Source organism: Dyella sp. 2HG41-7, from assembly GCF_021390675.1.
Taxonomy (GTDB): Bacteria; Pseudomonadota; Gammaproteobacteria; order Xanthomonadales; family Rhodanobacteraceae; genus Dyella_B.
This window is the reverse complement of record NZ_JAJEJV010000004.1, coordinates 3,718,802-3,776,472: the sequence shown is the minus strand read 5'-3', so window position 1 is coordinate 3,776,472 and position 57,671 is coordinate 3,718,802. Positions and strand designations below refer to the sequence as shown.

The following is a 57,671-nucleotide window of genomic DNA, read 5'->3' as shown; positions in this document are numbered from 1 at the left end:
ATATGGGCGAACGCCGGATCGTCCTCGACGATCAGAATCACGCTGTCGCCAGGAGCGATGCGTTCACGATCGTCTTTCATGCCTTCGGTCGGGAGTATGTGGCGCGTCACCGGGCGCGTCGAAGGAATCGAGGTGGACATCGCAGGCGTGCTGACATCCGTCGCCGCACCGGTGCTGCGTTCGGGCAACAGCAAGACGAATTCGCTGCCTTGACCCACTTCGCTGCGCAATACGATATCGCCGCCCAATAGCGCAGCCATGCGCCGCGAGATGCTGAGGCCCAGACCCGTTCCGCCGAATTGCCGGCTGGTGCTGTTATCAGCCTGTTCGAATGCGTTGAAGATGCGCTCCAGCTTGTCGGCCGGAATGCCGATGCCGCTATCTTTGACGCTAATGGCGAGCAGCGACGGATTCGCCAAGGCCTGCGGAACCGGAACACCTTCGCCGGGACGGCTGATGTGAACGCGAATGCCGCCTTTTGCCGTGAATTTGAACGCGTTGGCGAGAAGGTTGTTCACGATCTGCTCGAGCCGATTCGGATCGGTGTGGATGATCTCAGGCAATCCATCGGCGACGGTGACTTCGTAATCGAGTTTCTTGTCGCGCGCGACGTGATCGAAATTGCGGCGGAAGCTGCGCACCAGATTCTGCAGCGGATGATCGACCAGCGAGAGCTCCATCTTGCCCGCTTCGATCTTGGACAGATCGAGGATGTCGTTGATCAAACGCAGAAGGCTGGAACCCGCATCGTGAATGATGCGGGCCGACTCCACTTGTTCGTTACTCAAGTTCTTCTCGCGATTGTCGGCAAGGCTGCGCGAAAGAATCAGTAGGCTGTTCAACGGCGTGCGCAATTCGTGCGACATATTGGCGAGGAATTCGCTCTTGTAACGACTGGCGCGCGCCAGTTCTTCCGCCTTTTGCTCGGTTTCTTCCTGCAGTGCTTCGACTTGCTCTTTCTGCTGCCGAAGCGTGTCGGTCATCAAGCGAAGTTCTTCGTTGGACGACTGCAGTTCGTCCGCTTGCACGCGCAATTCCTCTTCGGATGCGAGCAAACGTTGGGATTGTTCTTCCAGTTCGTAGGTTTTGGTTTGCAGTGTGTCGTTGGCTGATCGAAGCGCTTCTTGCTGCTGGCGCATGGTGACGGCGGAGATGCGCAGTTCGTCGGTTTGCTCGCGCGTTTGTTCGAGAAGCTGTTCCGTATTAACGGCGCGATTTAGGTTTTCCAATGTCAGCGCAGCCATCGGCAGCAGTTCGTCCAGAAGTTGCTGCTGATGCGGTGTGAGTGCCGTGAATCCCGCAAATTCCATAATGCCTACAAGCTGGTTGCGCACCAGCAACGGTAGAATCGTCAGATGGCTCGGTACCGCCGAGCCACTGCCTGAATCGATGCGCAGATAATTACTCGGCACTTGATCGAGCACGATCGGCTGTCGCGACGCGGCGCATTCGCCGACCAAGCCTTCGCCGGGCATATAGGCATCGGGACTGGCTTGCAAACGCAAGCCGTAACTTCCGAGCAGATCCAGTCGACCGCGCGTCTCGTCGTAGCCGTAAAACAACGCGACGCCGGATTGGATCAGCGGCGCGAGCTGGCTTACGAACCGATGCGCGAAGTCCTGATGATTGGTGGCGACCTGAAGGCTGGTGGAAATGTTAGTGGCATCGTTTTTTAGATTCGCTTGCAGGCGCGACTCGATCACCATCTGCTTGAATACTTGCAGCGCGCGCGAGATTTCGCCGATTTCGTCGCGTCGCTCGACGCCGCGAATCTCGATGGTGTGATCGTGATTGGCGAGACGGGTCATCAGGTCCGTCAAGCGCCGGATCGGACGCGTGACCATGCGCGAGGTGAGCGAGATCACCAGCAGGCCGAGTATGAGACCGATCAGACCGCTCGCTACGTTGACGTATAGCGTTTTGTTCAACAGGCGCTCGGCGCTTTGCGTGCGCACGATAAGCAGCTGTCGTTCCGTTTCGCTCATCTCATCCAGCACCGTTGTGTAGTCCTCCACATGGACGGTGCGATGAGCGAGGTAGTTTTTCTGGATAGCCGCTATCTGCGCACTGAGGTCGGGATCGTTGGATTTGATCGCCGATTCGGGCGTCAGAACCAGATCCTGCATCTCGCGTACCCATTGCGTCACCAGCGTCTGGATGCGATCAATGCGGGTTTGTTGCAGGGCGTTGTCGGTGGTCAGCTGGCGCAACTCCGCCAGTTTTACTAAAAGCTCCCCATTGCTGTTCTTGGCCCGCGCCAATTCCGCTGCGTTATGCGAGAGCATGAATCCGCGCAAACCCACCTGGCCGTTCAAGGCGGTGCGTTGCAGCGATTCGATTTGCAGCAGTACCTGATAGGTGTGATCGGCCCATCGCCGCGTTTCGGATTGGCGGTTCTGCGAAGTGACGTTAATCAGGCTGTTGATCAGGAACAGGCCGAGCAGCAAGCCGATCGCGAGGATGATCTTGAAGCGGATGGGTAGGTTGGCCAGCCACGAATACTTCCTGGTAGGAGGCGTTGGGCTAGCAATGGCCATGCGAAATCCCGCTGAGGTGACAGATGGGCGTGCCGCCGTCGGAAACCTTCGGGCGGAGGTCGTGGCGTCAGATTAACGAGATGTTTTGCCGGGCGATACTGCCCGGCAAAAGGATGACGGTTGTGTGAAAACGGCCGTTGCGGCTTAGATCTCGACCGAAGCGGCGTGCTCGCGGGTGGCGGAGAAGCGCACGGCGGGCGAGCGTTCCTGGGTCAGTTGCAGGTTCACGCGAGAGGGGGCGAGATAAACCAGTTCGCCGGCGCCGTCGATGGCGAGGTTCATGATGTTCTTCTCGCGGAATTCTTCGAGCTTTTTCGCGTCCTCGCAGTGCACCCAGCGCGCCGTCACTACGCCGACGGGTTCGAATGTGGCGTCGACGCCGTATTCGTCTTTCAACCGATACGCGACTACGTCGAACTGCAGCACGCCCACCGCGCCAAGAATCAGATCGTTGCTCATCAGCGGACGGAAGAACTGTGTGGCGCCTTCTTCGGAAAGCTGCGCCAGACCTTTCTGCAGGGCTTTCATCTTCAACGGATCGCGCAGGCGCGCGCGGCGGAACAGTTCCGGCGCGAAGTTGGGAATGCCGGTGAAGCTGATCGCTTCGCCTTCGGTAAACGTATCGCCGATGCTGATGGTGCCGTGGTTGTGCAGGCCGATCACGTCGCCCGGATACGCGCTCTCGACGATTTCGCGATCGCTCGCCATAAAAGTCAGCGCGTTGGCGATGCGCATTTCTTTGTTGGTGCGTGTCTGCATCATCTTCATGCCGGCGGTATACGTGCCGGAGCATACGCGCATAAACGCGACGCGGTCGCGATGCGCCGGGTCCATGTTCGCCTGGATCTTGAACACGAAGCCGGTGAGTTTTTCTTCTTCGGGTTTTACTTCGCGACCGAGCGTATTGCGCGAACGCGGCGCCGGTGCGTGCTCGACGAAGAAATCCAGCAGCAGTTGCACGCCGAAGTTGTTCACGGCCGAACCGAAGAACACGGGCGTGAGCTTGCCGGCGAGGTATTTGTCGATCTCGAAGGCATGCGATGCGCCTTGCACGAGTTCGAGCTCTTCGCGCAATTCGTTCAAGGCTTCGGCGCCGATGGCCGCTTCCAGGCCGGGGGCATCGAGTCCTTTGAAGATGGTCGAATCCTGGCGCGTGAAATTCTTGCCCTGTTCGAACACATGCACTTCGTCGAGCAACATGTGATACACGCCCTTCAAGCGCTTGCCCATGCCGATCGGCCACGTCAGCGGCGCACACGCTATGCCGAGCACGGATTCCACTTCGTCCAGCAATTCGATAGGCGAGCGGCCTTCGCGGTCGAGCTTGTTAATAAAGGTCATGATCGGCGTGTCGCGCAGGCGGCACACTTCCATCAGCTTGATCGTGCGCTCTTCCACGCCCTTCGCGCAGTCGATCACCATCAACGCCGAGTCCACGGCGGTAAGTACGCGGTAGGTGTCTTCGGAGAAGTCCGCGTGGCCTGGCGTGTCGAGCAGGTTGACGATCTTGCCTTCGTACGGGAACTGCATCACCGACGAGGTGACCGAAATGCCGCGCTCTTTTTCCAACGCCATCCAGTCCGAGGTGGCGTGACGCGCCGCCTTGCGGCCTTTCACCGAACCGGCCATCTGGATCGCGCCGCCGAACAGCAGCAGTTTTTCCGTCAACGTGGTTTTGCCCGCGTCAGGGTGGCTGACGATGGCGAAGGTGCGGCGGCGGTGGGTTTCTTGGAGATGAGCGGACATGGCAGGGCGTCGAAGGAGGCGCGAACCCTTTATTTTAGCTTGGATTGCGTCTGGCTGCGCCGACCGCAGCAATAGTCGAAAAAAAAGCCCGGGATCGCTCCCGGACTTTTTTTCTGAAGCATGAAACGAAGGCTTACTTCGCTTCCTTCTCCATCAACTTCGCAACCATGCTCGCCGGCACTTCTTCGTAATGATCGAAGATCATCGTGAAGGTGCCGCGGCCGCTGGTGGCCGAGCGCAGGAAGTTGATGTAGCCGAACATTTCGGCGAGCGGCACAAAGCCCTGCACGAACGCGTTGGTGCCCTTCTGGCCCTGTTCGCTGATCGAGCCGCGACGACGGTTGATATCGCCGATCACGTCGCCGAGGTAGTCGGCTTCGGTCACCACTTCGAGCTTCATCACCGGCTCGAGCAGCTTGGGCTTGGACATGCGCTGCGCTTCGCGGAAGCAGGCGCGACCGGCGATTTCGAACGCGAGCGCGGAGGAGTCCACGTCGTGGTACTTGCCGTCGACGAGGCGTGCCTTGAAATCCAGCACTTCGTAGCCGGCGACTTGGCCCTGACGCGATTCCACCGTGATAGCGTGCTCGACGGCCGGGATGTATTCGCGCGGCACGCGACCGCCGACGATTTCATCGGCAAACACCACGCCGCTGCCCGGTTCGCCCGGTTCGAAGATCATCTTCACTTCGGCGAACTGGCCCGAACCGCCGGACTGCTTCTTGTGCGTGTAGGTGTGTTCGACGGTCTGGCCGAATGCTTCGCGGAAGCTGACCTTGGGCTTGCCCATGTTCGCCTCGACGCCGAGCTCGGTGCGCATGCGGTCGATGGTGATTTCCAAGTGCAGTTCGCCCATGCCCTTGAGCACGGTCTGTCCGGTTTCCTTGTCCACTTCCATGCGCAGCGACGGATCGGCCTTCACCATCTTGTAGAGCGCGGTGGAGAGCTTGTCGATGTCGTTGCGGCTCTTCGGTTCCACGGCCACGCTGATCACAGGGTCGGGGAAGCGCATGCGCTCCAGCAACACCGGATGCTGCGGATCGGTGAGCGAGTCACCGGTCTCGGTTTCCTTCATCGAGACGAACGCGCAGATGTCGCCGGCGCGCACTTCTTCGATGTCCTTGGTGGCGTTCGCCTGCACTTCCACGATGCGGCCGATGCGTTCTTTCTTGCCGCGCGTGACGTTCTGCAGCGTGTCGCCCTTCTTGATCACGCCCGAATAGATGCGGCAGAAGGTGAGCGTGCCGAACTGGTCGTTGATCACTTTGAACGCGAGCGCGCGCGCCGGAGCGTCGTCGACCACGCCCTGTTCGCCGACGACGTTACCGTCTTCGTCCACCAGGCCGATGCCGCCGTTTTCGCCCGGGAACGGCATGTAGTCGACCACGCCGTCGAGCAGCTGCTGCACGCCCTTGTTGCGGTAGGAGGAGCCGCAGAACACCGGCACCAGCTTGCCCTGCACGCAACCGGTGCGGATGCACTTCTTCAGCAGTTCCATGCTGAAGTCGCCGCTCTTGAGGAAGGTTTCGACGTCGCCGGCATTGAGCAGCTTGTCGAACGCTTCGTCGTCCATTTCCAGCGCTTTTTCGATGGTTTCTTCGCGCAGCTTGGCGAGGTCGGCCACCCATTCCTTATCGGCGGTGGAGCTGAAGTCCTTCACCTGCGGGTGATTGGCAATTTGGTCAAGCGGAACGATTTCCCACTTGCTGTCCTTGTCGTGACCCTGCCAGATATAACCTTCGCCGGCGACCAGATCGGCCATGCCGATGAACTCGTCGTGGCTGCCCAGCGGCACCTGGCAGAGCAGGGCGTTGGCGCCGAGACGATTCTTGATGCCTTCCACGGCGTGCTTAAAGTTCGCGCCGATGCGGTCCATCTTGTTGATGTAGCACATGCGCGGCACGTTGTACTGGTCGGCCAGACGCCAGTTGGTTTCGGTCTGCGGTTCCACGCCGGCCACACCGTCGAATACCACCACGGCGCCGTCGAGCACGCGCAAGCTGCGGTTCACTTCGATCGTGAAGTCCACGTGGCCTGGGGTGTCGATCACGTTGATCTGGTGGCCCTTCCACTCGGTGGACACAGCGGCGGACTGAATGGTGATGCCGCGCTTGCGTTCCTGCTCGAGATAGTCGGTGGTGGTGGAGCCCTTACCGTCTTTCGTGTCGTGCACGTCGACGATCTGGTGCTTCTTACCGGTGTAGTAGAGCACGCGCTCGGTCGTGGTGGTCTTACCGGCGTCGATGTGCGCGATGATGCCGATGTTGCGATAGAGGTTTAGGGGTTTTTGGCGGGCCACAGCGTTGGTTCCGTAGTAGAAGTCGTTGTCGTAGTGGAAATCGTTGTCGCAGAGAGTTGGCGGTTGGACCTTAAGTCCGCAGCGTACGTCTCGAATGTGTAATCAGCGTTGCCAGGTCGGGCACCTTCAGTGCGCCGGCTCGACCAGTAAATCTTCGAAGAAGGCGCCGTACGGTTCGGTCGGGTGCGCAATCTGGATTTCGAGTATCCACAGGCCCTGGGAAGGCTTGTGTTCGAAGTCGCCCAGATCGCCGCCCTTGTGCACCGAGTGCGGAAAATCGCTAACGCGATGGCCTTTGATGGCGTGGTTGAAACGCCAACCCATCGCCTCGGCGCGCTCTTGGGCGTAATGATACAACGTACGACCGCTCCAGCCCTCAGTCCCCCATTTTCGGGCCACATCCTGGAACAGCTCGCGCGCCGCCTGGGCGCAGGCCAGCCGTTCCGGCGCATGGCCGACCACGAAGGTATCGCCCACATCGCCCTCGTGGCCGTCGAAAACCAGGCCCAAATCGAGGAAATAGATGTCGTTTTCGCCCAATCGCACGTCCGGCACGGACGGTTCGCGGTAGGTCCGGGTGGTATTCACGCCGATGCGGACGATCGGCGGATGCCACAGCCGCTCCATGCCCAGTCCGCCGAATATCCGGGTGGCGTGCGCGCGGGCCTCGCTTTCGCTGATCCCGGGCCGCATATGCTCGCGAATGCGTTCCAGCGCGGTCCAGCTCAAGGCGCGCGCGCGTTGCATCGACGCGAGGTCGAATCGCTGGCCGACGGCTTCGCGGTCGCGCTCGGACACGCGCTTACGCCGCCAGCACGAGGGCGATGCCGACGAGCGCCGGCAGCCCTTGGATCCACAGCACCTTGCGCGTTGCGGTAAAGCCGCCGTAGAGGCCGGCCACCAGCACGCAGACAAGGAAAAAGAGCTTTACATGCGTGCCTTCCGCACCGCCAAGCACCAAGCCCCAGATCAGGCCGGCCGCAAGAAAACCGTTGTAAAGCCCCTGATTCGCCGCCAGCACCTTGGTTTGCGCGGCGTATTCGGCGGAGGTACCGAACGCACGCCGGCCTGTGGGCTTGTCCCACAGCACCATCTCCAGGATCAGAAACCACACGTGCATCAGCGCGATGATGGCGACCACGAGGTTGGCGAGCATGGGCACGGTGCGATCTCCGAAGTAGCCGGTCAGCTCAGCGCGTAGCCGAACTGTTCTTGGAACTGCGCGGCGAATTCGGCGGAGGTACCGAACGCACGCCGGCCTGTGGGCTTGTCCCACAGCACCATCTCCAGGATCAGAAACCACACGTGCATCAGCGCGATGATGGCGACCACGAGGTTGGCGAGCATGGGCACGGTGCGATCTCCGAAGTAGCCGGTCAGCTCAGCGCGTAGCCGAACTGTTCTTGGAACTGCGCGGCGAATTCGGCGTAGGTGAAACGCTGATTCTGCGTGCCCGGATGCTCCACTTTCAGCGCGCCCATCAGCGAGGACATGCGGCCGATGGTCGGCCAATCCATGCCTTTCATGATGCCGAAGATGAGGCCGGCGCGATAAGCGTCGCCGCAGCCGGTGGGGTCCACCACTTGGCGTTCGCGCGCGGGCGGAATCTCATGCGTGGTGCCGTTGGCATGGATCAGCGAACCGCGCGGACCCAGCGTCACGATATAAGCCTTCACGCGCGAAGCGATTTCCGCCGCGCTCCAGCCCGTGCGCTGCTGCAACAGCTGGGATTCGTAGTCGTTGACGATCACGTAGGTCGCTTTGTCGATCATCGAACGGAATTCGTCGCCGTTGAACAGCGGCATGGCCTGACCGGGATCGAACACGAACGGCACGCCGCGCGCGGCAAACTCATCCACGTGCTGCAGCATCGCGTCGCGGCCGTCCGGCGCGACGATGCCGAAGCTCACGTCGGGGATGTTGCGCACATGATTGGCGTGCGCGCTGGACATGGCGCCGGGATGGAAGGCGGTGATCTGGTTGTTGTCCAGGTCGGTGGTGATGAAACACTGCGGCGTGAACTGATCGTCGAACACGCGGATGCCGTCCATGCGGATGCCGCAGCGTTCCAGATGCTCGCGATAGGGCGCGAAATCCTGGCCCACCGCGGCCACCGGCAGCGGATCGCCACCGAGCAGCTTCAAGTTATAGGCGATATTGCCCGCGCAGCCGCCGAATTCGCGGCGCATGGCCGGCACCAGGAACGACACGTTCAGGATATGGACCTGGTCAGGAATGATGTGATTCTTGAACTGATCCTGGAACACCATGATGGTGTCGTAGGCAAACGATCCGCAGATGACGGCAGACATAATGGGGTGCGATCCGAAAAGGTTGGCTGGGCCCGACGGGAGTCGTGCGGCGGCAAACCTTAGATGGTAGCCGGTGCGCCTATAGCAGGAAAAGGCCGAATTCTTGCCTCAAAAAGGGTGGTCCAGCCTTCGGGCTGAGCATGCCGCCGACAAGATCACGTTCTCTATTTGTGTCGCCGCCCTCAAACTTCCCGCAAAAACAAGCCATTTTTTAACATTGTGTCCTTGCGGTCGAGGCATTTGCTGACTAGACTGGCGCGCTTACTTTTTAGCCAGAGTCGACGCGCGGCGGACCCATGTTCAAGAAGTTTCGCGGGATGTTTTCCAACGATGTATCCATCGACCTTGGCACTGCCAATACGCTCATATATGTGCGTGGCCAGGGCATCGTCCTGAACGAACCTTCCGTCGTGGCGATTCGCCAGGACCGTGGTCCCGGCGGTCCCCGCACCGTGGCGGCCGTGGGCGGCGAAGCCAAGCGCATGCTCGGCCGTACGCCGGGCAATATCGCCACCGTTCGCCCGATGAAGGACGGCGTGATCGCCGACTTCACCATGACCGAGGCGATGCTGCAGCACTTCATTCGTCAGGTGCACCGCTCGCGTCTGCTGCGTCCCAGCCCGCGCGTACTGGTGTGTGTGCCCTGCGGTTCCACCCAGGTGGAGCGCCGCGCCATCAAGGAATCGGCTGAAGGCGCCGGCGCCCGCGACGTGTTCCTGATCGAAGAGCCCATGGCGGCCGCCATCGGCGCCGGCATCCCGGTGCATGAAGCGCGCGGCTCGATGGTGTTGGATATCGGCGGCGGTACGTCCGAAGTGGCCGTGATCTCGCTGAACGGTATCGTCTACTCGCAGTCCGTGCGCGTAGGCGGCGATCGCTTCGACGAAGCCATCATCAATTACGTGCGCCGCAACCACGGCACGCTGATCGGCGAATCCACCGCCGAGCGCATCAAGCTGGAAATCGGCTGCGCGTTCCCGCAGAGCCAGGTGCGCGAGATCGAAATCTCCGGCCGCAATCTGGCCGAAGGCGTGCCGCGCATGTTCACGGTCAACTCCAACGAGATTCTGGAAGCCCTGCACGAGCCGCTCGCCGGCATCGTGGCGGCGGTGAAGTCGGCGCTGGAACAAACCCCGCCGGAACTGTGTTCCGACGTGGCCGAGCGCGGCATCGTGCTCACCGGCGGCGGCGCGCTGCTGCGCGATCTGGATCGTCTGCTTTCCGAAGAAACCGGCCTGCACGTGCAAGTGGCGGACGATCCGCTCACCTGCGTCGCGCGTGGCGGCGGCAAGGCGCTGGAGCTGATCGATCAGCACGGCAGCGATTTCTTCGCTCCCGAATAATTCGCAGCCCGGGGGTAGGTCATGCCGCTCTCGCGCGAGGAATCCTCGCCTCTGTTCGCTGGAACAGCCGCAGGCACACTGCGGCTGATCTTCTATCTTGCGCTCGCCATGGTGCTGATGGTGCTGGACCATCGCAACGGATGGTTGTGGCGCCTGCGCTACGCCACGGCGATCGTGGTCGACCCCGTGTATCGATTGGCGAGCCTGCCGGCCGACGGTATGCATGCGCTCGGCGTTGCGTTCGCCGACCGGCGCATGCTCACCGAACAGAATCAGCGTCTGCGCGAAGACTTGCTGCTCGCCAACGCCAAGCTCAACCGCATGGCGGCGGTGGCCGAACAAAATGCGCGCTTGAAGGAACTGCTCGACACGCAACGCAGTCTGGAATTGCATGTGCAGCTTGCGCGTGTGATCGGCGTGGATTTGGGCGCTTACCGGCATCGCATGATGATCAACCTGGGTGCGCGCGACGGCATCAAGGCGGGGCAACCGGTGATCGACGCGCGCGGCGTGGTCGGTCAGATTGTCGATGTGCTGCCTAATTCCGCCACGGTGATGTTGGTGACCGATCCCGATCACGCGTTGCCCGTGGTCGTTCAACGCACGGGATTGCGCACCGTGGCCTATGGCTCGCGCAATGGCGATCAACTCACCTTGCCGAACATTCCGATGGCCGCGGATGTGCATGCGGGCGACAAATTGCTCACCTCCGGACTCGGCGGCCGTTTCCCGCAGGGTTTCCCCGTTGGCGAGATTCAAAGCGTAGGCCCCGCGCCGACCGGCATGTTTCTGGAAGCGCATGCGCTGCCAAGCGCCGACCTGGATCGCACCGACGAGGTGCTGGTGCTGCACGATCTGGCCGAACCGGCCGGACCGCCGCCGCCCGCGTCGCCGGCCGGCCCGCCGTCGAACGAAGCGCCTGCGCCGGCGTCCACCGCGCCGCGCGTGCCCGCGTCGGCCGCAACGTCGTCCGCCAAACCGACGGGAGCGACGCAGCCATGAGCCGCCAGCGACTTTCCTTTTGGTGGTTCGTCGGCACGCTGGTGGCGGCGTTGTTGTTGATGCTCGTGCCGCTGCCGCATGTACTTGACCCGTTCAAGCCGTACTGGCCGGCCTTGGTGTTGTTGTACTGGGCGCTTGAATCGGGCGAGTTGCGCGTGACGTTGGGACTCGCCTTCGTGTTCGGCGTTTGCGCGGATCTGCTGTCGGGTGTATTGCTGGGCGAACAGGCGTTGCGTTTGTGCGTGCTGGCGTTTATCGCGCTGCGATTCCGTTCGCGGTTGCGCTTTTTCCCGATGTGGCAACAAACGGCGGCGGTGTTGGCGCTGTTGCTCAACGATCGGTTCTTGTTGCTGATCGTGCGCGCGTTTGCCGGCGAAGCGACGCCGCCTGCGTTGTGGTGGGCCTCGCCGTTTATCAGTGCGGCGTTGTGGCCGTTCTTGTTCCTGTTGCTCGACGATCTGCGGATGCGGTTGCGCTTGCAATGATCGGTGTACAGACAAAGCTGCGCGGATTCGATGCGGAGGCGATATGCCGAAGCTGATCCGCCGTCGCTTCAAAGACACGCGTGGCGAAGCCGAACTGTTTCGGCGTCGCGCCTTCGCGGGGTTCGCGCTGATCCTGCTCGGTCTGTGCGCGTTGGTGGGGCGCTACGTGTTTCTGCAGGTGCTGCATCACGACGAGTTCGCGCTGCGCTCGGTCAACAACAGCGTGAAGCCGCGCGCGATCCCTCCTGCACGCGGTTTGATCTACGACCGCAACGGCATCTTGCTCGCCGACAACGTGCCCGCGTTCCGCCTGGAAGTGGTGCCCGAGCAAGTGCACGACATGAATCGTTTGCTCGCCGATCTGGGCAAAGTCGTGCCGCTGGATCCGGACGATCTCGACGCGTTTCGCAAACAGCTGCGGCAATCGCGGCGCTTCGACAACGTGCCGTTGAAGATGCATCTGACGGAAGACGACATCGCGCGCTTCGACGTGAATCGCTGGCGGTTTCCGGGCGTGGATGTGGTGCCGTATCTCACGCGTCAATATCCGCTGGGCTCGATGTTTGCGCATGTCGTGGGTTACGTCAGCCGCATCGACGCGGACGATCTGGAAAACCTCGATCCGGATCGCTACAAGGGCACCACGCATATCGGCCGCATCGGCGTGGAGCGCTCGTACGAAGACATGCTGCATGGCTCGCCCGGTTACGAGCTGGACGAAGTGAATGCGGACGGTCGCATTCAGCGCGTGCTGAAAACCGATCCGCCCACGCCGGGCAAAAATTTGTATCTGAGCATCGATGCGCGCATTCAGAAGGCCGCGCAAGATGCGTTCGAAGGTCGCCCCGGCGCGGCAGTGGCGATCGACCCGCGCAATGGCCAGGTGCTTGCGATGGTGAGCGTGCCGTCGTTCGATCCGAACTTGTTCGTCAACGGTATTAGCTCCGCCGATTACTCATCGTTGATGACGGCGACGGACAAGCCGTTGCTCAATCGCGCGTTGCGCGGCGCGTATCCACCCGGTTCGACGGTCAAGCCATTTATGGCGCTGGCCGGTTTGGAATACGGTGTTCGCACGCCGCAGGACTCGGTGCTTTCGACCGGTGTGTTCTACATTCCGGGTCAGGCGCGCGGTTATCGCGACGATCAACGCGGCGGCGTCGGCACGACGAATCTTTACAAAGCGATCTACGCGTCCGTCAACACGTACTTCTACAAGCTTGCGTTGGATCTGGGCATCGATCGCGTCAGCGCGTTTATGGGCAGCTACGGCTTCGGGCATCCCAGCGGCGTCGATTTGCCGGGCGAGGCAGCGGGCATTCTGCCGTCGCGCGAATGGAAGGCCAAACATTCACCGAAGGAGCGCAACTGGTATCCGGGCGAAACGGTGATTACCGGCATCGGCCAGGGCTATTGGTCGGTCACCGCCATGCAACTCTCGCACGCGCTGGCGACGTTCGCCGGTCGTGGCGTGCCGTATGCGCCGCATGTGGTGATGTCGACGGCGGATGTCGGCAAGTCGCCATCGCCGCTGCTCAATCCGCCCACCGGTCCGTCCCTGATCAAGAACATCAAAGATTGGGAAGCGGTGAACGAAGGCATGCAGCTGGTGATCTACAGCAACGATCCGACCTCCACGGGCTTCGGCACGAAGTTGGGTGACGGTTTCCCGTATCGCATCGCCGGCAAGAGCGGTACCGCCGAACGCTTCTCGCGCAAAACCGACGCCTACAACGAAGACAAGAACACGGCGTATCTGGCCGCGCGCCATCGCGCGTGGTTCGAAGCGTTTACGCCGGCCGAAAATCCGCGCATTGCGGTGGCGGTCGTGTTGGAAGCTGGTGCATGGGGCGCCAAGGACGCCGGTCCCATCGCGCGCAAGATTCTCGATGCGTGGCTTGCCGCGCAAGGCGGCGCGGTGCCGCCGAACACGCCGTTGCCGGAGTCGGGCGTTGCGGCATCCTCGTCCGCGGCGTCGCGGCCTGAAGATTTGCCGCAAGAGGATGCGCCAGCGACCGACAGCTCCAGCGCAGGGGGCGACACGCAATGATCCTCGATACCTTGAACTTTCGTCTGCATCGCTTTTTCCGACGCCTATGGACGCGTCCACGTATCGATCTGCCGTTGGCGTTCGCGTTGCTGATCTTGTGCTGTGTGGGCTTGGTGACGTTGTACAGCGCCGGCGACGGCAGCCTTTCGCTCGTTATCGGACAGGCCGCGCGTTTCGCACTGGGCGGCGCGCTTATTCTGGTGATGTCGCGCATACCGCCGTTGGTGCTGCGCAAATGGACGCCGTGGCTCTATATCGGCAGTGTGATGTTGCTCTTGGTGGTGGCGGTGCTCGGCGAGGGTCGCGGTGCGGATCGCTGGCTCAATCTGGGCATCATGCGCTTTCAGCCGTCCGAACTGATGAAGCTGACCATGCCGATGATGGTGGCGTGGTACCTGCATCCGCGCCAGCTTCCGCCGCATTGGAAGGACATCATCGTCGTCGGCGTGATGATCGCCGTGCCGGCCGGATTGATCGCCAAGCAGCCCGATCTCGGCACCGCGTTGCTGGTGTCGGCGGCCGGCGCGTTCGCGTTGTTTCTTTCGGGCATGGCGTGGTGGCGCATCGGCCTGTTGCTGGCGGGCGCGGCGGGCTTGGTGCCGATCGCGTGGCACTTCATGCATCAGTATCAGCGCGATCGCATCCTGACCATGCTCAATCCGGAATCCGATCCGCTCGGTAACGGCTGGCACATCATCCAATCGCAGATCGCGGTGGGTTCGGGCGGCGTGTTCGGCAAGGGCTTCGAGCAGGGCACGCAATCGCGTCTGGATTTTCTGCCCGAGCACACCACGGACTTTATCTTCGCGGTGTTCTGCGAAGAGTTCGGCTTGATCGGCGTGTGCGCGATCCTGGTGCTCTACGCCTTTATCATCGGTCGCTGCCTGTGGATCGCGATGGAAGCGAAAGACACCTATTCGCGCTTGCTGGCCGGCGCCATCGGTATGAGCTTTTTCGTCTACGTGTTCGTCAACGGCGGCATGGTGGCCGGGTTGTTGCCGGTGGTGGGCGTGCCGATGCCGATGGTCAGCTACGGCGGTACGTCGGCGGTGTCGTTGCTGGTGGGTTTCGGCGTGCTGATGTCGATCCACGCCAACCGCAAAGTTCACGACTGAAACGGCGTCCGGTGCGTGTCTTCTCCTTATTTAAGCGGGAGAAGGAGTTGATCGCTTCTGCGTGCTACGCTCCGTCGCCATGACAAGAACAACATTTTTCGTGCTCGCAGCGCTGTGCTTCGCCGCACCCGCTGCGGCCTGGGCCGAGCATCCCGGCCAAGCCCAATTGGTGAGCGAAGTCGCTCACGACACAGGTAAGACCCCGGCCGCGTTGAACGCTCTGCTCGACAACGCGCAGCGGCAGCAAACCATCATCGACGCGATGAACCGCCCCGCCGAGGCGAAACCGTGGAGCGACTACCGCCAGATTTTCATGACGCAGGCGCGCATCGACGCGGGCGTTGCGTTCTATCGCGATCATCAAGCCTTGCTGGAAAAGATCGGCGCGAAGTACGGCGTCGCGCCGCAGTACATCGTGGCGATTCTCGGCGTGGAAACCTTCTACGGCCGCAACACCGGCAAGTACAAGGTGCTCGACGCGCTGGTGACGCTCGGTCTGTATTACCCGCCGCGCGCCGCGTTTTTTCGCAGCGAGCTGAAGACCTTGTTGGAGCTGCCCGATAGCCAGCTCGCCGGTCCTGTCGATACGCTCAATGGCTCCTACGCGGGTGCGCAAGGCTGGGGGCAGTTTATGCCCAGCAGCATCCGCGATTTTGCCGTGGACGAAGACGGCGATGGTCGCATCGATTTGCAAAACTCGCTGCCGGATATTCTTGGCAGCGTGGCCAACTATTTCGCCAAGCACGGCTGGGTCGCCGGCGCGCCGGTCGCCGCGCGCGCGCAGCCTGACGCGGCAGCCAAACAGCTCACGGTGAAAGACTCCACCCCGCAGTGGACCATCGAGCAACTGGAAGCCTGGGGCTATGCGCCCGTGCAGCATTTGGATCCCGGCGCGATGAGCAGCTTGCAGACGTTTCAAGGTGCGAACACCAAGGAATACTGGTACACGTTCCAGAACTTCTACGTGATCACCCGCTACAACCGCAGTCCGATGTACGCCATGGCCGTGCATCAATTGGCGCAGGCGATCGTGGACGGCGTCAACGATCAGGAGAAGGCCGCTCGATGAAGACGCTTTGGCGCCTGCCGTGTCTGCTTGCGATCATGTCGATACTGGTCGGATGCGGCGGTCATCGCAGCACGCGTCCTTCTGCATCTTCATCGTCATCATCATCATCATCGTCGTCGTCGTACGGCGGCAGCGGATCGAGTCGAAGCGGTGCCGGCAGTTTTCGCGACGACACCAGCAGACCGCAAAGCAGTCGTTACCGCGACGATCACGACAGCATCCCGGACGGTCCGCCGCCGGACATCAGCAAGTTGGTGGAGCCGGTGCCGACGGTGGAACCGCGTTCGCTCTACGGCAATAAGTCGCCCTACAGCGTGTTGGGCCGCACGTACTCGGTGCTGTCTTCCGCGCGCGGTTACGACGAGCGCGGCATCGCGTCGTTCTACGGTTCGAAATTCCATGGCTACAAAACATCGAGCCTGGAAGACTACGACATGTACAAATTCACCGCCGCCAGCAAAGTGTTGCCGTTGCCGAGCTACGCGCGTGTGACGAATCTGGAGAACGGCAAGAGCGTGGTCGTGCGTATCAACGATCGCGGTCCGTTCCACGAGAATCGCGTGATCGATCTCTCGTACGCCGCGGCGGTAAAGATCGGCATCTGGCCCAAGGGCACGGGACTGGTGGAAGTGCAGGGCATCGATCCCTCCGCGCCGACGCCCGTGCAAGAGGCGCCGCCACCACCGCTCGTCACCGCCACGCCCGCGCATGCGCCCAGCATTTATCTGCAAGTCGGCGCGTTCTCCGACCAGGCGAACGCCGAACGCGTGGCCGCGCAACTGCGCGTCGCCAATTTCGCTCCGGTGCAGGTGCAAGATGCGACCATTGGCGGTCGGCTGGTGCATCGCGTACGGGTGGGTCCCCTGAGCGATGTGGATAGCGCCGATCAGGTGAGTTCCAAGATCGAGCACATGGGTCTGCCTCACCCGCAGGTCGCGGTAGACTGAGCGCCGCTCCGAGGTAGGGAGCAGCCGGGCTGGACATACGCCGGCCTCATCGCGTCAGAAAAAATCCATGACGGATGATTTCCGACCGTCCAAAATGTTTCGTCGACGTCGTGGCGCCGCAAGCGCCGAGCAATTAGCAAACGGATGTAATCCCACCATGAATCTGTTCCGCCGCCCCCTGCACATTCTTGCCGCCGCCGCGTTGGTCGTCGGCGTCAGTGCCACCGCACAGCAGACGCCGCCCAGGCCCGTGCCGAACCCGCCGCCGACACCGACGGCCGTGCAGGTGCCGGTGCCGCCGCCGCCGGATGTCGATTCCAAAGCATGGGTGCTGATGGATTACGCCACCGGCCAGGTTCTCGCATCGAAAAACCCCGACGTGCGCGTCGAGCCGGCGTCGATCACCAAGGTGATGACCGACTACGTGATCTCCGCGCAGATCGCTTCGGGCAAGATTCATCTCACCGACCAGGTCAACATCAGCGAGCACGCATGGCGTGCGGGCGGCGCAGGCACGGACGGTTCCACCAGCTTCCTCAAGCTCAACAGCCAGGTGCCGCTGAAGGATCTGCTCTACGGCATGATCATCCAGTCCGGCAACGACTCCGCCATTGCGCTGGCCGAGCACACCGCCGGCTCCGAGGAAACCTTCGCGAGCTTGATGAACGCCTACGCCAAGCAGCTGGGCATGGTGAATTCGCACTTCGTCAATGCGTCGGGCTATCCGGTGGACGATCACTTCACCACCGCGCACGACATCGCGATCCTCACGCGCGCCTTGATCCACGATTACCCGGATGACTACGCGATCTCCGCGATCAAAGAGTTCGAGTGGAACGGCATCAAGCAAGGCAACCGCAACACGCTGTTGTGGCGCGACCCGACCGTGGACGGCGTCAAGACCGGCCACACTGCCGCCGCCGGTTTCTGCCTGGATGCATCGGCCAAACACGGCGACCAGCGCATGATCGCTATCGTGATGGGTTCGAGCAGCGAAAAAGGTCGCGCCGATGCGGCGATGGCGCTGCTCAACTACGGCTTCCGCTTCTTCGAAACGCACAAGCTCTACGAGGCGGGCAAGCCTCAGGCGACGCCGCGTCTGTGGAAGGGTGAAGACAACGCACTGCCGCTCGGCGTGCAGCAAGACGTTCTCGTCACCGTGAAGACCGGCGACTACGACAAGCTCAAAGCGACGATGGACATTCCGTCCACGCTGATCGCGCCCTACAAGAAAGGCCAGCAGGTCGGTACGCTGCACATTACCGAAGACGGCCAGGCGATCATGGACGTGCCGTTGGTCGCGCTGAACGATGCGCCGCAAGGCGGTTTCTTCAAGCGCCTGTGGGACACCATCCTGTTGTGGTTCCACGGTAGCGGCAAGAAGTGAACGATGTTGTCGACGTGAACGGAGAAAGCCGATGAAAGACCTGGGCGAAATCAAGGCGGAGCAGGAAGGCCAGGGTTTTCAGTTTCCCGGCGAGTTCGAAATCACCGCCATGGGCAACGCCAGCGCGGATTTGAAAGCGCGGGTGCCGGAAATTCTGGAAGGCATCGGCCTGCATGTGCTGCACGAAACCGTGCGGCACAAGCATTCACGCGAAGGCAACTTCCTCTCCGTCACCGTCAGCTTCCGCTGCGAAACGCGCGAGCAGTACGACGCCGCGCATGCGGCGTTGCGGGCGGATCCGGATATTCGGTTTACGCTCTGAGCGCTGCTTGGCTTTCCCCTTTCTATTTGGGGAAAGGTGAAGATGGGTGTCTGAGGCCAGAATGGCCCCTCACCCCGGCCCTCTCCCCGAAGGGGAGGGGGCGCTGTTAGCGCGACTTCCTTCACTTGTATCCCATCGCCCGCGGCCACAGATTGACCCCATTCCCACGCAGGCCTGCACGTTTATGTCCCTTCCGCTGAAAATCCGCCGTCTGGGCCGTCAACCCTACGAGCCGACGTGGCGGGCGATGAGCGCCTTTACCGATAACCGCACCGCGTCGACCACCGACGAACTGTGGGTGCTGGAGCACGATCCGGTCTTCACCCTGGGGCAGGCCGGCAAGATGGAACACGTCTTGGCGCCCGGCGAGATTCCGGTGGTGCCGGTGGATCGCGGTGGTCAGGTGACCTATCACGGGCCCGGGCAGATCGTGGCGTACCCGTTGATCGACCTGCGCCGAGTTGGTGTGGGCGTGCGCGACCTCGTCTGCGGCATCGAACAGGCCATCATCAATACGCTGGCGAACTGGAATATCGAGGCCGTACGCCGCGAAGGCGCGCCGGGCGTCTACGTAGGCGACGCCAAGGTGGCAGCCTTGGGCCTGCGTGTGCGCCGGGGCTGCAGTTTTCACGGTTTGGCCTTCAACGTGAACATGAATCTGGAACCGTTTCACCGCATTAATCCTTGCGGTTACAAGGGTCTGGCGGTCACGCAGGTGTTAGACTTGGGCGGTCCGTCGCGGTTGGCGGAGGTCGAGGAGGTGCTGATCGGCGAGTTCTGCCGGCAGTTCGGTTTCGAGGCTGAACCGGCCGCTCCCGTGGTCCCCGAACTCCCCGCTCGTGTAGCGGTCTGAGCTATTTCATGAGCGATACCAGCGCATCATCCACGAAAGCCATTCCGATCAGCGTCGTTAGCGGCGCGCCTGTCGAGAAGCAACTCGGCGGCGACAAGATTTCGCTCAATCGCGCCGGTTTCGACACCAACGTTCCCACGCTGCGCAAGCCGAGCTGGATTCGCGTGCGTCTGCCGCAAGGCAACGCCGTGCAGCAGCTGAAAGCGCGTTTGCGTCAAAACGCGTTGGTCACCGTGTGCGAAGAAGCCTCCTGCCCGAACATCCACGAATGCTTCAGCAAAGGCACCGCCACCTTCATGATTCTCGGTGAAGTGTGCACGCGTCGCTGCTCGTTCTGCGATGTGGCGCATGGCCGTCCGGCCGCGCCCGATCCGCTGGAACCGGCGCGCCTTGCTGAAACCATTCACGATATGCGCTTGAAGTACGTGGTGATCACGTCGGTCGATCGCGACGATTTACGCGATGGCGGCGCCGAACATTTCGCTGCGTGCATTCGCGCCGTGCGTCATGCCAGCCCGAACATTCGCATCGAAATCCTTACGCCGGATTTTCGCGGCAAAGGCCGCATGGAACGCGCGCTGGAAGTGTTGAAAGAATTCCCGCCGGACGTGTTCAACCACAATCTGGAAACCGTGCCGCATCTGTATCGCGAAGTGCGTCCGGGCGCCGATTATCAGTGGTCGCTGGATCTGCTCAAGCGCTTCAAAGCGCAGCATCCCGATGTGCCCACCAAGTCCGGCATCATGCTGGGCCTGGGCGAAACCTACGAGCAGGTGATCGAGACCATGCGCGATTTGCGCGCGCACGACGTCGAAATGATCACCATCGGCCAGTATCTGCAACCCACGCCGCATCATCATCCGGTCGTTCGTTATTGGACGCCGGACGAATTCGAAGCGCTGCGCGTCGCGGGCGAGGAGATGGGTTTCCATCACGTCGCCTCCGGTCCGCTGGTCCGTTCTTCCTATCACGCCGATCTGCAGGCTCACGCAGCCGGCGTCACCGAGCATGCCTGAAGAGAAACCTATGAATTTTCGCTTTCGTCCCCTGCTCGCACTCATGATCGCCGTTGGCGTGGCGGCTCCGGCCTTCGCGCAATCGGCGGCTGATATGGGCGCGTCCAAGCCGCGCAAAGAGTCCACGCTACCGCTTCAGTCGACCAACGACGAAGCGAATGCCGCGCTGATTTCCGCGCATCTGCTCACTCGCTTCCACTACGACTCGCAGCCGCTCGACGATGCGATGTCGCAGAAGATCTACAACTTGTACTTCAAACTGCTCGACGGCGAAAAAGTCTTCTTCACGCAAGAAGACATGGCCAAGTTCGCGCAGTACAAGGACAAGTTCGGCAACGCGATCTGGAACAAGGACCTCAGCGGCCCGTTCGACATCTTCAATCAGTACATTCTGCGCGCGGTCGACCGCATGAACTATGCGCGCAGTCTGTTGAAGCAAGGTTTCGACTTCAACACCAACGACAGCTATGTCGTCGACCGCAAGAAAGCCGATTGGCCCAAAGACAAAGCCGAGCTGGACGATCTGTGGCGCAAGCGCACCATGAACGACTGGCTGCGCCTGAAGCTTGCCGGCAAGAACGACGACGACATTCGCAAGACGCTCGACAAGCGCTACAGCAACTACATCGATCGCGTAAAGCAGCTCGATAGTCAAGACGCGTTCCAAACCTTTATGACCGCCTATGCGAATTCCACCGATCCGCATACCGATTACATGGGTCCGCGCGAAGCGCAGAACTTCGATATCTCGATGAAGCTGTCGCTGGAAGGCATCGGCGCCGTGCTTCAGCAGCGCGACGACTACACCGTGATTCGCGAACTCGTTCCCGGCGGTCCGGCGATCAAGTCCGGCAAGCTGCATGTGGGCGACTACGTGATGGGCGTGGGTCAAGGCGCGAGCGGTCCGTATACCGACGTGGTCGGCTGGCGCATCGACGATGTCGTCAATCTGATCCGCGGCAAGAAAGACACCACCGTGCGTCTTGAAGTGGTGCCCGGCGATCAAGGCACCGACGGCAAGCACGATGACATCACCTTGGTGCGCAAGAAAGTCACCATCGAAGAACAAGCCGCCAAGAAGAAAGTGATTCAGATCACCGACGCCGGCGTCACGCGCAAGATCGGCGTGATCGAGCTGCCGATGTTCTACTCCGACTTCGGCGCACGCAGCGAAGGCGACAAGAACTTCAAGAGCGCCACGCGCGACGTCGCCAAGTTGCTCGGCGAGCTGAAGAACGAAGGCGTGCAGGGCGTCGTAGTCGACCTGCGCAACAACGGCGGCGGTTCGCTGTACGAAGCCAACGAACTCACCGGCCTGTTTATCGATAAGGGTCCAGTCGTGCAGGTGCGCGATGCGCGCGGCCAGGTGCAGGTGCAGGGCGACGACGATCCGGGCATGGCCTGGAGCGGTCCGCTGGCGGTGCTGGTCAATCGCGGCACGGCGTCGGCATCCGAAATTTTCTCGGCGGCAATCCAGGATTACGGTCGCGGCCTGGTGATCGGCACGCAGACCTTCGGCAAGGGCACGGTGCAGACGCTGATCGATCTCAACCGTTTCGCAGCCGACCCGGACAGCAAGTCGGACTTCGGCGCGCTGAAGATGACCGTGCAGGAATTCTTCCGCATCAATGGTGGTTCGACGCAGTTGCACGGCGTCACGCCGGATCTGCTCTATCCGAACAACGGCGACGACAAGGATTACGGCGAGTCCACCTACGACAACGCCTTGCCGTGGACGCAGATCGCGCCGGCCGACTACAAGCCCGTCGCCGATATGAAGGCCTACCTGCCGCAGCTGCAACAGATGCATGACGCCCGCGTCGCCAAGTCGCCGGCGTGGCAGCTCATGCTCGACGAACTGACGCAGTACAAGAAGCTCGCCGACCGCACCAGCATCTCGCTCAACTTTGCGCAGCGTGAAACCGAACGCAAACAGCTCGACGGCATGCAGGCGGACTTCCGCGCGCGTCACAAGACGATCGATGGCAACACGTCCCCCGACGAGCAGGAAAGCCAGCTCGACGACGGCCTCAACCCGAACGAGCGCAGCTTGAAGAGCGAACTGCAGGAGCAGGCGGACGCGAAGAAGGCCTCCGATCCGCAGCTGCAGGAAACCGCGCACGTCCTATTCGACGCGGTCGGCTTGATCGACGCCAATCCCAAGATCGCCGCCGCTGTGTTGCCTTATGGCGGCAAGCAAGGCGAGACCCCGTCGATCGCTGCCGCCACCGCGCCAGCATCGCTGCCGTCGCCGACGGTGGAGCCGGGTGCGTCGTCCACGCCTGCGCCGGCGGAGTCGACGACTCACTGATGGGTCTCATCGTTGGAACAAAAAAGCAGCGCTCCGGCGCTGCTTTTTTTATGTCGGTACTTGCGGTCCATCTCCCAAAGCCGTCATCCCAGCGAAAGCTGGGATCCAGTGTCTTTGGATATCTGAAAGTCGCTGGATCCCAGCTTTCGCTGGGATGACGAGTAATGGAAGATTGCGGCAGTGGTGGATGACAGTACCCATTTAGCGCGAGGATGGCGCAAGTAAACCAACTCGCGACAGGAGTCACGGTCTTATGAACCTGCTGTCGAACCTCGCCTTAGCTGGCGGCCTGGCCTGGGCTAGCGGCATCCGTCTCTACGCAACGCTCTTTATCGCGGGTCTGCTAGGACGCTTGGGTTATGTGCCATTGCCTCCCGGCCTCGAAGTGCTCAGCCACAACTGGGTGCTGATCGTGTCCGGCGTGCTGACGCTCGGCGAATTTCTCGCCGACAAGATTCCTGTGTTCGACAGCGTATGGGATTCCATCCATACGTTTATCCGCATTCCCGTCGGCACCATGCTCGCGTGGGGCGTGTTCAAGAACGCCGGCGCGGACGAGCAGATTGCTGCGGCCTTGCTGGGCGGCGCGGTGGTCACCGGCACGCATCTGGCGAAATCGGGCACGCGCGCATTGATCAACACCTCGCCCGAACCCTTCAGCAATTGGGGCGCGAGCGCGACCGAAGATATCTCGCTATTCGGGATTCTTTTCCTGATGTGGCAACACCCGCTCGCGCTGCTGATTTTGCTGGCGCTGTTTATCGTGCTGATTTGCTGGTTGTTGCCGAAGATCGTGCGCGGATGGCGTGCGATCTTTGCGCAGCTACGCAAATTCAACGGAACGCCTGCCTAGCCGGAAACGCTCCCTCCCCCGGATCAAGTCCGGGGCAGGCTCTACGTGCAGTAGGGGAGGGCTGGGGTGGGGTGAAGCCCCCAACCTCGCGGTGATGACACGTGTAAAGCAAGCGCATGCAACCCCACCCTAACCCTCCCCTGCAAACAGGGGAGGGGATGGATTTCGCAAGTCAGTTGGATTTCGCTTTAGCTTTCTGTTCGCGCTGCTGTTTTATCCACTGCTGAAATTCGGTGATTTGCGGCTCGTCGCGCAACAGTTTCGAGCGGGGATCGACGACATACAGCGCATGCTCGGGAAGCGCGATCGTCCCTTCGCCATGCGTCATCGGCAACGTATGCACCGTTTCGCCCACCTGCACGTCGACCGGCATCGGGAAGGGTAGGTTGTTCGGCGCGTGCCAGCGCAACGTCAACGTGTCGCCATCGCGTTGCACATCCAATCGCGGCAGCGCCGCTTGATACAGATAGACGTTGAAGAACCACGTCAGATCGCGCCCCGTGCGTTTGTTCACAATGTCGATGAAATCGTGCGCGCTCGCGTAATGCGGCTCGAAATTGCCGGGCTTCGGATCGGGACGGTTGTACACCAACGTGCGCACGCTATCGAAAAACGCGCGATCGCCGATCAGCGTGCGCAGCGAATGCAACATCAACGCGCCTTTGTTGTAGATGTCCTGGCCGGGACCGGTGGCGTCTTCGTACACGGCCTCTTCAGTCTTGCTGCTGCCGGATACGATCGGGCGATGGTCTTGCACCATCAAGCGCAGTTTCTGAAGCCAGGAGTAGTAACCCATGTCGCCGTTGATGTAGCCGCTGTATAACGGTTGCATGTACGTGGCGAATGCTTCGTGCAGCCACATATCGTCCCAGTCGGCATTGGTCATCTGATTGCCGAACCACTCGTGCGCGAATTCGTGCTGCAGCAACCAATCGAAACCGCCGCCGTCTTTGGCGTAGTGGTTGCCGTAGGCGTTCATGGTCTGGTGTTCCATCCCTAAGTACGGCGTTTCCACCACGCCCATCTTTTCGTCGCCAAAGGGGTACGGGCCGATCATCGCTTCGTTGAAATCCAGCATGCGCGAGAACTCGGCAAACAAGGCTTGCGCCTGCTTTTCTTCGCCGGCCAGATACCAGTACTGCAGCGGAATCGTGTTGCCGTAGCGGCTGTGATATTCGCCGCTGAGTTCCTTATACGGACCCACGTTGATGGAAATGGCGTACGTGGTCGGGTGCTTCGCGCGCCAGTGATACGTCTGCTTGTCGCCTTCATCGCTGACACCGATCAGCACGCCATTGCCCGGCGCCACCAGCGGCTTGGGTACGGTCACGTAGAGATCGACCAAATCCGGCTTGCCTTCCGGGTGATCGATGCACGGCCAGAACAAATCGCAACCTTCGCCTTCCACCGCGCTGCCCACCCACGGTTGACCGTCGGGCGTATGCGACCAGACAAAACCGCCATCCCACGGCGCTTTCTTCGCCACGTGCGGACTGCCGCCATAACGCACCGTGGCGGAAACGCGTTCGCCGGCATTCACTGCGTGCGGAAGTTGAATGCGCAGGCGTCCTTCCGGATTGCTCCATTGCGTCGGCGCGATCGGTTGGCCGTCCACATCGATGCCGGCGATCGGCAAATTGCGATCCAGATCCAACACCAGCACATCCGTGGATGTGTGCGCGGTAAACGTCAGCGTCGCTGTCGCATCGATGCGCTGCTTCGACGGATCGACCGCGATATGCAACTCCGCATGATCGAAATGCACCCGAGTCTGCTCGACGGGCATCACGCCGCCGGAGTTCTGCGTTAGCGTCGTAAGCGGCGGTTGATGACTCTGATTCGGGACGCTCGCGCAAGCGGCGAGGCCGGCAACAAGGCTGAGAGCGAGCAGGGCGGGACGCAATGGGCGCATAGGTCATGGGTGCCTGGTGGATATCCCGGCATCATGCGGCCTCCCGTGGCGCGACGACAAAGCCAAAAGTCATGCTTCGCGACGAATGGCCCTTGCGTCCAAAGCGAATTAACGGTGTTGGCTGGCGCGTCAATCCCAGGAGCCGCTTCTCATATGAGAAATGTCGGGGCTGGCATCGCGACCTATGAACTCCGCTTTCGGACGATTGGCGCGGCGCGCTTGATGCCCAAGAAGGCCACATGGCTGATCGATTGATTGGCGAAAGCCCTACGGCCGAATGCCTTCGTTTCGATTTTCCTCGTTGTTCGTCTGTGTTCGATTAGCAGCACAGGGAAGGAATAATCATCATAAGGAGTGCACTGATGAAACATCATGTCTGGCGCATGATTTTGATATCCGCATGGCTGCTGCTATGCAGCTTGGCCCACGCCGGCAAATTCACCTACGTCTACACCGACCCGCAAGGCACGCCCATCGCCGAAGCGGACGAGCAAGGCAACATCACCAAAATCTTCGACTACCGGCCTTACGGCGACCAAGCGCTAGGTCAGCCGCCGGATGGTCCCGGCTACACCGGCCACGTCAACGACCCCGATACCGGCCTGGTGTACATGCAGGCGCGGTATTACGACCCGGAGTTGGGGCGGTTCTTGAGCGTGGATCCGCTCGGACCAAAACCCGCGGAGCTATTTGGGTTCAACCGGTATGCCTATGCCGACAACAATCCCATCGCTCATACGGACCCAGATGGACGATGTCCGGTGTGCATCGTGGCCGTTCCTCTCTTCATAGGATTGATGACGCATTCGGATTGTGCGAATGCGCCAGGTCCGGGTGACGAACGCGTTTCACTTACGACAGCAGATCATTTATCTGCGGTGGTTGGGTCGCTTCCGCCAGGTAGGGCGGCGACGTTGGTTCGTGTTGGGGTTGGTGCTGAAAAGATTGGTCAGAAAGCCGCCGATACATCCAGAGCTGCTAGGCGAGAAGCTATGCGCGATGCAGGCATTCCTACAAGCCAGCAACCGTTGTCGCAATCCCAAAATGCTTCGGGTCGTGAGTATTCTTACGATGTGCCCGCAACTGGTGGAAGCACCCAACGTATGTCCGTTCAGCAGCAGACTATGGATCGCAGTCACCAAGATCAACCGCATTGGGAAGCGGGCAAAGTCAAAACGGAAAAGAAAGGCTCTGAGGCTGTGCCTCAAATAAATAGATATGGACGGCCAAAGCTCGATAGCGATAAATCGAAGGTGGATTACTAATGACTGCGTCAATGTCCCCTGAGGAGCGCCGCCGGAAGATCCGGCAAAAGATCAACATGAAGGAGCACTTGAATGAATTGACGGTCTTAATGGGTCGGCCTGTTCATGCGGATGATTTGGAAAGTCTCGAAAAAACCGACGCCATTTGTGAAGTTTGGGATAAACATATTGGAGAGCTTGAACGTAAAGTTGAGGAATACGAAATTCCTTTCAGCGATCGACTTTTGCAACGTTTCAAGATATTCGTGAAGAACTTGTTCGATGCGAACCCATCTCCCGTATATGCGTGGGTGGAACGGTCGAACGTATGTGGCACGTTGCTGATTCCATCCGTCCTTTCTATCAGGTTTGACTTCGAATTCACCCTCGAACGAAATGCGGTGATTTCGTTTTTGACGAGTGACTTTAAAGATAGGCTGCTTCTTGATTTCTTTCTGTCAGAAGAAGGTGAGCAGCGTCTTGAAGTGAAAACTGAAGGGAGAAACTGGGGAGTGGTAAAGTACTAGCGACGTGGAATGCACCACATGCAAACACATATGCCGGGATGAAATCCCAGCATAGATCGTCGCCACAAAGCCGGAATTGTCATTCCAACCTACTTATTCAACCGTAGCGTTTACTCAACAACGCAAACATCGCACGCAGTCCCATCGCTTCGCCGCCGCGCGGGCGGCCGGGGCGGTCGCCGTCGTTCCAGGCGTAGGTGTCCAAGTGCAGCCACGGCATGCCGTCGGGAATAAAGCGCTCCATAAACAACGCGGCGGTGATGGCGCCGGCGTGGCGTGAGGCGCCGGTGTTGGTGAAGTCAGCGAGGTAGGAATCCAGCAGTTTTCGATACGGGCGCCACAGCGGTAGACGCCAAATCGGATCGGCGACATCGTTGCTGCACGCGAGCGCCGCATGGGCGAGCGCGTCGTCATTCGCGAACAAAGCCGGCAGATCTGGACCGAGCGCCACGCGCGCCGCGCCGGTGAGTGTGGCGAAGTCGACAATCAGCGCCGGTTTTTGCTCGGCGGCGTACGCGAGCGCGTCGCACAACACCAATCGACCTTCCGCATCGGTGTTGTCGATTTCCACGCTGTGTCCGCCGCGCGTAATCACCACTTCGCCGGGACGCATCGCGTTGCCGGACACGGCGTTTTCGACGGCGGGAATCAGCAGCGTGAGTCGAACCGGCAGATTCGCTTCCATCACCAGGCCGGCGAGCGCAATCGCGTGCGCGGCGCCGCCCATGTCTTTCTTCATCCAGCGCATGCCGTCGGAAGGTTTCAGATCCAAACCGCCGGTATCGAAGCACACGCCTTTGCCGACCAGCGTCACCTTCGGTGCGGTGGTCTTGCCCCAGGTCAATTCGATCAAACGCGGCGCGCGATGACTCGCGCGGCCGACTGCGTGAATGGTGGGGAAGTTGTCGTCCAGCAACTCGTCGCCGACCCACTCGCGCACTTTGGCTTTATGCGCTTTGCCGAGTTGCTTCACTTCGTCGGCAAGATGTTTCGGGCCCATGTCTTCGGTCGGCGTGTTGACCAGATCGCGCACGCGATACGTGGCCTCGACCAGCGGCGTGAGCGTCGCCAAGGTTTTGGCTGCGACCGCCAACACCGCGGCATCGCGTTTGGCTTTGCGATAACGCGTGAATTGATAGGCGCCCAACGCCCAGCCGAGGGCGACGAGCTCGACATTCAGCGCCACGCTTTCTGGTGCCAGGGTGTACTCGCCAACCGGCAACGTCATCGGCAACGCCGCGAGCGACGACAGCGAATCCTGACGATCCACACCCACCAGCACGCGCGCCAGCTTGCCGTTCGCGTCCGGCACCAGGCACACGCCGCCGGGTTTGGCGTCGAAGCCGTTCTCGTCCAGCCAGCTGCGTTGCGCAGCGCTCAGTCGCTTGCGCGCGGCGGCGAGATGCGCGGCGTCGGTGGCTTCGATCGGCGTCGGTGCGTGGCGGCTGGAGCGGAGTTCGATCAGGGCAGACATGCAGGTCCTTACGCACGTGTGGCACGCGCAAGCGGTGGAGTCAGCGGTCAATGATGCGCGTTTTTTTAGGGGGGTTCAAAGCTTTTGCCGAGAGCCCATTTGAAGCTGAGAAGAGGGATTTCGCGCAAATGGACGATCTTGCGGGATCGTCATTCCGGCGAAGGCCGGAATCCAGTTTGAATACGTTGTGCGGAGCACACCTAACTTTTTTAAGTCGAGCGCTTCGCGAGCGTATTTGACTGGATTCCGGCCTTCGCCGGAATGACGGTGAGGAACTTTGGGGCTTACGGCGCAGGTGCCGTCTCCAGCCACTGAACCAGCGTCGCCAAATCCCGCAAATCCAAATCCGGCGCCGCACCCAGCGCTCCCGGCCACGGATGCCCCGCGCGATTGATCCACGCCGTGCGCAACCCTGCATCGCGCGCGCCGACGATATCCAGCTCGGGATCGTCGCCCACATGCAGAATATTTTCCGGCGCGATACCCAATCGTTCCGCCGCAGCAAGAAAAATCCGCGCATCCGGTTTAGCCACGCCGACATCGCGCGCGCTCACTTGATGCGCAAAATGCAGATGCAGTCCGATGCGTTCCAGATCCGCGTTGCCATTGGTCAGGCTGACCACCGGCCACGCCGCGCGCATGCGTTCGAGCGCGGGCAGGGCATCGGGATAGAGTTCCACGCTATTGCGCGCGGCGGCGAATACTTCGAACAGTGCGTCCAGCGGCGCATCGGCCACGCCGCAGGCGTCGAACGCGCGTTGCATGGTGATGTAGCGCTGCGCGGTGAAATCGTGCGCCAGATCGATACGTTCAGCGGCGACCTGCGCGCGCAAGGCGCGCAACGCAGGTATCGGAAAAGTTTGCGCGACTTGCGGAAAGTGCTTGCAGAGATAGTCGTTGAGATCGCGATCCGCCCGTTCCAGGGCCGGCATCACCGGCCACAGGGTGTCGTCCAGATCGATCGTGACAGCAAGAATCCGCAAGAGAAAATCAGCGTGCTTCGATGCGCAGCACCTGGCCGGTGCGCACCGTGTTGTCCTTCAGATGATTCCAGGTACGAATCTGCGCCACATCCACGCCCTGCTTGCGCGCGATGGAGTACAGCGTTTCGCCGGAGCCGACGCGATAGGAGCGCGCGGATTTCTTCTCCGCGCTCGCCACTTTCTTCACCGACTCGGTCTTGGTTTCCGCCGTGCGCTTGGCGGTCGCTTTGGCGCCGGCCACTTTGCTGTGGCTTACGTACGCCTCGGCGGTGACCTTCGCAAAGCTGGTGTCGCGATTGACGGCGACTTCCTGCGTAAACGCATCGCCGTGCAGGTTCTTCAAGCTCGGCAACTGCGGCGCAGCGACCACGCTGCCCGACACTTTGTTGAGCGCAGGCGCAGCGGCCACGGCGGTGCGCGATGCGGCGGCGACCGCCGGACGAGACGGCGCAGCGGCGTACTGCGTGGGTTCGGCGCTGGCGTGCGCGCCCACTTCGGCCAGGATGCGGCTGCGGCGCGATTGATCCATCGCGACCAGCGCGGCGCCGGCGCCATACGGCACCAGGCTATGCGAACGCAGCGCGCTTTCGCCCTTTTCGCTTTGCGCGAAATCCACGAACTCCTTCGCGGCGGCGGCATTCGCGCCGCTGGGGTTGTAGACCAAGTACAGCGGAATAAAGAGCGGATACGAGCCGCTCGCCACGCTCGACGCGCTCGGCGCAACGCCATCGATGCGCAGCATCTTGATCTTCGGATTGCCCGCAACGCTCGACAGCGTGGTCACGCCGAAGCCGCGCGGATCAAGCATGATCGACTGCTCCAGCTGCGTCACGTTCACATACAAACGCGGCGCGGCCACCGGCTGACTGCCGCGACCGAACAGCAACTTGCGCAAGCTGAATTCGATGCCGTCGCCCGGGCTCGCCACGGCGAACACGTCGATCGGCGCGGCCGAACCACCCACGGCGGCCCAGCTGGTGATCTTGCCGTAGTAAATGTCGTGCACCTGCTGCATGGTCAGGCTGCTCACCGGGTTCTGCGAGCTGGTGATCAGCACCAAGCCGTCCCACGCCACCGGCGTAAAGGTCAGGCCGCTATCGAGCGCGCTGCCGTCGCTGGGACGTGCGCTGCCAGCGATATCCGCCGAGCCGCTGGATACCGCATCCAGGCCCGACGCCGTGTTGAACGGCTGGATCTGCACCGAACCATGACCGGACGATTGCCACGCCTTCGCCACGCCTTTGACCACGCTGTTGGCGGTGACCGTGTCGCCGCGCCAGGTGAGTGATTGCGTGGACGCAGCCAGCGCAATGGTGGAAACGCCGGCACTGATCAGAGCGGCGGAAAGCAGACGAGGAATGCGTACGGGCATAGGGAAGCGCGACCTGCAAAGGAGAAAGACGAGGCGAGTGTGCCGTCAACGGCGCGTAGACGCAGTGACAGATTCCAGTATTTCAACGGCCCGGAGCCAAAACATCAAGCAATACGCGGCGCTGCACACCGCGTGTGTTCATCTAATTGCGTGACGGGCGTCAATCTCGGCGCGAAAGCAGGCTGTTTTCCACAGCCTGCCGCGATTTACTGAACTAGCACGTAGTTGAATCCATCGTCGGTGGCGACCAGCAGCACCCACTGACGCGGCCGTGCGCCGGCCAGGCCCTGCATATCGCGCAGGCTGGTGACGCGGCGATTGCCGACACCCACGATCACATCGCCCGACGAAAGTCCCGCCTGCGCCGCACGACTGTTCGCGGCGACCGACGACGCCACGATCCCCGAAATACCCTGACTGGTCTGTTCATCGCTCAGATCGCTGAAGGTGACGCCGGTCAGACGCGGATCGAGTTTCGCGCCGTCGAGCGTGGCGATCTTCTGCGCCGTCAGTTGCGCCGTCACCTGACGCGTGACGCCTTTGCGCTGCACCGTCAACGTCACCGTGCTGTTCACCGGCAGCAAGCCTTGCGCGTTGTTCAGCTGATCGGCGTTGTCCAGCGATTTGCCGTTGAGCGCTGTGATCACATCGCCCATTTCCAGGCCCGCGCGATCGGCGGTGGAACCCGGCACCACGCGCGTCACCACCGCGCCTTGGCTGCTCTTCAAACCCAGAATGCGCGCAATATTCGGCGTGATGTCCTGCGACTGAATACCCAAGCTGCCGCGACTCACTTTGCCGGACGCGATCAGCTGCTTCATCACCGTGCTGGCGAGATCAGTGGGAATCGCAAAGCCGATGCCGACGTTGCCACCCGAGGGCGACAGAATCATCGTGTTGATGCCCACCAGTTCGCCGCGCAGATTCACCAGCGCGCCACCCGAATTACCCGGATTGATCGACGCATCGGTCTGGATCATGTTTTGAAAACTCGCGCCGCCCAGTCCCGAGCGACCCAGCGCCGACACGATGCCCGATGTCACCGTCTGACCCAGTCCGAATGGATCACCTACCGCCACCACAAAATCGCCCACGCGCAGCGCGGACGAATCGGCGATCGGCAGCGCTTCCAGATGATCGGCATTGATCTTCACCACCGCCACATCGGTCGCCGGATCGGTGCCCACCAGCGTGCCCTTCACATTGCGTCCGTCCTGCAGCGTCACCGTGATGTCGTCCGCACCGCCGACCACATGGTTGTTCGTAAGGATGTAACCCTTCGCCGCGTCCACGATCACGCCCGAACCCAGGCTCTGCTCATCCTGTTCGCGCGGCGAACCGTTGAGACCGAACAACTGCCGCAGCACGGGATCCTGAAAGAACGGATTGCTGACGCGCACGCGCGTCTTGGTGGAAATGTTCACCACCGCCGGCGTCACTTTTTGCAGCATCGGCGCCAGCGAGGGCAGCGGTTGCCCATTCACCACCGGCGGCAGCGACGCCTGCGCGCGCATCGGCAGTGCGGCGACACAGGCCACGGCAAAAAGCACTGTCACACCTGCAAGCAAACGGTGGCGCATGACGTCTCCCGACAACGATAAAAAATCCGCATCTTCGACTCGCGTGAACGTCTCGCGGTTCCCTAGCGTGCATCAACGTTGAACGCGTGCAATGCGACCGTAGTTCAGTTTCGTCGGCGCATTTCCCGACGCTGTGTAGGCATGCCAGACAAGCTTAATCAGCCCTCCACGAAATGTGACGCAGTCTGCTCTTTACTTCCGTCGGTCGCGGGGGTAACGTTCGCTTCAGTCGCAACCACAACATCTTGTGTGCGGGCTCCAGTCTGTAACCCAAGTGCTGGGGCCGGAAGGAAACGTCAGAAGGGGGCTGCCGTACAATTGCGTAAAACGCCGAGCTCGATTTACCCGCGGGGGTAATCGGGCCAGATCGGGCCGTTTTCCCGATCACCGACGCCATTCACCACACCTATAAGAAACCAACGGGGCCGTGAGGCCATGCCGGGAGGTCAGGAAGCCGATGAGCACCTTGCGTGCAACAAATACAGGTCGCGATGTCGCAGCGATTCCGCTGCAGCCCGCATCGCTGGATATCTGGGATAAAAAGTACCGCCTGCGCACCAAGACCGGCGAACCGGTGGATGCCGCGATCGACGACACATGGCAGCGCGTGGCGCGCGCGTTGTCCGACGTGGAAGCCACGCCGGAGTTGCGCGAGCAGTGGTTCGAACGTTTTCTGTGGGCGCTGCGCCGCGGTGCGATTCCCGCCGGCCGCATCACGTCCAACGCCGGCGCACTGGAACACAAGCCCGCCACCTCCACCATCAACTGCACCGTCTCCGGCACCATCCGCGATTCGATGGACAACATCCTGGAGAAAGTGCACGAAGCGGGCCTCACGCTGAAGGCCGGCTGCGGCATCGGTTATGAATTCTCCACGCTGCGTCCGCGCGGCGCGTACGTGTCGGGCGCGGGCGCTTACACCAGCGGCCCGCTGTCGTTCATGGATATCTACGACAAGATGTGCTTCACCGTGTCTTCGGCCGGTGGCCGTCGCGGCGCGCAGATGGGCACGTTCGACGTCAGCCATCCCGACGTCAAAGAATTTATCCGCGCCAAGCGCGAAAACGGGCGCCTGCGCCAGTTCAATCTCTCGCTGCTGATCACCGACGGCTTTATGCAGGCGGTGGAGCACGATCAGGATTGGCCGCTGGTCTTCCCCGTGCACGTGAAAGAAAAAGACGAGATCAACCTCGACGACGCCACCGCCGTCGTGTGGCGCGAATGGCCCACGCACGAAAACTACGTCGAGCGCGAAGACGGCCTGGTCGCCTGCAAAATCTACGGCCACATCCGCGCGCGTCACCTGTGGGACATGATCATGGTCTCCACGTACGACTACGCGGAGCCCGGGTTCATCCTCATCGACAAGGTGAACGAGATGAACAACAACTGGTGGTGCGAGCATATCCGCGCCACCAACCCGTGCGGCGAGCAACCGCTGCCGCCGTACGGCTCGTGCCTGCTCGGTTCGGTCAACCTCACCACCTTCGTGCGCGATCCGTTCGGTCCCAAAGCGCGTTTCGATTGGGACGAGTACCGCGAAGTGGTGAAGATATTCACCCGCATGCTCGACAACGTGGTGGAGATCAACGGCCTGCCGCTCGAACAGCAGCGCAACGAAATTCTTTCCAAGCGCCGCCACGGCATGGGCTTCTTAGGGCTGGGCAGCACGCTCACCATGCTCAAGATGCGTTACGGCAACGAAGACGCCGTCGCCTTCACCGAAGAGGTGTCGCGCGAAATGGCCGTCGCCGGCTGGGAAATGGCGCTGGATCTGGCGAAGGAAAAAGGCCCTGCGCCCGTGCTCGCCAAAAACTACACCGTCACCGGCGACATGCTGCGCAAGCGCCCGGAAATGGTCGAAGACGGCTACAAAGTCGGCGATCTCATCCCCGGCCGCGTACTGCACGCCAAATACAGCCGCTATATGCAGCGCATCGCCAGCGTCGCGCCCAATCTCGTTAAGGAATTGGCCGAAGTCGGCGCGCGCTTCACGCATCACAGCTCCATCGCGCCCACCGGCACCATCTCGCTCTCGCTGGCCAACAACGCCAGCAACGGTATCGAGCCCAGCTTCGCCCATCACTACTCGCGTAACGTGATCCGCGAAGGCCGCAAGACCAAAGAAAAGGTCGAGGTGTACAGCTACGAGCTGCTCGCTTACCGCGCGCTCATCAATGCCGACGCGATGCCGTTCAGCGACGACGCCAAGGCCAAGCTGCCCGAATACTTCGTCGCGGCGGACGACATCTCGCCCAAAGAGCACGTGGATATCCAAGCCGCCGCGCAGTTGTGGGTGGATTCCTCCATCTCCAAAACCGCGAACGTGCCGACCGATTACCCCTACGAAGATTTCAAAGACATCTACTTCTACGCCTATAAACAAGGCCTAAAAGGATGTACCACGTTCCGCTTCAACCCCGCAGCGTTCCAGGGCGTGCTCGTAAAAGAAGCCGATTTGGAGAGCACCCTCTATCGCTTCGAATTAGAGGACGGTAGTGTTGTGGAACTGAAAGGCAACGAAGAAGTGGAGTACGACGGAGAGATGCATACCGCCGCCAATTTGTTCGATGCTTTGAAGGAAGGCTATTACGGTAAATTTTAGTGGTGGCATGTAACGCGATTTCGCGCTACGTTTTTGCACACACGTACTGAGTCCACTGCCAGTTTCATAACAATCGCTCGGAGGGGAATACCCGCATGTCCATCGATACCGAACTCGAAATGCACCAAGACGAACTGTCCATGCCGGCCGCGCCGGCCGCTGAAGCCGCTCCGGCAGCGCCGAAGAAGGCTCGTCGCAAGAAAGCCGCCAAGAAAGCCAAGGCTGCTGCGCCCGCCAAGAAAGCTGCGAAGAAGGCCGTAAAGAAAGCTGCCAAGAAAGCAACCAAGAAGGCTGCTAAGAAAGGCACGGCCAAGAAAGCCGCTAAGAAAGTTGCAAAGAAAGGCGCTGCAAAGAAAGCCAGCAAGAAGGCCGTAAAGAAAACGGCCAAGAAAGCTGCAAAGAAGGTCAGCAGCAAAAAGACGGCCAAAAAGGCCGCAGGCAAGAAAACGGCCAAAAAGGCCGTGAAGAAAGCCGCCAAGAAAGCGGTCAAGAGGTCCACTGCCAGCAAGAAGGCCGGTCGTAAGGCGACCAAGAAAACCGCCAAGAAGGCCGCCCGCAAGAAGTAAGCAACACCCAATCCGGCCCGGCGCGAGTCGGGCCGGATTTCTTTTTAGATTTCTCTTCCACGCACGCGATCGGGAGAGGGTCACCAGCTTTCCCCCTCTCCCCTCCGGGGAGAGGGTTGGGGTGAGGGGCCAACCTCGCCACAGTGCTTGATAAAAGCATCAAACGAGTCCACGTACTAACTAAGCACCACGCACACACAGGAAGCACCACACATGACGATCAAGATCGAAAAGAAGATCAAGGGCTACGAGGTCGTCAAGCCCGAGGACAAGGCTGCCCTCGCCGCACAACCCGCCGTCGAGCAAGCAAAAGAATCGCCGATGGCCGAAGTCATCCAGATGCACGAGAGCCTGGAGCGCCCCGAGGCGCTGATCGGCTCCACCTTCAAGATCAAATCCCCGCTGTTCGAGCACGCCCTCTACGTCACCATCAACGACATCGTGCTCAACGCCGGCACCCAGTACGAACAGCGCCGCCCCTTCGAGATCTTCATCAACTCGAAGAACATGGACCACTTCCAGTGGATCGTCGCGCTCACCCGCATTCTCTCCGCCGTGTTCCGCAAAGGCGGCGACGTCACCTTTATCGTGGAAGAGCTCAAAGCCGTGTTCGACCCCCGCGGCGGCTACTTCAAAGCCGGCGGCGTCTACATGCCCAGCATCGTCGCCGAAATCGGCGCCGTGATTGAGCAACACATGAAAAACATCGGCCTCATCCACGACCCCGAAATGAGCGACGCCCAACGCGCCCTCATCGCCGAAAAACGTGCCGCCTACGAAAAAGGCGCTCAAAAAAAAACTGACATAAGCCCCACCGACGCGGACACCAACGACTCCGCTGGTTTTCCGCCCGGTGCCACGTTGTGCGCTAAGTGCAACACCAAGGCGCTTGTGCTGATGGATGGGTGTCAGACGTGCCTCAACTGCGGGTATTCGAAGTGCGGCTGATACCGATGGCGATATCGCAATAAAGACGGGCTTGTCCAATTGCGCAATACACCGTTTGATCAGCTTAAAAGCTTGTTGTTTTCGCATACAAGCTTGTAGAAAAGATAAAAGGCCCCGCATGTCTGCGGGGCCTTTTTTTTTCTTTCGTCATTCGGTAATGAAGGTTAACCGTAGTTGATCCCTTTAACTATCGTCGGTCTAGGCTTGGCTGGTGGTCTCCGCGTCCACCTCACCTAAAGCTGGCTACTGATAGTTTGTATGGAATGGCCGCTGGTCGACGGAGTTGCCATCGACCAGGACCGTTGTAGCTCAGGCAGCTACGTCGATGTCAACGAAGAGCGAAGTGCCTAACGCATAGCGCGCCAGCTGCGGGAACTGTGCGCGGATATTTTCGGGGACCAGCGTCACGTGTGGCATCAGACCGATGAACATCCGCCGGCTCTTCGTGGATGGCGTCAGTGCGCGCGGCAAAAAAGAGCCGCCTCCTGATAACGGAAGGAGGCGGCAGGGAGATGGTCACGATGTGGCGGGAGGGCGCGATCGTGACGTCCCGAGCGGAAAATCGGGCTTCCCAGGGCTAACGCAGCACCTCCCCAAGCAAAGCCTTGGGGATGCCTGCGATCGAGTTCATCCAAATCGGAAGAAGGACGTCAATGCATATCGCCCATCGGTTCGGATTTGAAGAACAGAAAGAAGTTGGACGCTACTTCAACCGCATTACCATGTTTCTCCGCGTCATGGAGCTTATTGGCTGACGTAATGCCACTATGCCCACCTGGAGAAGGCCAGCAGTTAGGGTCGGTAACGAGCACAGGAATCACTTGCCACCAAATGGCTCGTGTATCGATGGCATCGTTATTGACCACATGGCTATGGTTGGGTGTTGGCAGAAATACATTCTTGGTCGATGGCGGCAATTTGCCGAGCGCGACTAGCACCTTGCCCAAGTCGACGCTCGATGCGTGCATGGTGCATGTGCCTGGAGGGGAGCCGGGATCAGGGCACTGCGTTGAGACGAGTGGTGTCTTCTTATAGGCCTCTGGGATGGCGCCGAACAGGCTGATCAGCGTTTTACCCAAGGCCGGTCCGCACAGCGTCGTCGATCGGACACCGGCAGGGCAGTCAATCGCGTCGTTCGGGTTATGGTCGTTGTCGAGCGAGAACATCGGCACAAGCACATAAAGCGGCTCGGATTGCTTTATGTTCTCTCCGGTCGGATCGATAGTCGGTTCCGTGCCGGCCTGGCAGATCGGCGTTTGGAATTCGGCGGGATCGGCCTGCGCGAGCTTGCCGTTGTAATCCAGGTCGCTCTTAGGTTGGTGGATACAGGTGAAGTTCTGCTTGTAAGTGAAGATGAGGGACTTGTTGTCGCCGTATCCAAGCGTCTGATTGGGCTTAAGTGCTCCTGCGACCCCGCTATTCATCGCATTGCCCGGAGCCTGATCTGAAGCGACCGTTTGCGCGATCGCGCCTTCCGCGCTAAAGAGCGCCACGAACACCGCAGCGGTCAATAGCGATTTGATTGAGCCTTTCATAATGATGTCCTGTGCGTGATCCCCCCGATGATGTGTGCGCCCGCTGGCAGCACATAGGTCCGGCGCAACCATGGCAGGGCATTTAGCGCGGGTCCTTTCTGTATACGTGGCGGGCGGCATGTCGGATGCACGGACCGTGACCATAAGTCGCAAATTATCGGTGGCCGGCCGGAAAAATGGGGTCCGGAAAAATGGGGTCAGAGTACTTTTATAATTTGGTGTAACTGAGAGCAAATTGCTGCGTGATTGTTGTTTTACACATGATCAAGGGAACTCATGTTCGGACTATTTCGCAAGGGACCGCTGCTCGACGCCGAGCTTACTCAATGGCAGTTCGACTGCTTTGAATGGCTGCTTCAACATACAGGCGGCATCGAGGCTTTCAAACAACGTCGGCTGATTCTTCCTACGCCGAAATTCTTTCCGCATAACGGTTCAAGCGGACACGCGTTCGCGGAAATGATCTTCGATCAGGTGAGAGCGTATGCGGGGATGTCGGATTGGCCGTGCACGCTGCAGTGGCAGGAGGCCGATCCCAATACGATGGTGTCGTCGCAAGTCTTTGTGCAGGGCGCGCCACATTCGCCGTCGGGTACGTTTCGCGCACTGAAAGAAGGTGGTGCGCTGATTACCTATAACCCCGCGCAATTGCGCGATCCGATGTCGATGGTCGCTACGTTTGCGCACGAGCTGGCGCATTACCGCACGGCGGGATTTCCCGAGCCGCCACCCGGAGGGTGGGAGGTCTGGGAGCCTGCTACCGATCTCGCGGCCGTATTCCTGGGGTTCGGCGTTTTTCTTGCCAATTCCCGCTTCAACTTTGGCCATTTTAATGACGGTCAAAATGCCGGTTGGCAATGGCGGCAGCAGGGCTATTTGTCAGAAGTCGAAGTGCTGCATATGCACGCCATCTTTTCCGTTTTGCTTGGCATAGATCAGCGGGAAACCTTGCCTCACTTGAAATCGGCCCTGCAGGGAATCTTCAAGCGGGTTTACAAAGATGTTTTGGGTAAGGGCGATGCCATAAAAGCACTGCAAGATGTAGCTGTCGCGAGTGTTTAACGTCAAAGGGGAGACGTGTTTATGTCAGACAAGGGGGAAGGCGAGATGCCGCTGACGTTAACCAGATCGTTCTTCGCCATCATCCTGCCGGGCGTCGTTTTGATTGCTCCTTGGGTGCTGATGGCTGTCCAGGCGAATGCCGGTTTGGCGGATCTGTACAAGGAGTACACGGTACCGGCAAATGTCTGCGCGTTTTCGCTAGTCGTTATGCTTGGAGCTGTCGTAGAAGGCCTTGGCACATATGTAGAGAAGAGATGGGATAGAAAGGCTGGAAGCATGTCGCGGCCAGACGATTCGGAGAATTGGTTGGACAAGGACTGGTTCGACTATCTCGCCCGGCAGTTCGACAAAGGAGAGCCGGTCGCGTATCGATACCTTAGTCGAAAAGTTACGGAACTGTATTTTGAGCTAGGAATGATGATTGCCAGTCCAATTGGAGCCGTGGGTGTCGCGTTTATATTGCGAGAACATATATCGAGCATATTTGTATACGCTTCATTTTTGTCGGCTCCACTGATTTCTTACTGGTTTTTCCGGTCTGCTCGGGACACGCATTGCGTTCTCTATGACACGCGATATCGAATAAATGCTCGTTTGAATTCGATGACGGGCAACAGTGATGAGCGCGAGGGTGGGATGGTTGCTTCAAGGAAATAGTGTCTTGTCGCAAAAAGACGGGAGCCCATTAATAGACAGGCACCCTGGATCCAATTTCCATTAGGGTGCCTATGAATAAGGGTTTAAGTGGCAGTCTTGCTCTGGTTCTGGTTGTTCTGGGGTTTGCGATGTGCTTTGTCGGGTTGACCGCACAATTGGGGGATCCCAACCCGCGTGTGCCTCGATCGGTTATTGAGGCTCAGGATCGCTTGTATTGGTCGATTTTCTTTGCTGGCGCATGCGTTCTTTTCATTTCGATGTGGCTCGCAGGCTTTGCGTACGCAGGGGCCAAGATTCGATCGACCTTAGCGTTGATACTAAGTCTCGCGACTTTGCTTGGGCTTGGTGTTTGCATGTTTGTGAATGTCTAGAAATTCCGACAGAGCATGTTTTGCCAGCTGAAATATCGTAGACAACAAAGGACTGTTCCAAAGAACTGTTCCAGGTTCACTTTTTACTCGAAGGGGTCAGTGAAGGCTGTCACAATCGAGGAATCGGCGACTGTGGAGCGTGGTTTGAGGTTCACTACAGCTGTCGCCTTGCTTGGATGTCGTAATCAAAAAGGAGAAGTGCCATGTCAACCAACAATTTCAGCTTTCGAGCGCAGTAGTAAACGCTGCAAGGGCTATCCTTCCGAGCAACGCGTCAAGAAGGGTGAGCGTGTTGTTCACGGCAACAAGGAGTTGTTTCGAGAAACTTGGTCGCAACGATCCATGCCCTTGCGGTTCTGCGAGGTTGTTTCAAGAACTGTTGCATGCGGTCCGGCAGGTTTGATGGCGTAGGGCGGCATTACTACGTGAGATAGCAAAAAAAAGCGGCCTTGGGCCGCTTTTTTTTGTCCGGGCGTTGTCCGGGCGTTGTCCGGACGGCTCGGACATCTGTCCGCGGACGATTTGGTGCGCTTGCGTTGAATCTCGCAAATGGCGCTGTGATGCGGTTTTTCAGGCATTCGTGCGGTTGGCATCGGGTTTGCAATACCTAACTCGAAAGCCTCACTCACTTATCTCTTGGAGAACCGTCATGAAATTCGAAACGCTGATGTTGAATAGCTTCTTCGCGGTTTGTGTTGTGCTGTGTGTGTCGACGATGGCGGCGATGTTGGCTTAAGTCCATGTTGAACTTGCTCGTAGGTCGCGTAGGTTTTGCCGAAGACCTTAATGAATTCTCTGCCTGGGATTTCATCGCTCTATTGCTCGTCATCCCAGCGAAAGCTGGGATCCAGTGACTCTAAAAGCATCAAACTCGCTGGATTCCAGCTTTCGCTGGAATGACGGTGAGGTAACGAGGCGGATTCATGGTCATTGCTACATCGCGTTTCGCGTTTTGATTTTGTACTTACGAATCACTCACGCCAACGCGCTACGTATCCATCGATTGATACGCATCGATCCATCCGTCACCGATTGACACAAAGCGTACATGCGCCACTTCGGCGCAGCCGGCGCTCATTTCCATCAGTATTTCGACGGCTTTTAGCGCGTGCGCGAGTGCGCGGTTGTCGACGTAGGGGGAAAGTTGCAAAGCGTCGCGCATAACTTGAACGACGCCGTGGGCGTTTTCGATCAAGGTTTGTGCGTCGTCGAGCAGGCGGAGTGGGTTTAACACCGGGGCGGCGAAGTAGCTGGCGTTGAGGGTTAGCCAGGCGCCGGGGGCATTTTCTTTCATGGGGAATTCCTTTGCGCAGGGGAGCGGTGGCGTAGGTAAATACCGCGCACGCTTGGATCACGCCGCGTATTGCGCGCGGCGTGACGGGTTACAGGTAGGACCTGTCCGGCTTGTAGGAATCAGCTGCTTCCATTTCGTCGGAAACCCACTAAGGCTCGACACCGGGCCGAAGGCGCGGAGGAGAAGTAGTTGGGGCGTTGCACCGCTGCGGGGGCGCGTTTATGCGCGGGTGCCTTATGATCGAGCGTAACCATCGTTGACTTGTCCTTCAAGTTGGTGGTGGCCAGCGGATCGTCTGAGCGGTAACTCCGGCGATCCGCGCTACTTCTCTCATGTCGGGCGTGCTGTGTTCATACCAGGGACGCCACGCCCGACAGTCAAACCATCGCACGAAAGCCATGGTGCGATCTGTCGGACAGAGGCGTTTTGTGTTGTTGGCAAATGCCTACGCGACGCATACGAACATGCGCCATCGATAAACCGGTCTGTTTCTATGCTTGGCGATGTGGTCGCTGCGGCGCTACGTCAATGCGTTGCCGCATCCGGCGATGGCTGCAAGTGCTCAAGTTGCGATTCGTACGCATGCAGAAACGAATCGTGCACCACATTGAAAATCGCTTGCGGTTTGCCGAATTCGCTGTCGCCGATGCGCCCGCTGATCGGCACGTTGGTCACCAAAGTATCGTTGGTCGGACCTTTCAGCAGTGAAACCGCGCCTTGTGCAGCGGCTTCGTACAGCAGCTTGATCGGTCCCTTTTTCTCTTGTTGGACGTCTTTCTTCCAACTGAAAAGTTTCAGGTCCTTGAAGATCGGTTTGGCGTAGCCGTCCAGTTGGCCGTTGGTGGCTTTCAGGTCCATGGTGAAATCGCCGGTGCCGCCGGCAAAATCCAGTCCCGAATACGCGCGGGCGAGGGCGTTGGCGCGCACGAGTTGAATTTGCGTGATGCGGATTTGGTAATGAAAGTTGCCGAAGCGATTGGTCGGGTCGAACGTGGCTTGCGTTTCCAGTGGCGCATCGCGAAGCACCGTGGCGGTGCCATGCAAAGTGGCCATGCGTTCGCCACTTTCACTCTGCGACGCTGAGAGGTTGGTGATCGTCGCGTTGACGTTGACCATGGTCAGGTCGACGTTCGGACTGGAGACCACATTGCGAAACGTCACCGTGCCGTTATGGATGTTGATGCTATCCAGCTCGGCGGGGATCAGGATATTGAGCTCGTTGCTCCAATTAACGCCCTTGCCGAGCTGTTGCTCGCTCTCGCTTTTACCGTCGATAAAATTGACTGTCGCGTCGTAGAAATCGACGTGACCGCGAAGGCGACCGCGCAGCGCCTCGGCGTAACTCACCGCAATCTCCGTGCGAGGCGCATCGAGGAACGGTTGGTTGGCGGGCGCGCCGATTTTGTCGATACGCAAGTTGCGGATCGTGTAGCTGCCGCGCCAAAGGTGTAAATCCACCTCGGCCATCGAGCCGTGATACGAGCCCATGCTGTCGATGCGGTCGTCGAGGTGGTGGCGAATCCAGCCAGGAAGCAGCAGGCGAATGCTGACGAGCACCAATGCCACGCAAACAAAGGGCCACAGGATCAAATGCACGTGCAATCGTTTCATGGCGCGTCGACCATCGCGGACCGAGTCTTAGGACTTTAGCGCATGCGTTGGGGGAGAGGGGCAGAGTGCGTGCTGATTTTGATCGTCATTCCGGCGAAGGCCGGAATCCAGTGAAATACGCTGTGCGAAGCACACAAGACCTATGTTGAGTGCTTCGCACTACGTATTAGTACTGGATTCCGGCCTTCGCCGGAATGACGAGCGAAAGAGTGGGAGCCTTCGGAGTCCAGTGCCCACTGGCCCTTTAGAAGTTATTCGCTATGCGTAGCGGCAACCCAATGCGCCAACGAAGACCCAAGCTCTTCAATGGCGCCAAGCGGCACATCATTGCTATGCGACCGCAACGACGCCACCACACGCAATACCGTTTCCCGCCCCGCTGTCGTCAACGCCAGGATGACCTGCCGGCGATCGCCCGACGATCGGTGGCGACGTACGAAACCGCGATTCACCAACTCATCCACCAACTTCGTCAAATGCGCCGGGGTGATACCGGTGACGGATTTCAGGTCCACTTGTTTGCAGCTGGGCGTGCGCGACAGGTGAACCAGCACCAGGCAGTGCATCAACGTCAAGTCGCTCGTTCCTGAGGCGACCTGCGCCAGTTTCTCGATGGCGGAGGTCGCGTACTTCAGGATGCGGCTGACCTCCGCCATTGTGTAGAGCGCGTCGACTTCCGCCAAATCGTTGGGCTTGTCGACGGAGTGCGTCCTTGGCTTGCTCGAATCATTGACGAATTCGTTGTTCATGGAACGTCACTCCCATGAGCGAATCAAAAGCGCTGCGCTTGCGTGGTTGTCGCCACCGCGTCGTTCGACGCGGCTTCCGGATACGTCGCTTCCCAGCCGCCGCCCAGCGCCTTGTACAGCGACACGAGCGTGGTGGAGATCTGCGTGGTGTTGTCGGTGAGATCTTGCTGTGCGGACAACAGGCGACGCTCGGCATCGAGCACCTGCAGGAACGATCCCGTGCCGGCGGTGTATTGCGCTTGTGCCAGGCGGAGCGCGCGCTGGTTGTCCTGAACTTCCGCCGTCAGTTCATCGTGGCGTTGCTGTTGCGAGGAATACTGCGTCAGCGCGTTGTCGATCTCGTGCCATGCCGACAGCACGGTGCGTTGGTAATTGATGGCGGCTTCCTGTTGCTGTTCCTTGCGCAGATTGAGCGTCGCCTTCAAACGACCGCCTTCGAAAATAGGCAGATTGATCGACGGGCCAATGGAGAACTGACGCGAACCCCAGTCGCCGAGCTTGCTGAATTGCGTGGCTTGCAAGCTGCCGCTGGCGGAGAGGGTGATGCTGGGATAGAAGTCGGCCTTGGCGACGCCGATTTGCGCGGTGGCTTGATGCAGATTGGCTTCCGCTTCGCGAATATCCGGGCGACGACGCGCGAGGTCCGACGGAAGGCCGACCGGCACCACCGGCGGCGTGGGCGGCACGGGCTTGGTTTCTTCCAGTTCCGCACGCAAAGCGCCGGGTGCCTGGCCGAGCAAAAAGCTCAAGCGATTGATGGTTTCGGCTTCCTGCTGCGCAAGCTGCGGCAGCAGTGCGTTTTCGGCCGAGACCTGCGAGGCGGCTTCTTCCACATCCAGATCGCTGGCGAGACCGTTCGCCTTGCGTTCGCGCGTCACGCGTTCGGCATCCTTGGCGGCCTTCAGGCTATCGAGCGTAATCGCGTAATCGGTTTGCGTGCCGCGCAGCTGGATATAGTCGCGCGCCACTTCGGCCATGGTGGACATCAGCAGATCGCGGCGAGCGTCGGCTTGCGCGTCGACGGATGCATCGGCCGCTTCCACTTCGCGACGCACGCGGCCCCACAAGTCGATTTCCCAACTTGCATCGAAGCCTGCCTGAAACAGATTGAGCGGCGCGGAGCCTTTGCTTGAAGGCAAATTCGCAATGCCGGGGCCGGTGCCGTTAGCGGCTGTTGCCGCGTTGGTCGACTGCGTCAACGCGCCAGCCAGGCTCGTTACGCCATTGGCGCTGGCGCGTTCACGCACGGCGCTCGCGTTGCCGTTGATGCTGGGGTGTTGATCGGCAGCGGTGATCGAGCGTTCCGCACGGCTTTCTTCCAGTCGCAGCGAGGCGACTTTCAGATCGAGATTGGCGTCGGCGACGCGTGCTTCCAGTTTCGCCAATTCCGGATCGTTGAACGATGTCCACCATGCAGTGTTGATCGGCGCCGCCGCAGTGACGCTCGGCACCGTTTGTTTCGCCTGGCATCCGGTATCGCACCAAGCGTTCGGAAGTTTGGCATCCGGTCGCGTAAAGTTCGGGCCCACCGTGCATCCAGCCAAAAGTACGGTTGCCAGCGCAATGTGCAGCTTGATGATGTTCATGGCAGTTGTCCTCGACAATGCGAAAAACGATTAGTGCATGGGCGCGGCGGAGTGGCCGCCGTCTTTGACGGGCGACAGCAGCAACGCGAGCGGGATCATGGCCGCGGCGAGCACGGCGAAATAAATAAAGGTATCGGCGTAGGCCAACACGGCGGATTGTTGCCGCAAGGCCTGAAACGCACGGCCGAGCGCCGTCTCGTGCAAAGTGCTTGCGGCGTGTCCGAGCGAACGCAAGGTGGCCTCGTTACGCGCGATCAATGCGTTGAACGATTGATTGAAGGGTGTAAGCCACGTCGACAGATGCGCCTGACGCGCCTGCGTGCGTTCCGACACCATCGCGCTGGCGGCGGAAATGCCAACCGAACCGGACACGTTACGAAACATCACGAACAACGCGGATGCATCAGCGCCAAGCGAACGCGGCAAGCTGTGATACGCCATGATGCTGATCGGCACGAACAGGAATCCAAGTCCTGCGGCCTGCGCGCTGCGCATCGCCGTGAGCGTGAAAAAGTCGATGTTCGGCACCAGCCGGTTGGAGAACCACATCGCCAACATCATGATCGCGAAACCCACGGCGATCAGATAACGCAATTGCACGACTTTCATCAGCCGGCCGACCGGCGGAATCAGCATGATGATCACCAGGCCTCCGGGCGCCAGCACGAATCCGGCCCAGGTGGCGGTGTAGCCGATGGTTGTCTGCGCGAATTGCGGCATCAGCACGGCGCTGCCGTAAAGAATAAAACCCATGCCGATCATCAAGCCGCAGCTGATCGCGAAATTGCGGTCTTTGAACACTTGCAGGTTCACGATGGGCTTCTTGGCAATCATCAACCACGTCACCGCACCCGTGAGGCCAATCACGGTGAGAATGGCCATATGCACGATAAAGGGCGATTGAAACCAGCCTTCGTCTTCACCGCGATCCATCATCACTTGCATGCAGCCCAAGCCAAGGGTGATCAAGCCGAGGCCGATGTAATCGACGGAGCGGCTTTGCTTCTTGGCCCACGGCGGATCGTCCACCAGCGCGCCCACGGCAAAGCACGCAAAGATGCCGACCGGAATATTGATAAAGAAAATCCAGCGCCACGATGCATGGTCGGTAATCACACCGCCGAGCACCGGACCGAGCACCGGCGCCACCACCGTAGCTATCGCGGTGATCGCAAACGCGGCGGCGCGCTTTTTCGGCTCGAACGAATCCACCACGATCGCTTGCTGATTCGGTTGCAGACCGCCGCCGAAAAAGCCCTGCAGCAGGCGAAACACGATCAACTGCGGCAGGCTCTGCGCCAATCCGCACAGCAGCGAACACACCGTAAACATCGCGATGCAGATCATGAAGTAGCGCTTTCTGCCGATCACCGCGCCCAGCCAGCCGGAGATGGTGAGCACGATGCCGTTGGCGACGAGGTATGAAGTAAGCGTCCACGTCGCATCGTCGGGACTGCTCGACAAGCTACCGGCGATATGCGGCAGCGCCACGTTGACGATGGTGGTGTCGAGAATTTCCATAAACGCCGCAAGCGTGACCACCACCGCGATCAGCCACGGATTGCCGCGCGGCTTCCATGCAGCGTCATGGGCGGAGGCTGCGGCGCTCATTGCAGCGACACCGTCGGTTCAACGGAAAGATTGAGCGGCAGCGGCTGTTTCGCATCCAAACCGGAGTCGATCACGATTTTCACCGGCACGCGTTGCACGATCTTCACGAAATTGCCGGTGGCGTTTTCAGACGGAAACGCGGTGAATTTGCCGCCCGAACCGGCTTGGATGCTGTCGACGTGCCCGTTCAACTTCAAATTGGGATACGCATCCACCGCGATGGAAACCTTTTGTCCAATCCGCATATGCGTAAGCTCGGTTTCCTTGAAGTTCGCCGTCACCCACACTTCCGGGCTCACCACGGCAAACAATTGCTGACCGACCTGGATGTAATCGCCTTTCTCGACACCGCGCTTCGTCACCCAGCCGTCCTGCGGCGCGACCACATCGCAATAGCCGACATTGAGCTTGGCTTGATCGAGATCCGCTTGCGCGCGCTTTACGTCGCCGGTGAGTTGTTCCACGTGCGCTTGCACGTCGGCGATATTGAGGTTCACCGGCTCGGCGATGCGCGCCTGGGCTTGCGCTTGCGCTACGTCGCCTTGTGCGGCGTCGCGCGTGGCGGTGGCGAAGTCGATGTCGTGCGAGGTGGTGGCTTCTTTCGGAATGCCGTGCTGGCGCACGTACTCCGATTGCGCCTTGGAGAGATTCGCGCGCTCGGTGGAAAGCGTGGCTTGCGCGGCGGCGAATTTGGCGGGGTAGGTGATCTTCGCCAGATCCAGATCGCTTTGCGCGGCGGCGAGTTGTCCTTGCGCGGATTCCAGCGCGCCTTGCGCGTGATCGCGCGCGGCGAGGTAGTCCGTGCATTCGATACGCACCAGCACCTGGCCTTTGCGCACGAACTGGTTGTCGGTGACATCGAGCTCGGACACATAGCCGGCCACATGCGGCGCGATGGTGATCGCGCGGCCGTCCGTGTAGGCGTCGTCGGTGGACACGCTGCGGCCGGACATCACGGCGTAGGCGCCGCCGCTGACCAGCACCAGCGCTGCGACGCCCACCGCTACGGCGATCTTGGTTTTGCGCGGCAACGGGCGGCGCGCGGGCTGGGCGTTCGCCTGGACCTCTGTTTCGGTGTTGCTCATGACCAACTCCTCCAATCGTGGACCGGCGGGCGACCATCGCGAGCCAAGTCATATTTGTATGGCGGCAGACAATAATGTAAGTTGACAAACAAGTCAACGACCATACAGTTCGGAGGCGTATTATTTTTATGTCACTGTTTTTCCTGCATAATCGTTCTTAGACACGATTGTTATTTCACATACAGTCCAGCGCCGGAGGGTTCCGGTGAGAGGTAATCCCTTGAAAGACTTGGAAAACAGCGAGCAGACCAACTTCCCCACGCCGTACCTGCGCGAGGCCTATCTGCGTCGTTTTCCGGAGGACGCGGCCCAGCGCATGGAGACCGTGTTCCTGATCAAATCGGGCTCGCAGCAGATCACCAACGTGTTGAACAGCTGGCTGGAAGGCACGGCCGGTTCGCCCGCGCGCTTCCAGACGCTGGCGTTGTTATGGGGAGCCGGCGATCGCCCGGTGCCGCATCAGGAAATCATCGCGGCGCTGCAGGTCAAACGCGCGACTGTGTCCGCGATGATGTATTCGCTGGAGCAGGAAGGTTTGGTGCGTTCGGTGGGCGATGAAGAAGATCGCCGCCGCTTGCTCGCCACGCTGACGGACAAGGGCAAAGAGATCTTTACGAGTGCGATGGATCTCAACGCAGCGCGCCTGAAAAAAGCGCTCGGCGTGCTGACGCAGGACGAGCTTGCGTTGTTCCAAAGCTTCTATCGACGCGTGCGAGACGGCTTTTTGAAAGTCGCCGACGAAGAAGCGAATCCCTGAAAACAAGGCGTTTTAGCGCCTCTTAATCGTTGGCACGACCTATGCGCGCCCTTGTCCGGGCGCTACGGACGGCCGTCCGCGGACAAATTGGGTCACTTTCGCCGGCGCTCGCAAATGGCGCTTTTATGCGGTTTTCCAGGGTTTTGTGCGGTTGGCATCGGATATGCAGCACCTATCGCGAAGGCCACACCCACTTAGCGTAAGGAGATTCGCCATGAAATTCGAAACGCTGATGTTGAATAGCTTCTTCGCCGTTTGCGCAGCGCTGTGTGTCTCGATGTTGGCAGCGATGCTGTCGTAACGCGATATTGAAACGGCTCCCCCACTCCCCGGGTTGAAGCGATGTCGCGAAAGGTCAGCGCATTTTTGAGTTGCGAGTGTCCTGACCTTTCGTAAGGCGAGCAGGCTGGGATTGCCTTCCCAGCAAAGACGGCCGTGCAACGCTGGGATGGCCATCCCAGCCTAGAACGTGGGCTGCACGCCCACGGCGATCGCGTGAGCACGATGCATTGCGTCATGACGACCAGCACTGGTTCGAAGCCAACGGCCAACCTAAGTTGCAGTGCGCCGTCGCCCCCACCTTCGGCGCCGAAGTCTTTGCGCATACCCGGTGACGCGAGTCCATTTGCGGTTCTTTCTCTAGCTAGACATGACGACTCACGTTCAATTTTCCAAGTGCAGTTGGAGGATTAGATGCAGTCAACCAAGGTCGTCGGATTATTTTTGTCAGGCTCAGCATGGACGCGCGTGATCGCGCCATGGTTCTTCGTTCTTGTTCCATCGCTGGCGTTGGCAGACATGCATAGCGCGTCGGCGTCGCCGATGAAGTCGATGGGACATATGATGGCGATGGCTCCCGCCAACACCACGCCGGTCGCGACGACGCTTTTAACGGGTTACGGCACGGGCGGATTCGCGGTGAAAACCTCGAGTCGGGAAGCGCAGGACTATTTCAATAACGGCATGCAGCTCGCGCATGCGTTCGCGCACAGGGCGGCTATCGCTGCGTTTCGGCGCGCCGAGCAACTCGATCCTCAGTGCGCCATGTGTGTATGGGGCGAGGCGTGGGCTCGCGGACCGACGATTAACTTTACGATCGACCAAACGGTTCAAGCGCAATTGGCCAGCCTTGCCGATCATGCCGCGGCTCTAGCGAAAGACAATCCGCCCAAAGAACGGGCGCTGATTGCGGCTTTGCAAAAGCGCTATCACCAAGGTGGCGGCGAAGGTCCGGGCGATTTCGCGTTTGCGCAAGCGATGGATGCTTTGTACAGCGCCGATCCTTCCGATGATGAGATTGCGGTGATCACGGCCGACGCCTGGATGATCCCTGCTGCGCAGGAAAATAACCGCGATCACCTGGATCGATCCGTACAGATTCTCGAAAACGTATTGCATCGATCACCCAACAATAGCGCCGCGATCCATTTCTATATTCATGCGACCGAAATGGATGGCGTTGCGGGGGAGGCTCTCCCTTATGCGGATAAATTGCCCGCGCTGGCGCCAGCGGCGAGCCATCTTATCCATATGCCTTCGCATACGTACTTTTGGGTGGGGCAGTATCGCGCCGCGGAGAACGCAAATCTCGCTGCCGTGAAAATCGATAGTGCGAATGCCGTGCGATTGAAAACGAAAGGCGGCGTCTTTGGGCTGCCTTATCACGGACACAATGTGCAGTACGGCGAGGCGGCAGCATTGCTCGACGGCGATGCTAAAGAAGGGCTTGCGCTGGCGACGGCGCAGCTGCAGGAAGAGTCGGCGCCCAATGCATCGAGCTTCCTGCATCAATTTGGGTTCGTCACGGCTTACTTTGTCTTCGGGCGATTTGCATCGCCGCAAACAGTGGCGTCGTTGCCGCCGCCGGACAAAACACTTCCGTATGCATTAGCCATGTGGCATTACGCGAGAGGCGAATCCGCTGCGCGAAACGGCGATGCCCAAGGCGTTCGACAAGAAGCCGAAAAGATTGCGATCAATCACGCCGATCTTGCCAAGTTCGGCGACTCCGCCGCGCAGGTGGAATCGATGGTCGACGTCGCGCGGCTGGTTTTGCAGGGCCGCGTGGCGATGATCGAGAAGCGGTGGGGCGATGCCGAAGCTGCCTATCGCAAAGCGGCCGATATCCAGGATGCGAAGCTTGGAACCTTCACCGATCCGCCGACGTGGTGGTATCCCGTGCGTAGAAGCGTCGCCGCCGCGTTGCTGGCCAAGGGCGATCCGGTGGCGGGGGAGGTTGAAGCGAATGAAGCGCTCGCGCATTGGCCGTTGGATCCGCAGAGCCTGAAAATCTTGGCGGATTGTCAGCAAGCGACGGGGCATTCGGAAGAAGCGAAACACCAGAACGTGCTAGCCAGCAACAACTGGCTTGGCGATCTTGCCGCGTTGCCGATTGCGCAGCTTTAGCCGGAGAAGAGCAGTCCGTAGGCTGGGATGACGATCCTAGCCTACGCGCTCGTGCTTTTATCGGAAGCTACTCGGATCGCACCGTATGCTGCTTTCGATATTCAGCAGGCGTCACGCCGACGTGCTTTTTAAATGTTCGGCGCAAGGTGTCGGCATTGGCGAAGCCGCATTTGGACGCCACCAGCTTTGGCGTGTCGTACCCATTCTCCAGAAGCTTTCTGGCCGCGGTGACGCGCGTCGTTTCTACCCATGCGGCCGGCGTAATGCCGACCTCGGCATGGAATAAGCGCGCAAAATGCCGAGGGCTTAGCCCCGCGTGCTGCGCCATGCCGGCAATGCTGTGATCGAGATTCGGCGTGGCGGCGACCCAGCGCTGCACTTCTTGCAGCACCGAGCGTCCAATGGGTCGGGTTTCGCCTTTTCGGCTGAACTGCAATTGCCCGCCAGGCCGCTTGAAAAACATGACCAACTGCGCGGCGACGCGCTTGGCGATATCGCGGCCCAGATCCTCTTCGACCAGCGCTAATGCGAGGTCCAAACCCGCCGTTACACCGGCGGCGGTACAGAGTTTTCCGTCGCGGACATAAAGCGCGTCTTCGTCGATCTGCAGCGTCGGGAAAGCCTGCGCCAGATCTTCGGCCGCCGCCCAATGCGTGGTGATATGGCGTCCATCCAGCAGGCCCGTCGCGGCAAGCACGAAGGCGCCTGTGCAAATCGAACCGTATCGCCGGCTGCGCTTGGCGGTTTCTCGCAGCCACGTTAAAACGTGCGAGGAAAGGACGATCTTGCCGGCGTTCGGCGCTCCGGCAATCAGCAAGGTATCGACACGCTCGTCCATCTCGCCGGCAATGCCGTCCGGCAGCAGACGCGCCCCGGACGAACTGCGAATGGGGCCGCTTTTACACGCGATAACCTTGAGCGCGTAGAACTCTTTGCCGGCTTCGATATTCGCCTGCGCGAACACATCCAGCGGGCCGGAAACATCCAGCAGTTGGACGCCCGGTAAGGCGAGGATCGCGACGGTCTTGGCCATATGAATAGATCTCTGACGCGTCCGCATTATGCGCGATTTGGCAGTATATGGCGTATTACTTCTATTGAGGACAGCCCATGGCCCGCTGAAAATGGATATCCCCGGTTTATGGAGATCCCACATGTCCCTCAATATCCAAGGCGTTGCGATTCCCAACAGCGCATTTGCCCGCGAAATCACCGACGTGGTTCGCGATACGGAATCGCCGCTGCTGTTTCATCATTCCAGTCGCGTTTATTACTTCGCCGCCTTGGCTGGCAAACATCGCGGACTGAAGTTCGACCCGGAGCTGTTGTATTGCGGCTGCATGTTCCACGACATGGGGCTGACGAAAAAACACAGCAGCGCCAACGAACGGTTCGAGGTCGACGGCGCCAACGCGGCGCGCGACTTTCTTAAGCGGCACGGCATTCATCAGTACGTCATCGACAACGTCTGGACCGCGATCGCGCTGCACACTACGCCCGGTATTCCGCAGCACATGCATCCGCTGGTTGCGCTAGTGACGGCCGGTGTCGACATGGATGTGCTCGGCTTGACCTACGCGCAGTACAGCGACGCCGAGCGAGAAGCTGTCGTGCGCGCGCATCCGCGAGGAAATCAGTTCAAGGAAGACATCATCCAGGCGTTCTACGACGGCATTAAGCACAAGTCCGATACGACGTTCGGCAACGTGAAAGCCGACGTGCTCGCCGACAAGGACCCGCACTTCCATGCCGGTAATTTCTGCAGCGTGATCCGCTGTTCGGCTTGGGCTGCCTAAAGCAAGCTGGTACGTGTAAGGGATTTGTCCGACGCTCGCTCGGACGGCATGGACGCTTGTCCGCTTTCCTGACATGGCGGGTCGTGGGCGATTTGCATCGATTTTCATTTAGTATGATAAATGAAGAAAAGCGTAGGAAAATGCTTCGTAAACGAAAGCATTTCCTTTAGGCGATGCGGAGTCCTGATGAAAAAACGCGCCATCAATGTTTTCGTGTTCCCCTTTTTGACTGGCGGGGAGGCGTTATGAGCGGCATGCGACGCCGTGCGTGCTTGGCTCTGATTTGTGTGTTCACCGTCGTTGCCGGTCATGCGCAGAACACGACCGCTTGGCGCGATGGTCGGTTCGAGGTCGATGTTCCGGGCGTGGTGTCGCGCTCGGACATCGTGTTGCTTCGCCCGAATCTGCAACCCGATCAGGCGATGCCGCTCGGCAATGGTCGTCTCGGCGCGGCGGTATGGTCGGCCGACGGCATGACATTGCAACTCAACCGCGCCGATACGCTGCCCGATCGCCTGTCGCCCGGTGAAGTGACGATTCCCGTGCTGCAGACGCTGACGCGCGCTGCGGACTATCGCGGGCGATTGGATCTCTATAACGGCGAGTTCGTCGAAAGCGGCGGCGGTATGACGGCGAAAGCGCATATCGAACCGGACAGCGACGTGCTGGTGATCGATGTCACCGGCGCGGACCCCGGCAAGCGCTCGCATGTGACGCTGCAATGGTGGGCGCCACGCACCGCGCAGATCGATGCGCACGGCGCCGTGGGCGTGTTGTGGCAAAGCTGGAAAGACGATCATCGCCAAGGCCAGCATGGCGACACGCCACCCGGATTTTCAGGGCGCACATTCGGAGCGCTGGCTGGCGTCACCGTGCAAGCGCGTGACGTGCGTGCAAGCACCGATGGCAAACTCGCCGTGACCATCGATTTCATGCCACGCCAAGATGGCAGCTTCCGCGTGTTGATAGCGTCGCCTGCATACGCTGGCGGCGCGCCCGATACGGTGAAAAAAATCTTGACCGCCGATATCGCACCGGCCCGCCACGCGCAGTGGTGGCACGATTTCTGGGCGCATACGGGACTAATGCGTTTGCAATCGGCCGATGGCGTCGCGCAATACATGGAAAATCTGCGCGCCATCAATCTATATGCCGCCGTCGCCGAACGCGGCGACGATCATCCGGGTTCGCAAGCCGGTATGGGCGATCTGTTCTCCTCGCGACGCGACCAGCACGCGTGGGATCCGGCCGCATTCTGGCACTGGAATTTGCGGGGGCAGATTGCGGCGAATCTCGGCGCTGGCCTGGCGAACGCCAACCTCCCGTACTTTCATCTGTATCTCGAAAACCTCGACGCGTTGAAGCAATGGACGCGCACGCATATGCAACGCGACGGCATCTGCGTTCCCGAGACCATGCGCTTCAACGGCCAAGGCTACGAATTCGAAACTTGGGCGACACCGCAGACCGCGTTGGATTGCGATGCGCAATCCGAGCCCTTCTACAACGCGCGCACGCTGTCCACCGGCGCGGAAGTGGCGTTGTGGATCTGGCGCCAATATCGCGTGACCGGCGATACGGCATTTCTGCGAGAGCATTATCCATGGATGGCCGAAGCCGCACGTTTTTTGCTCAGCTACGCCAAACCCGGCGATGACGGCTTGCTGCATACGGCGCCGTCGAATGCGCACGAAACGCAATGGGACGTACGCGATCCCACGACGGATCTTGCCGCGATGCGCGCGCTATTCGCCGCAACCAGCGATGCGGCCAAACAACTCGGACAAGACGCGCCGCTGGTGGAACAGATGCAGGCCGCGCTCAAGAAATTGCCGCCGCTACCGCGCACCGATGCGGCCACGCAGAAACAAATGTTGGCGGCCAATGCGGATGTTTCCGGTACAGACGTGATCGCCGCGTCGTATCAACCTGCGGCCGAAGCGCAAAACATCGAAAACATCGGTTTGGAGCCGGTGTGGCCTTACGAAACGATCAACGACGCGTCACCGCTGTTTGCGCTGGCGCAACGCACGTTTCAGCGTCGCCCCCATCCCGTCGCCATCGACTGGAGCTTTGATCCGCTGCAAGCCGCGTTGCTGCAAAAGCCCGATGATGTGGCGTCCACGCTCTACGCGCTTACGGATCGGTTTCAAGCCTTTCCCAACGGCTTCGCATCCCTATTCGGCTGGAAGCGACGCGCGGATTTCTACGTCGAGCAGGGCGCCGTCGTATCCGCTGCATTGCAGGCGGCTTTGGTGTGGCAGGGCGACGATGGCCTGATTCGTATCGCGCAAGCATGGCCGAAGGACTGGGATGCCGACGGTCAGGTCTATATCGACGGGCAGTCGAGAGTAGACGTGCAAGTGCGCCACGGGCAGGTAACTAATGTGGTGATCGAAGCGGGATCGACATCGTCTCTGGACATTCGCAATCCATGGTCCGGCGAAGCGGTCGATGTCATGGCAGGGACGACGCGTTTGTTCACGGTGCCCGCGGGCAAGGCGATATTTGCGCTATCGACGAAGCAGAGCGTGAACTACCTGCTGCGACCGGCATCGATGAAGTCCTGGGCGTTTGCTCCGGTGACAGGCATGCCCGCGCAACAACCGAAGCGATTGGGTCGCGCGAGCATCGGTTTGTTTGCGCATTGAGAGCGCGTCGCGGATTTCATTGCGTTGCGTGGCGAGACTGCATGAGATGACAAAAAGAGCGGCGTCTGTCGCTCTTTTTTTCGTGCCGACACCCTTGAAACGTTGCTGCAATATCGCGTCGTTTGACGCGTATGACTTTAGTCATGACGTGCTTTGTCCGCATGATGTCCGGACACTGCGGACATCTGTCCGCGGACAAATTCGCGCATTTCGGCGTATTCGCAAAAACGGCTTGGCTATGCGGTTTTCAAGCTAATTGTGCAGTTGGCATCGAGATTGCAATACCTATCTCGAAAGCCTCACTCACTTACTTCTTGGAGAGCCGTCATGAAATTCGAAACTCTGATGCTGAATAGCTTCTTCGCCGTTTGCGTTGCGCTGTGTGTCTCGACGTTGGCAGCGATGTTGGCCTAAAACGCGCGTTCCCATTTAGAAGCGCACCAAATTCGGCCAAGTCCTATATCTCGAGCTCATTCGAATGCCTACGATGTATGGGGTGCACCTTGCCTTTTTAGTGACTGGCGCCGCTTCTTATGTCCGATCCAAAAAACCGCGTTAATGAGTACTTCGAGTTCATCAAAGAGAATTACTTTGCGTTTGCCCTGAAGAACAGCGGCTTCGAGCGGAAAGGTAAAAAATTATGGTGGCGAGTGCGATTGGATATGGTTCAAACGATCCATAACTATGCCTCCGTCCAAACAACGGCGGCAATCTCGAATGAGATCGCCTTTAAGATCCGCATCGGCGTTCACCATAGACCTGAGAATTGCAATCCAAAGCATTTCAACGTCACGAGCTTGTTGGATTTTGCGTCGGGAAAGGCGCTCGACTATCTCTCGGCATCGGACTACCTGCCCGAGGGGAGATTGAAAGAAAAGATCGAGAAAGAAGCATGGAACGGCTGGTACGTACTACGCGACGGGCTTGACGTCGAAGAGTACGTCGACAAAGAAATTCGCCCAGATATGGATTCCTTTGTTCTGCCCAAGCTCGATGAATTTGGCTCGTATGCCGATTATCTGCGGTGGCGGACTCCCCGCGAGTATTGGCAGATTCGTATGAATCGCTTTTGCTTGTCGCAGTAGGCAGCCTCGGTAAAGCGATTCCTGTTTGCGTCCGGCATCGAGCGTGAAATCAGCTGTCGGCTTTCGTGCCATCCACTTGCGTTCGCTCCGGCGCAAAACAGAAAACGATAAAGCTGCCCACGACAACGAGCACCACGCCGGTAAGCCGTATCACGGCATCGCCCATTTGCATCCATTGGCTGACGATCTCGCGTGCTTGCTCCAGCGCCATAAACGCGGTGATGGCGGTGGCGATGCCGATCATCAACACGATAAAGCCGATCACCCGGATGGTGCTAGGCATGCGCGATTGCGGCGCGCCGAGTATCAAAATAAGACCCAGCACAATGCGGATCGCAGCGAGCAGCAAGAATGCGCCGGTGCTGGTGGTGAGTTGCGTTAGCGGTTGCAGCGAAGCGGGCGAGATGATGCCGCTGATGCCGGTGAGCAAAATAAGCAGGCCGCAGGCGAAAGCGATCATTTTCATGACAAACCTTTCTTGACGTCTTGTTCGCCATCCCGGCGTAATGGGTCCGGTTTTGATGCAATACGTGGAGTCTTAAAAAGCGGGGTCAAGT

46 protein-coding genes (1 of these 46 cut by a window edge) are annotated in these 57,671 nt (G+C 59.8%); 25 read left to right on the top strand and 21 right to left on the bottom strand.

Features of this window, described 5'->3' with window-relative positions; genetic code table 11:
- From L0U79_RS18600 to L0U79_RS18570, 7 genes are all read right to left on the bottom strand, one after another.
- Window positions 1-2,537, bottom strand: the 5' portion of a protein-coding gene (locus tag L0U79_RS18600) for a response regulator (RefSeq protein ID WP_233843712.1). 1,105 nt of this gene lie to the left of the window's left edge; 2,537 of the gene's 3,642 nt are visible here — the first part of the coding sequence; the start codon lies at window positions 2,535-2,537; the stop codon falls past the left edge of the window.
- Window positions 2,538-2,681: 144 nt separating this feature from the next.
- Window positions 2,682-4,283: a peptide chain release factor 3 gene (locus tag L0U79_RS18595; RefSeq protein WP_233843711.1), complete on the bottom strand. Its 1,602-nt coding sequence runs from the start codon at window positions 4,281-4,283 to the stop codon at window positions 2,682-2,684.
- A 133-nt stretch (window positions 4,284-4,416) separates the two neighbouring features.
- Complete coding sequence (gene fusA / locus L0U79_RS18590; RefSeq protein ID WP_233843710.1) at window positions 4,417-6,582, bottom strand: elongation factor G; 2,166 nt, start codon at window positions 6,580-6,582, stop codon at window positions 4,417-4,419.
- Between the two features lie 126 nt (window positions 6,583-6,708).
- Entirely contained in the window at window positions 6,709-7,380 is a 672-nt protein-coding gene (locus tag L0U79_RS18585; protein WP_233843709.1) for a M24 family metallopeptidase, read from the bottom strand.
- Between the two features lie 4 nt (window positions 7,381-7,384).
- On the bottom strand, window positions 7,385-7,744 hold the full coding sequence (locus tag L0U79_RS18580; protein ID WP_345778445.1) for a DUF1304 domain-containing protein: 360 nt from the start codon (window positions 7,742-7,744) through the stop codon (window positions 7,385-7,387).
- A 23-nt stretch (window positions 7,745-7,767) separates the two neighbouring features.
- Entirely contained in the window at window positions 7,768-7,929 is a 162-nt protein-coding gene (locus L0U79_RS18575; RefSeq protein WP_233843707.1) for a DUF1304 family protein, read from the bottom strand.
- Between the two features lie 29 nt (window positions 7,930-7,958).
- Entirely contained in the window at window positions 7,959-8,894 is a 936-nt protein-coding gene (locus L0U79_RS18570; RefSeq protein ID WP_233843706.1) for a carbohydrate kinase family protein, read from the bottom strand.
- A 296-nt stretch (window positions 8,895-9,190) separates the two neighbouring features.
- Between L0U79_RS18570 and L0U79_RS18565 the strand changes: the two genes are divergently transcribed.
- The 13 genes from L0U79_RS18565 to L0U79_RS18505 all read left to right on the top strand — a co-directional run bounded on the left by L0U79_RS18565 (window position 9,191) and on the right by L0U79_RS18505 (window position 23,647).
- Window positions 9,191-10,237: a rod shape-determining protein gene (locus tag L0U79_RS18565; RefSeq protein WP_233843705.1), complete on the top strand. Its 1,047-nt coding sequence runs from the start codon at window positions 9,191-9,193 to the stop codon at window positions 10,235-10,237.
- A 21-nt stretch (window positions 10,238-10,258) separates the two neighbouring features.
- Window positions 10,259-11,239: a rod shape-determining protein MreC gene (gene mreC / locus L0U79_RS18560; protein ID WP_233843704.1), complete on the top strand. Its 981-nt coding sequence runs from the start codon at window positions 10,259-10,261 to the stop codon at window positions 11,237-11,239.
- On the top strand, window positions 11,236-11,724 hold the full coding sequence (gene mreD / locus L0U79_RS18555) for a rod shape-determining protein MreD (protein ID WP_233843703.1): 489 nt from the start codon (window positions 11,236-11,238) through the stop codon (window positions 11,722-11,724). The genes mreC and mreD overlap by 4 nt, the downstream gene beginning before the upstream one ends.
- Before the next feature lie 43 nt (window positions 11,725-11,767).
- On the top strand, window positions 11,768-13,774 hold the full coding sequence (mrdA, locus tag L0U79_RS18550) for a penicillin-binding protein 2 (RefSeq protein ID WP_233843702.1): 2,007 nt from the start codon (window positions 11,768-11,770) through the stop codon (window positions 13,772-13,774).
- Window positions 13,774-14,889 carry a rod shape-determining protein RodA gene (gene rodA, locus L0U79_RS18545; RefSeq protein ID WP_233843946.1) on the top strand — a complete coding sequence of 372 codons (1,116 nt, stop codon included), beginning with the start codon at window positions 13,774-13,776 and terminating at the stop codon, window positions 14,887-14,889. The genes mrdA and rodA overlap by 1 nt, the downstream gene beginning before the upstream one ends.
- A 79-nt stretch (window positions 14,890-14,968) precedes the next feature.
- Complete coding sequence (gene mltB, locus L0U79_RS18540) at window positions 14,969-15,958, top strand: lytic murein transglycosylase B (protein ID WP_233843701.1); 990 nt, start codon at window positions 14,969-14,971, stop codon at window positions 15,956-15,958.
- Entirely contained in the window at window positions 15,955-16,905 is a 951-nt protein-coding gene (locus tag L0U79_RS18535) for a septal ring lytic transglycosylase RlpA family protein (protein ID WP_233843700.1), read from the top strand. The genes mltB and L0U79_RS18535 overlap by 4 nt, the downstream gene beginning before the upstream one ends.
- A 157-nt stretch (window positions 16,906-17,062) precedes the next feature.
- Window positions 17,063-18,292 (top strand): D-alanyl-D-alanine carboxypeptidase family protein, encoded by a 1,230-nt coding sequence (locus L0U79_RS18530; RefSeq protein WP_233843699.1) that lies wholly within the window; start codon window positions 17,063-17,065, stop codon window positions 18,290-18,292.
- 31 nt (window positions 18,293-18,323) lie between these two features.
- Window positions 18,324-18,614, top strand: a complete 291-nt coding sequence (locus L0U79_RS18525; RefSeq protein ID WP_233843698.1) for a DUF493 family protein — start codon at window positions 18,324-18,326, stop codon at window positions 18,612-18,614.
- A gap of 184 nt (window positions 18,615-18,798) precedes the next feature.
- On the top strand, window positions 18,799-19,467 hold the full coding sequence (lipB, locus tag L0U79_RS18520) for a lipoyl(octanoyl) transferase LipB (protein ID WP_233843697.1): 669 nt from the start codon (window positions 18,799-18,801) through the stop codon (window positions 19,465-19,467).
- Window positions 19,468-19,475: 8 nt separating this feature from the next.
- The gene (gene lipA, locus L0U79_RS18515) at window positions 19,476-20,483 is read left to right on the top strand and encodes a lipoyl synthase (RefSeq protein ID WP_233843696.1); all 1,008 of its coding nucleotides are present in this window, start codon (window positions 19,476-19,478) and stop codon (window positions 20,481-20,483) included.
- Between the two features lie 10 nt (window positions 20,484-20,493).
- Entirely contained in the window at window positions 20,494-22,794 is a 2,301-nt protein-coding gene (locus tag L0U79_RS18510; protein WP_233843695.1) for a carboxy terminal-processing peptidase, read from the top strand.
- 253 nt (window positions 22,795-23,047) lie between these two features.
- Complete coding sequence (locus tag L0U79_RS18505) at window positions 23,048-23,647, top strand: DUF4126 domain-containing protein (protein ID WP_233843694.1); 600 nt, start codon at window positions 23,048-23,050, stop codon at window positions 23,645-23,647.
- 172 nt (window positions 23,648-23,819) lie between these two features.
- On the opposite strand, the gene L0U79_RS18500 is transcribed toward L0U79_RS18505, so the two are convergent.
- Window positions 23,820-25,559 (bottom strand): M1 family metallopeptidase, encoded by a 1,740-nt coding sequence (locus L0U79_RS18500; protein ID WP_233843693.1) that lies wholly within the window; start codon window positions 25,557-25,559, stop codon window positions 23,820-23,822.
- A 362-nt stretch (window positions 25,560-25,921) separates the two neighbouring features.
- On the opposite strand from L0U79_RS18500, the gene L0U79_RS18495 reads away from it, so the two are divergent.
- Window positions 25,922-26,824: an RHS repeat-associated core domain-containing protein gene (locus L0U79_RS18495; RefSeq protein ID WP_233843692.1), complete on the top strand. Its 903-nt coding sequence runs from the start codon at window positions 25,922-25,924 to the stop codon at window positions 26,822-26,824.
- On the top strand, window positions 26,824-27,330 hold the full coding sequence (locus tag L0U79_RS18490; protein ID WP_233843691.1) for a hypothetical protein: 507 nt from the start codon (window positions 26,824-26,826) through the stop codon (window positions 27,328-27,330). Before L0U79_RS18495 ends, L0U79_RS18490 begins: the two co-directional genes overlap by 1 nt.
- Before the next feature lie 97 nt (window positions 27,331-27,427).
- On the opposite strand, the gene L0U79_RS18485 is transcribed toward L0U79_RS18490, so the two are convergent.
- From L0U79_RS18485 to L0U79_RS18470, 4 genes are all read right to left on the bottom strand, one after another.
- Window positions 27,428-28,804 carry a leucyl aminopeptidase family protein gene (locus L0U79_RS18485; RefSeq protein WP_233843690.1) on the bottom strand — a complete coding sequence of 459 codons (1,377 nt, stop codon included), beginning with the start codon at window positions 28,802-28,804 and terminating at the stop codon, window positions 27,428-27,430.
- Window positions 28,805-29,088: 284 nt separating this feature from the next.
- The gene (locus L0U79_RS18480) at window positions 29,089-29,787 is read right to left on the bottom strand and encodes an HAD family hydrolase (protein ID WP_233843689.1); all 699 of its coding nucleotides are present in this window, start codon (window positions 29,785-29,787) and stop codon (window positions 29,089-29,091) included.
- 7 nt (window positions 29,788-29,794) lie between these two features.
- Window positions 29,795-31,159 carry a substrate-binding domain-containing protein gene (locus L0U79_RS18475; protein WP_233843688.1) on the bottom strand — a complete coding sequence of 455 codons (1,365 nt, stop codon included), beginning with the start codon at window positions 31,157-31,159 and terminating at the stop codon, window positions 29,795-29,797.
- Window positions 31,160-31,365: 206 nt separating this feature from the next.
- On the bottom strand, window positions 31,366-32,739 hold the full coding sequence (locus L0U79_RS18470) for a Do family serine endopeptidase (protein ID WP_233843687.1): 1,374 nt from the start codon (window positions 32,737-32,739) through the stop codon (window positions 31,366-31,368).
- A gap of 457 nt (window positions 32,740-33,196) precedes the next feature.
- Between L0U79_RS18470 and L0U79_RS18465 the strand changes: the two genes are divergently transcribed.
- The 3 genes from L0U79_RS18465 (at window position 33,197) to L0U79_RS18455 (ending at window position 36,858) form a co-directional block, all read left to right on the top strand.
- The gene (locus tag L0U79_RS18465; RefSeq protein WP_233843686.1) at window positions 33,197-35,344 is read left to right on the top strand and encodes an adenosylcobalamin-dependent ribonucleoside-diphosphate reductase; all 2,148 of its coding nucleotides are present in this window, start codon (window positions 33,197-33,199) and stop codon (window positions 35,342-35,344) included.
- A gap of 95 nt (window positions 35,345-35,439) precedes the next feature.
- A complete protein-coding gene (locus L0U79_RS18460) occupies window positions 35,440-35,910 on the top strand; it encodes a hypothetical protein (protein ID WP_233843685.1) in 471 nt (156 codons plus the stop codon).
- Between the two features lie 213 nt (window positions 35,911-36,123).
- The gene (locus tag L0U79_RS18455) at window positions 36,124-36,858 is read left to right on the top strand and encodes an NrdJb (protein ID WP_233843684.1); all 735 of its coding nucleotides are present in this window, start codon (window positions 36,124-36,126) and stop codon (window positions 36,856-36,858) included.
- A 650-nt stretch (window positions 36,859-37,508) separates the two neighbouring features.
- Here the strand turns inward: L0U79_RS18455 and L0U79_RS18450 are convergent.
- A complete protein-coding gene (locus tag L0U79_RS18450) occupies window positions 37,509-38,393 on the bottom strand; it encodes a hypothetical protein (protein ID WP_233843683.1) in 885 nt (294 codons plus the stop codon).
- A gap of 276 nt (window positions 38,394-38,669) precedes the next feature.
- On the opposite strand from L0U79_RS18450, the gene L0U79_RS18445 reads away from it, so the two are divergent.
- Both L0U79_RS18445 and L0U79_RS18440 read left to right on the top strand, forming a co-directional pair.
- Window positions 38,670-39,455 (top strand): hypothetical protein, encoded by a 786-nt coding sequence (locus L0U79_RS18445; protein ID WP_233843682.1) that lies wholly within the window; start codon window positions 38,670-38,672, stop codon window positions 39,453-39,455.
- Window positions 39,456-39,476: 21 nt separating this feature from the next.
- Window positions 39,477-40,112 (top strand): hypothetical protein, encoded by a 636-nt coding sequence (locus tag L0U79_RS18440; RefSeq protein ID WP_233843681.1) that lies wholly within the window; start codon window positions 39,477-39,479, stop codon window positions 40,110-40,112.
- 1,359 nt (window positions 40,113-41,471) lie between these two features.
- On the opposite strand, the gene L0U79_RS18435 is transcribed toward L0U79_RS18440, so the two are convergent.
- The 6 genes from L0U79_RS18435 to L0U79_RS18410 all read right to left on the bottom strand — a co-directional run bounded on the left by L0U79_RS18435 (window position 41,472) and on the right by L0U79_RS18410 (window position 48,419).
- Entirely contained in the window at window positions 41,472-41,777 is a 306-nt protein-coding gene (locus L0U79_RS18435) for a hypothetical protein (protein ID WP_233843680.1), read from the bottom strand.
- A gap of 525 nt (window positions 41,778-42,302) precedes the next feature.
- Entirely contained in the window at window positions 42,303-43,388 is a 1,086-nt protein-coding gene (locus L0U79_RS18430) for a DUF748 domain-containing protein (protein ID WP_233843679.1), read from the bottom strand.
- Window positions 43,389-43,639: 251 nt separating this feature from the next.
- Window positions 43,640-44,137: a MarR family transcriptional regulator gene (locus L0U79_RS18425; protein WP_233843678.1), complete on the bottom strand. Its 498-nt coding sequence runs from the start codon at window positions 44,135-44,137 to the stop codon at window positions 43,640-43,642.
- A 23-nt stretch (window positions 44,138-44,160) separates the two neighbouring features.
- Window positions 44,161-45,723: an efflux transporter outer membrane subunit gene (locus L0U79_RS18420; RefSeq protein ID WP_233843677.1), complete on the bottom strand. Its 1,563-nt coding sequence runs from the start codon at window positions 45,721-45,723 to the stop codon at window positions 44,161-44,163.
- A 30-nt stretch (window positions 45,724-45,753) separates the two neighbouring features.
- A complete protein-coding gene (locus L0U79_RS18415) occupies window positions 45,754-47,334 on the bottom strand; it encodes a DHA2 family efflux MFS transporter permease subunit (protein WP_233843676.1) in 1,581 nt (526 codons plus the stop codon).
- Window positions 47,331-48,419 (bottom strand): HlyD family secretion protein, encoded by a 1,089-nt coding sequence (locus L0U79_RS18410; RefSeq protein WP_233843675.1) that lies wholly within the window; start codon window positions 48,417-48,419, stop codon window positions 47,331-47,333. Before L0U79_RS18410 ends, L0U79_RS18415 begins: the two co-directional genes overlap by 4 nt.
- A gap of 205 nt (window positions 48,420-48,624) precedes the next feature.
- On the opposite strand from L0U79_RS18410, the gene L0U79_RS18405 reads away from it, so the two are divergent.
- Together L0U79_RS18405 and L0U79_RS18400 are read left to right on the top strand one after the other, a co-directional pair.
- Complete coding sequence (locus L0U79_RS18405; RefSeq protein WP_233843674.1) at window positions 48,625-49,176, top strand: MarR family winged helix-turn-helix transcriptional regulator; 552 nt, start codon at window positions 48,625-48,627, stop codon at window positions 49,174-49,176.
- A gap of 693 nt (window positions 49,177-49,869) precedes the next feature.
- Entirely contained in the window at window positions 49,870-51,582 is a 1,713-nt protein-coding gene (locus L0U79_RS18400; RefSeq protein ID WP_233843673.1) for a hypothetical protein, read from the top strand.
- 67 nt (window positions 51,583-51,649) lie between these two features.
- On the opposite strand, the gene L0U79_RS18395 is transcribed toward L0U79_RS18400, so the two are convergent.
- Window positions 51,650-52,615, bottom strand: a complete 966-nt coding sequence (locus L0U79_RS18395) for a GlxA family transcriptional regulator (protein WP_233843672.1) — start codon at window positions 52,613-52,615, stop codon at window positions 51,650-51,652.
- Window positions 52,616-52,736: 121 nt separating this feature from the next.
- On the opposite strand from L0U79_RS18395, the gene L0U79_RS18390 reads away from it, so the two are divergent.
- The 3 genes from L0U79_RS18390 (at window position 52,737) to L0U79_RS18380 (ending at window position 57,114) form a co-directional block, all read left to right on the top strand.
- Window positions 52,737-53,378: an HD domain-containing protein gene (locus tag L0U79_RS18390; protein ID WP_233843671.1), complete on the top strand. Its 642-nt coding sequence runs from the start codon at window positions 52,737-52,739 to the stop codon at window positions 53,376-53,378.
- A 245-nt stretch (window positions 53,379-53,623) separates the two neighbouring features.
- Entirely contained in the window at window positions 53,624-56,029 is a 2,406-nt protein-coding gene (locus L0U79_RS18385; RefSeq protein ID WP_233843670.1) for a hypothetical protein, read from the top strand.
- A 533-nt stretch (window positions 56,030-56,562) separates the two neighbouring features.
- Window positions 56,563-57,114, top strand: coding sequence for a hypothetical protein (locus L0U79_RS18380; RefSeq protein ID WP_233843669.1), 552 nt, complete (start codon window positions 56,563-56,565; stop codon window positions 57,112-57,114).
- Window positions 57,115-57,163: 49 nt separating this feature from the next.
- Here L0U79_RS18380 and L0U79_RS18375 read toward each other — a convergent pair whose 3' ends face one another.
- Window positions 57,164-57,580, bottom strand: a complete 417-nt coding sequence (locus L0U79_RS18375; protein ID WP_233843668.1) for a hypothetical protein — start codon at window positions 57,578-57,580, stop codon at window positions 57,164-57,166.
- Between the last annotated feature and the right edge of the window lie 91 nt (window positions 57,581-57,671).

What these genes read in the sequence shown, in the direction of transcription:
- L0U79_RS18535 (WP_233843700.1), top strand. Translation starts at nt 15,955, where the DNA reads ATGAAGACGCTTTGGCGCCTGCCGTGTCTGCTTGCGATCATGTCGATA.
- L0U79_RS18415 (WP_233843676.1), bottom strand. Translation starts at nt 47,334, where the DNA reads ATGAGCGCCGCAGCCTCCGCCCATGACGCTGCATGGAAGCCGCGCGGC.
- L0U79_RS18485 (WP_233843690.1), bottom strand. Translation starts at nt 28,804, where the DNA reads ATGTCTGCCCTGATCGAACTCCGCTCCAGCCGCCACGCACCGACGCCG.
- L0U79_RS18575 (WP_233843707.1), bottom strand. Translation starts at nt 7,929, where the DNA reads ATGCTCGCCAACCTCGTGGTCGCCATCATCGCGCTGATGCACGTGTGG.
- L0U79_RS18595 (WP_233843711.1), bottom strand. Translation starts at nt 4,283, where the DNA reads ATGTCCGCTCATCTCCAAGAAACCCACCGCCGCCGCACCTTCGCCATC.
- L0U79_RS18435 (WP_233843680.1), bottom strand. Translation starts at nt 41,777, where the DNA reads ATGAAAGAAAATGCCCCCGGCGCCTGGCTAACCCTCAACGCCAGCTAC.
- L0U79_RS18495 (WP_233843692.1), top strand. Translation starts at nt 25,922, where the DNA reads ATGAAACATCATGTCTGGCGCATGATTTTGATATCCGCATGGCTGCTG.
- lipB (WP_233843697.1), top strand. Translation starts at nt 18,799, where the DNA reads ATGTCCCTTCCGCTGAAAATCCGCCGTCTGGGCCGTCAACCCTACGAG.
- mltB (WP_233843701.1), top strand. Translation starts at nt 14,969, where the DNA reads ATGACAAGAACAACATTTTTCGTGCTCGCAGCGCTGTGCTTCGCCGCA.
- L0U79_RS18570 (WP_233843706.1), bottom strand. Translation starts at nt 8,894, where the DNA reads ATGTCTGCCGTCATCTGCGGATCGTTTGCCTACGACACCATCATGGTG.
- L0U79_RS18375 (WP_233843668.1), bottom strand. Translation starts at nt 57,580, where the DNA reads ATGAAAATGATCGCTTTCGCCTGCGGCCTGCTTATTTTGCTCACCGGC.
- mrdA (WP_233843702.1), top strand. Translation starts at nt 11,768, where the DNA reads ATGCCGAAGCTGATCCGCCGTCGCTTCAAAGACACGCGTGGCGAAGCC.
- L0U79_RS18440 (WP_233843681.1), top strand. Translation starts at nt 39,477, where the DNA reads ATGTCAGACAAGGGGGAAGGCGAGATGCCGCTGACGTTAACCAGATCG.
- L0U79_RS18490 (WP_233843691.1), top strand. Translation starts at nt 26,824, where the DNA reads ATGACTGCGTCAATGTCCCCTGAGGAGCGCCGCCGGAAGATCCGGCAA.
- L0U79_RS18475 (WP_233843688.1), bottom strand. Translation starts at nt 31,159, where the DNA reads ATGCCCGTACGCATTCCTCGTCTGCTTTCCGCCGCTCTGATCAGTGCC.
- mreD (WP_233843703.1), top strand. Translation starts at nt 11,236, where the DNA reads ATGAGCCGCCAGCGACTTTCCTTTTGGTGGTTCGTCGGCACGCTGGTG.
- L0U79_RS18390 (WP_233843671.1), top strand. Translation starts at nt 52,737, where the DNA reads ATGTCCCTCAATATCCAAGGCGTTGCGATTCCCAACAGCGCATTTGCC.
- L0U79_RS18505 (WP_233843694.1), top strand. Translation starts at nt 23,048, where the DNA reads ATGAACCTGCTGTCGAACCTCGCCTTAGCTGGCGGCCTGGCCTGGGCT.
- L0U79_RS18565 (WP_233843705.1), top strand. Translation starts at nt 9,191, where the DNA reads ATGTTCAAGAAGTTTCGCGGGATGTTTTCCAACGATGTATCCATCGAC.
- L0U79_RS18425 (WP_233843678.1), bottom strand. Translation starts at nt 44,137, where the DNA reads ATGAACAACGAATTCGTCAATGATTCGAGCAAGCCAAGGACGCACTCC.
- lipA (WP_233843696.1), top strand. Translation starts at nt 19,476, where the DNA reads ATGAGCGATACCAGCGCATCATCCACGAAAGCCATTCCGATCAGCGTC.
- L0U79_RS18385 (WP_233843670.1), top strand. Translation starts at nt 53,624, where the DNA reads ATGAGCGGCATGCGACGCCGTGCGTGCTTGGCTCTGATTTGTGTGTTC.
- L0U79_RS18510 (WP_233843695.1), top strand. Translation starts at nt 20,494, where the DNA reads ATGAATTTTCGCTTTCGTCCCCTGCTCGCACTCATGATCGCCGTTGGC.
- L0U79_RS18450 (WP_233843683.1), bottom strand. Translation starts at nt 38,393, where the DNA reads ATGAAAGGCTCAATCAAATCGCTATTGACCGCTGCGGTGTTCGTGGCG.
- L0U79_RS18465 (WP_233843686.1), top strand. Translation starts at nt 33,197, where the DNA reads ATGAGCACCTTGCGTGCAACAAATACAGGTCGCGATGTCGCAGCGATT.
- L0U79_RS18445 (WP_233843682.1), top strand. Translation starts at nt 38,670, where the DNA reads ATGTTCGGACTATTTCGCAAGGGACCGCTGCTCGACGCCGAGCTTACT.
- L0U79_RS18430 (WP_233843679.1), bottom strand. Translation starts at nt 43,388, where the DNA reads ATGAAACGATTGCACGTGCATTTGATCCTGTGGCCCTTTGTTTGCGTG.
- L0U79_RS18395 (WP_233843672.1), bottom strand. Translation starts at nt 52,615, where the DNA reads ATGGCCAAGACCGTCGCGATCCTCGCCTTACCGGGCGTCCAACTGCTG.
- L0U79_RS18525 (WP_233843698.1), top strand. Translation starts at nt 18,324, where the DNA reads ATGAAAGACCTGGGCGAAATCAAGGCGGAGCAGGAAGGCCAGGGTTTT.
- L0U79_RS18500 (WP_233843693.1), bottom strand. Translation starts at nt 25,559, where the DNA reads ATGCGCCCATTGCGTCCCGCCCTGCTCGCTCTCAGCCTTGTTGCCGGC.
- L0U79_RS18460 (WP_233843685.1), top strand. Translation starts at nt 35,440, where the DNA reads ATGTCCATCGATACCGAACTCGAAATGCACCAAGACGAACTGTCCATG.
- L0U79_RS18410 (WP_233843675.1), bottom strand. Translation starts at nt 48,419, where the DNA reads ATGAGCAACACCGAAACAGAGGTCCAGGCGAACGCCCAGCCCGCGCGC.
- mreC (WP_233843704.1), top strand. Translation starts at nt 10,259, where the DNA reads ATGCCGCTCTCGCGCGAGGAATCCTCGCCTCTGTTCGCTGGAACAGCC.
- L0U79_RS18400 (WP_233843673.1), top strand. Translation starts at nt 49,870, where the DNA reads ATGCAGTCAACCAAGGTCGTCGGATTATTTTTGTCAGGCTCAGCATGG.
- L0U79_RS18420 (WP_233843677.1), bottom strand. Translation starts at nt 45,723, where the DNA reads ATGAACATCATCAAGCTGCACATTGCGCTGGCAACCGTACTTTTGGCT.
- L0U79_RS18470 (WP_233843687.1), bottom strand. Translation starts at nt 32,739, where the DNA reads ATGCGCCACCGTTTGCTTGCAGGTGTGACAGTGCTTTTTGCCGTGGCC.
- L0U79_RS18380 (WP_233843669.1), top strand. Translation starts at nt 56,563, where the DNA reads ATGTCCGATCCAAAAAACCGCGTTAATGAGTACTTCGAGTTCATCAAA.
- L0U79_RS18455 (WP_233843684.1), top strand. Translation starts at nt 36,124, where the DNA reads ATGACGATCAAGATCGAAAAGAAGATCAAGGGCTACGAGGTCGTCAAG.
- L0U79_RS18530 (WP_233843699.1), top strand. Translation starts at nt 17,063, where the DNA reads ATGAATCTGTTCCGCCGCCCCCTGCACATTCTTGCCGCCGCCGCGTTG.